Source organism: Micromonospora sp. NPDC048063 (assembly GCF_043202855.1).
In the GTDB taxonomy this organism is placed as follows: Bacteria; Actinomycetota; Actinomycetes; order Mycobacteriales; family Micromonosporaceae; genus Micromonospora.
Map to the genome: position 1 here is coordinate 230,687 of NZ_JBIDBG010000010.1, position 44,227 is coordinate 274,913.

Consider the following 44,227-nt stretch of genomic DNA (forward strand, 5'->3'; position numbering starts at 1 on the left):
GGAGGCGGTGTCGCGTCGGTGCAGTGCGCCCTGGATGAGGATGTCGAGCAGTGCCGAGTAGCCGACGCCGGCCCGCTGCCAGATCTGCGGGTACTGGGAGGCGGCGGTGAATCCGGGGAAGGTGTTGACCTCGTTGATCACCGGCTCCCGGTGGTCTCCGGTCCACCCCGTGCCGTGGTCGGCGTCCGGATCCGGGAGGAAGAAGTCGACGCGGAGCAGCCCGCGGCATCCGAGCGCGTGGAACGCCCGCACGGCCCGGTCCTGCAGTAGTCGGGTGGTGCCGGGGTCGAGCCGGGCCGGAATGTGGAAGACGGCACCGCCGTCGTACTTGGCGTCGTAGTCGAAGAAGGAGGCGTTGGCCACCCGTATCTCCAGCGGCGGCCCGGCCTCGACGCGACCGTCGGGGTGCTGAAGGACGCCGACGTCGATCTCGCGCCCGCGCACGGCGCGTTCGACGACAACCTTCGCGTCGCTCTCGCGCGCGAGCCGCAGGGCGGCGGGCAGTTGCGCCCATCGTTCGACCTTGGAGACGCCCAGGCTGGAGCCGGCCCGGGCCGGTTTGACGAAGACGGGCAGTCCCAGTCGCTGCTGATCCCGCGACGACAGCTCCTCGTCGGGGCGCAGCGTCACCCCGGCGGCCACGCGCAGGCCGTCGGCGGCGAGGAGTTTCTTCGTGACCGGCTTGTCCATCCCCGCGGCGCTGGCGAAGACACCGTTTCCGACATACGCGACGCCGAGCCACTCCAGCATCGACTGGATGGTGCCGTCCTCACCGTACGGGCCGTGCAGCGCCGGGAACACCACGTCCTGGTCGCCGAGGGTCCGCAGCGCCTGCGCGAACGTGGCCCGGTCGCCGTTCACCCGCCACTGGCCGTCCCGCTCGATCAGCACCTCGGTCACGTCGTACGTGTCGCGGTCGAGATGGGCCAGGATGCTTTCCGCCGAGCGCCGGGAGACGTCGTGCTCCCCGCTGCGCCCACCGAACAGCACCGCCAAACGAACGGTCATGACGTTGCCGCTTCCGCGTGTAGGTGTACGCGCGCCACTCGCGCGCCGATTCCGGTCAGGACTTCGTGCGGGTTGGTGCCGGCCCACTGCGCCCACTCGGCGGCCGTCGGCTCGGCCGGGTCGGGCGAGCCGGGCTCGGCGCCGGGGCCGAAGACGACCACGGGATCGCCGAGCGCCACCGGCAGATCGCCGACATCGACGACGCACTGATCCATGGCGATGCGGCCGACGATCGGGCACCGTCGACCGGCGAGCCAGACCCACGCGCGGCCCTCGGCGGTGCGCGACAGGCCGTCGGCGTACCCGAGCGGCAGCAGAGCGAGCGTGGTCGGCCGACTGGTCACGTGGTCGGGCCCGTACGAGACGCCGGTCCCGGCGGGCACGCGCTTCAGGTTGATCACCCTTGACCGCAGGGTCATGGCGGGTCGCAGGCCGAAACGGCGGGGGCCGGCCGCGCCAAAGGGGTCGACGCCATACATGGCCAGGCCGATCCGACAGAGATCGAACCGGGTCTCCGGGGCGGCCAGTGCCGCCGCCGAATTGGCCAGATGCACCACTTCCGGATCAAGCCCGGCGTCAAGCGCGATCCGCAGTGCCTCCTGGAACGTTGACAGCTGCCGCGCGATGCTCGGGCATCCGGGCACGTCGGCGTTGGTCAAGTGGGACCACACCCCGTGTACCCGGATGCTGCCCTCCACCTCGTGCCTGCGGGCCCAGGCGACCAGATCGGGCCATTCGTCGCCGCTGGCGCCGTTGCGGGACAGACCGACGTCCGCCTTGAGCTGGACCGCGGCGGGCACACCGAGACCCCTGGCCGCGTTGGCGATCGCGCGCAGATGGGTCAGGGTCGACACCGCGATGTCGACGTCCGCGGCAATCAGGCGGGTGAAGTCCTCGTCCGGGCGGTGCAGCCAGCTCAGGACGGGCGCGTCGATGCCCGCCGATCGCAGTGCCACCGCCTCCGTCGCCGAGGTCACGCCCAGCCAGTCGGCGCCGGCCCCCAGCGCAGCCCGTGCCACCGGCACCGCGCCGTGCCCGAACGCGTCGGCCTTCACCACGGCCATCAACCCGGTACGCGCGATCGCCGCGATCGTCCGAATGTTCTGGGCGATCGCCGCGAGATCTATCACGGCCTCGGCCAGCTCGGCACTCTCACTGATCACACCGGTCCCCGCGCGCCGACCGCGCGTACCCGGCGTCGCCCCGGCAGCCCTGGGTTCGACGGGAGGTTCGTCCGGCGGTTCGGCGGCCCCGTGCCCGCCGACAGCGGCGGCCCGGCGCACCGCGCGCGTCTCCCGGATCCGCCGCCGGACCGCCCGCCGCTGTTGCTCCTCGCGGCGGCCCGGGTGCGCTGGTTCCAAGATCATGTCCGGATCCTGACTGACATGACCGGCACGGTAGGCAGCCTGTGGTGAAGAACCCTTGAAGAAACCGTGGGCCAGCTGTGGGGACATCCCGCTCGCCGCTCTCCGGAGCCGTCCGCATCAGTTCTTCACAGGTTTCGGTTTTACTTGACCCCCGCCACCACCAGCCAGAATGGGGAAACATGAGCGCGCGGATCCTGGTCGCCGAGGACGACCCCAAGCAGGCCAACCTGGTACGGGTCTATCTCGAACGCGAGGGGCACAGCGTGCTGCTGGTCGGCGACGGGCGGGCCGCGCTGGACCGGTGCCGGTCCCGCCGGCCGGACCTGGTGGTCCTCGACGTGATGATGCCGGTCGTCGACGGCCTCGACGTGTGCCGGATCCTGCGCGCCGAATCGGAGATTCCGATCCTGCTGCTGACCGCCCGTACCACCGAGGACGACGTCCTGCTGGGCCTCGATCTCGGTGCCGACGACTACCTCACCAAGCCGTACAGCCCGCGGGAGCTGGCCGCCCGGGTACGGGCGCTGCTGCGCCGGGCCCGGGTGGTGAGCGCCGACAACCGGGCGGTGCTGCGCGTCGGCGAGCTCGAGGTGGACGCCGGCCGGTTCGAGGTACGCGTCGGCGGCCGGCCGGTCGCCCTGACGGCCAAGGAGTTCGGCATCCTCGAGGTGCTCGCCGGCGAGCCCGGGCGGGTGTTCACCCGGGCGCAGATCATCGACCGTGCCTTCGGATTCGATCATTTCGTTCTCGAACGCACCGTCGACGCGCACGTGATGAACCTCCGCCGCAAGATCGAGGCCGACGTTGCCGAGCCGCGGTACGTGCAGACCGTCTACGGCCGCGGCTACCGGCTCGCCGAACCGGAGCCGGGACCGGCGGCAACGCCGACGCCCGAGGGGACGCCCGGAGCCAGCCGGTGAGTTTTCGGCTACGGGTGCTCTGGCTGGTGATCCTCGTCGCGGTGAGCGCGACGGCGGCGACCGCGTGGCTGACCCTGCGGCAGGCCTCGCAACAGATCAACGAGTCGGCCACCGTCGACCGGGCACAGCTCGACCAGGTCGTCGACCGACTCGAGGCGTACGGCAGCGGGCACGGCACCTGGGAGGGCGTGCCCGGCCTGGTGCAGGACCTGCGCGCCGAGACCGGTCAGCGGATCCACCTGGTCGCCGATACGGGCCAGGTGATCGTGGACACGGACACCCAGGAGAATCGCACCGCCCGGCCGCTCGGCACGATGGTCGGGTTCGTCGATCCGCGGCCGGTGCTGAATCTGGCCGCATTGCCGGTGGACCCGGTCGGCCGGCAGAAAGGCGTGGTCGACGAGATCGCCGCCTACCGCACCGGCGTGCTGTTCGCGGCCTGCCTGACGCGGGCATCCGTTCCCGTTGCCGTTTCGCCCGCCAGCACGGGAGTTCCTCGTTTCGAGGTCAACCTGAGCGGGGCCGACGTGCGCGATCGCCGAAGCGTCGACGAGATCGCCGGCGGCTGTCGCGACGTCGCGGCCCGGCCGGGCCGTGAGCGGGGGGCCGACGCCGACCGGGTGCAGGGCTGTGGCGCCCTGACGGCGGTGGAACCACTGGATTCCTGCCTGGCCCAGGTCTTCACCAACCAGATCAGTGACGTCGCGCCGGTACCCGCCCGGGTCTACCTCGGCACTCGTGGCGATCCGGCGTCCGCGCTGGCGGCCGGTCCGCTGCTCGCCGCGGCGGCGGGCGTGGCGGCGGTCGCGATCATCGGCACCGTGCTGCTGAGCCGGCGGGTGCTGCGACCCATCGACACGCTCACCGTGGCCGCCCAGCAGCTCGGCCGGGGCGACCTCACCGGACGGGTTCCGGTGCGGGGCAACGACGAGCTGGCGGAGTTGGCCCTGTCGTTCAACCGGATGGCCGACTCCCTGCAGCGCGGGGAGGAGCGGCAACGCCGGCTGGTCGCCGACGTCGCACACGAACTGCGCACCCCGCTGGCCAACCTGCGCGGCTATCTCGAGGCGCTCTCCGACGGCGTGATCGCGCCGGACCAGGAGCTCTACGCCTCGCTGCTCGAAGAGGCGGTGCTGCAACAGCGCATCGTCGACGACCTGCAGGACCTGGCCCTCGCTGAGGCCGGCAACCTGGCGTACCACCGGGTCACGGTGGATCTGGCCGAACTCCTGGAGACCTGCGGCACCGCCCACCACGCCCGGGCGGAGTCAGCCGGGGTGTCGTTGTGCGTGGCGGCCGAGCCGGTTGCGGTACACGCCGATCCCGACCGGCTCCGCCAGGTGGTGGGCAATCTCGTCACCAACGCACTACGGGCGACCGCTGCCGGCGGCAGCGTCCGGCTGGTCGCGAGCCGCACCGACACGCAGGCGGTCGTCCAGGTCGTCGACACCGGCTCGGGAATCGCAGCGGACGCGCTGCCGCATGTGTTCGACCGGTTCTGGCGGGCCGACGCCGCACGGGGTCGCCGTACCGGGGGCAGTGGCCTCGGCCTCGCCATCACCCGGCAGATCGTCACCGATCACCAGGGCACCATCACGGTCGCGAGTGAGGTCGGCGTCGGGACGACATTCACCATCGCGCTTCCCCTCGCCCACCAGCGAACAGCTCAGGTGGGGGGTCAGGTCCCGCGCGGTCGGCGCCATCCCGCTCGGTAGCGCCATCGGCCCCGCGGGTTCAGCCGTCGGTGGTCTTGCATCGAGTCGGACGCCACGCCGCTGTGTGCGGGGTTTCGATCGGGATCCGTGGCGCTACCGCAGTTGGTCGCGGCGGCGGGTCAGGTAGGCGGTCTCGGCGGTGTTGCCCGCCAGGTCGATGGCTTTGTCGTAGGCCGCGCGTGACTGCTGACTTCGGCCGAGCCGGCGCAGCAGGTCGGCGCGGGTGGCGTGGTAGGCGTGATATCCGACCAACGCCTCGGCGAGGCGGTCAACGATGGCCAGTGCCACCTCCGGGCCGTCGAGCTCGGCGACCGCGACGGCCCGGTTGAGGGCGATGATCGGCGAGGGGTCGAGGCGGACGAGCTGGTCGTAGAGGGCGAGGACCTGCGACCACTCGGTGTCGCGTATGTCGCGGGCGGAGGTGTGCACGGCGTTGATCGCGGCGAGGATCTGGTAGCGACCCGGAGCCACCCCGGCGGCGGCAGCGGCGAGGCGCTCGCGCACCAGCCGGTGGCCCTCGGCGATCAGTTCCGCGTCCCAGGCCCCACGGTCCTGCTCGTCGAGGGCGACCAGTTCGCCGCCGGCCGAGATCCGGGCGGGGCGGCGGGCCTCGGTGAGCAGCATCAGCGCCAGCAGCCCGGCCACCTCACCGTCGTCCGGCAGGAGGGCGCGGATCAGGCGGGCGAGCCGGATCGCCTCGGCGGTCAGGTCGTGTCGTACGGGGTCGGTGTCGGGGCCGCTGGCCAGGTAGCCCTCGTTGAAGACGAGAAACAGGACGGCGAGTACGCCGGAGACACGGGCCGGCAGGTCGTCGGCGGACGGCACGCGATAGGGGATGCGGGTCGCCTTGATCTTGGCCTTCGCGCGGGTGATCCGCTGCCCCATGGCACTCTCGGCCACCAGGAAGGCGCGGGAGATCTCGGGCACGGTCAGACCGCCGACCATGCGCAGCGTCAGCGCCACGCGGGCTTCCATCGCCAGCGCCGGGTGACAGCAGGTGAAGATCAGCCGGAGCCGGTCGTCGTCGATGGCGCCGAGAGGCTCGGGTGGGCTGTCGTCGTGCAGCATCTGAGCCTCCTTGTGCTTGTCGTCGCGTTTGTTCTCGCGCCGGATCCGGTCGATGGCCTTGCGGTTGGCGGTGGTGGTCAGCCAGGCGCCGGGGTTGGGGGGCACGCCGTCGGCCGGCCACCGCTCGACGGCGGTCGTGAACGCCTCGGCCGCTGCCTCCTCGGCGATGTGGAGGTCACCGAAGCGCCTGGTCAGGGCGGCGACCACCCGCGCCCACTCCTCGTGGTGGGCCTCGGTGACCGCCGCCCGGGCGTCGACCCTGTTCACAGGAACGGCCGCACCTCGATCTTCCGATCGCAGACCTTCGACGCCTCGGTGGCGAGCCTGAGCGCCACATCCAGGTCGGGGGCCTCCCACACCCAGACGCCGGCGAGGTACTCCTTCGACTCCACGAAAGGCCCGTCGCTGAACACCGCCTCCTCGCCCCGGTTGTCGATGACCGTGGCCGCGTCGGTGTCCGCGAGTCCGCCAGCGAAAACCCAGTAGCCCTCGGCGATCAGTCGTTCGTTGAACGCGCTGATGGCAGGCTGCCTGTCCGTGCTGCCGGGATTGCTCTTGTCATCGATCACGGAAACCAGGTACCGCATCTGAAGATCATCTCCTGTGGTGTCGAGACAGCGTGGTTCGGTGGTCAGGGACTTCAGGCCGTTGCATACCGCGGGCGCCCGGCCGGCCGGTAGACCTGGATCGTCACGCCCTTCGAGTCGACCCGCGACTCGACCAGGTCGAGCGCGAGATCCGGACCGGTCTCCGGGAACAGTCTCGCGCCCTGGCCGAGGATCACCGGGATCACGATCAGAGTCATCTCGTCGACCAGGTCGTTCTCCAGCAGCCACCGGGTCAGGGCGCCACTGCCGTGCACCTGCAGCTCACCCCCGGGCTTGGCCCTCAGCTCACTGACGGCCGTCGCGAGGTCACCGCGGAGAACGGTCGTGTCCTCCCAACGCGGCGGGGTGAGCGTGGTCGAGGCAACGTACTTGGGAGCCTCGTTCAAGGCCACACCGATGGGATGTGCGCGCATCTGGTCGATTGATCCCCAGGAGCCGGCGAACAACTCGTAGGTCCGCCGGCCGAACAGGAACGCGTCGGCGCGCTGGTAGGTCTGCGTGATGAACGTCCTGGTCTCGTCGTCACCCTTCCCCCGGGCCCATCCGCCGCGCTCGAATCCGTTCCTGCGGTCATCCGACGCGGCACCGTTTCCCTGCATCACTCCATCGATGGTGACCTGAGTCATGGTCGTCAGCTTCATGATCGCGGCTCCTTACCTTGGCGCCGCCCCTCGTGGGCGTCCTCACCCCTGCTACGAACACCACCGCCCCGATCCGACACCGCCTCCCGGATTTTTCCTGGCGAACGCCTCCGGCTCGACCTTCACCAAGTCCGCCAGGTAGCCACCGCCGCGCCCGGCACCTCCTCCGGGGTACCGGCCCTCGATGTGGTTTGTTCCGGCAAGCGGAACACTCCGCTCGGTAAATGGACATGTGATCGCCACGGTGTGCACCATGGACCGCCTTCATGGCGCCGTCCTTGACGAAGAACTGGGCGGTGTCCGTGGCCCGCTCGACTCATCAAGATCGCGCGTCTCGAACACGAGATCCTTCATGATCTGTGCCACCTGCCACCAACCCGTGAAAGCCGTTACACCGCAGCAAACGCCACAGAACCTGACAAAGCACCACCAGGGCCTGTCTCAAAGTCCGGCTCATTTGATCTTGTGACAAGATCGCGGGATGCTACGACTAACCGACTTCATCATCGATTGCCCGGACACGATGAAGCTGGCAGCCTTCTACTCCGAGGTGACGGGGCTCCCGGTCAAGGGAGGCAGTAACGAGAACTGGGCCGGTATCCAGTTCGGCGAGATCGAACTGGCCTTCATCCAGGTGGAGGACTACCGCGCCCCGCAGTGGCCCGACAGCGAGCACCCCAAGCAGTTCCACCTCGACTTCGAAGTCGACGACATCGAGGCCGAACAGCGCCGCATCCTGGCCCTCGGCGCGACCCTGCAGCGGGACTGCGTCGGCCCCGACGGCTACGGCTTCCGCGTCTACGCCGACCCCATTGGCCACCCCTTCTGCCTCTGCCGCAACAAGGGTGTCATCTGGACCGATCAGGGCCTCATCTGGCCCAAGCGCGACTAGGGTCTGTCGAAGTCGGCTACAGCCATGCGTTGATGGCGGCGAGGTGGATGGCGGCTTCGTAGCGGGCGGCGAGTTTGTCGAAGCGGGTAGCGACGGCCCGGTTGCGTTTGAGCCGGTTGATGCCGCACTCCACAGCGTGTCGCTGCTGGTAGACGTGCGCGTCGAATGGCGGTGGGCGACCGCCCCTGGATCCCTTGGCCCGCCGGTTCGCGTCCTGGTCGGCCTTGCTCGGGATCGTCGCGGCGATCCCGCGTCGGCGCAGGTAAACCCGGTTCGCCTTCGACGTGTACGCCTTGTCGGCCAAGACCCGGTCCGGACGGGTCCGCGGGCGGCCGGTGGTCAGGCGTGGGACGCGGATGGCGGTCAGGACCGGGTTCCCACCGGCGGCGCAGGTCGTGGCCGCGTGCGGGGAAACCCAGCGAGCCGGGTCGCCCGGCTCCCCTGCCGGGCCCTGATCAGCCGCTGCACCAACTCCCGCAGCCGACCGGCGTTTCGGCCGTAGGGGCGATCCCGTAGCGGTCGGAAACAACGCATCCGCCAGGAGGTGGAGAGGACTGGGACCGGTGGCGACGCGAGTCGTACGGCCAACGCGACCGCAGGACGATGCCGCGGGGGTGGCGGCTGCCTACCGTCGTGGCTGTGGGAGAAAGCCTTGATGGCGTGGCGGAGCCTCGCCGACCTGTCCGGACGCGTTGGCGGCGAGCGCTGCTACGGATCGTCGCTGGTCTGGTAGTCGTGTTCGCGGTGGTCAGCGGCTCCGGTTGGGTCTACGAGACGCTGTCGAGGCGGGCCGACGGTCAGCGGTATCCGGAGCCAGGCCGGTCGATCGACATCGGGGGGCACCGGCTGCATCTGAACTGCAGCGGATTGGCCGACAGCGCGCCGACCGTGGTGTTCGAAGCAGGGCTCGGCGAGTCGTCCACGACATGGGCGACGGTGCAACAGATGCTGACCGACCCCTCGGCGACCGTGCGGGTCCGGGCATGCAGCTATGACCGCGGCGGCTACGCGTGGAGCGATCCGGGGCCCGGTCGGCGCGACGCCGGGCGGCTGGCCGAAGAGCTACACACGCTCCTGGACAAGGCGGGCGAACACGGGCCCTACGTCCTGGTCGGTCATTCGGTGGGTGGGTTCGTGGTGCGTCTGTTCGCTGACCGTTGGCCTGACGAGACCGCGGGTCTGGTGCTGGTGGACGTCACCGACGAGCGCCAGACCGGGACGTTGCAGGCGAGCGGCCCTGTCGTTCGCGCGCAGATGGCAGCCTTCCAGTTCGCCGCGCGGATCGGTGCGGTGCGGCTGGCCCCGGGGATCGCCGCGAGCACGGGCGCGCCGCGGGAGGTACGTGAGAACGCGGCGGTCGTGTATCGGAGCGCCAGCATGGCAGCCGCCGCCAGCGAAGCCGAGGCCTCTGTGGACAGCGCCCGTCTGGTGCAGTCAACGGTACGGCCCGGAGCCTGGCAGGACCGTCCGGTGGTCGTGATCTCCGCAGCCGGCCAGTCGCGCGAGGTGCTCGAGCATCACGCCCAACTGGCCGCGCTGTCCAGCCGGGGACGACACGTGATCGCCGACACGACCGACCACTACGTTCATTACGGCCAGCCGCAGCTGGTTGTGGACGCGGTGCGACGAGTCGTCCTTGGACCTGCGCTGTAGCGACCGTCGACCTCGGAGTGGTCGGTTCACAAGGCGTCAGCGGGGCAACAACCCCTGGCTGCCGGCAGACGGGGCTGCGTTGCTGCGGCTTGTCGCTGGTCTGGTGGAAGCGTTCGCGGTGGTCAGCGGCTCCGGTGGGCCTACGAAACGCTGTCGAGGCGGGCCGGAGGCCAGCGGCACCCGGCGCCAGGCCGATTGATCGATAGCGGGGGCACCGGCTGCATCCGAACTGCAGCGGATCGGCCGACAGTGCGCGGGCCGTGGTGCTCGAAGATCGCCGCGAGCACCGGCGCTCCGCGTCCGAAGGGGAACCTCATAGAGGTTCCGTGAACCAACCACCCGGCCGCATCCGTGCCTCCATAGACGCACGCGTTACGCGCGTCCAGGCGCAACTGATTCATGGCAATGTCCACTACCAGGTCCTAGGAGCCCAGATGACAGCTTTGACTCGCATGCGCAAGGTGTGGCGGCCGGTCTTGATCGGCGCCCTGGTCCTGGCAGGGTTGGCCACCGCCGCGACACCGGCAAGCGCAGCGAGCACCAACCGGACCGGACTCTGCAACAAGTCAACGACCTACTCGTCGACCCTGGAGTTCCCCTATCGTGGCGGGTTCACCAGCAATCTGGTAGGGCCGGGCAAGTGTTGGAGCATCACGCTCACCGCCGGCAGCACTGAGCCTGTCTACGTGTATGCCCACGGCAGCGGCGCGACGGTCTTCCTCGGCTCGAAGACGATCAAGACGGGCGAGCACAACGTGTTCCGGACCTACGGCACGATCTACTCGCCCTCCTTCACCTTCTCGCACTAACTGACGGCCGGAGAGGCCCCGCGTGCCCCTCTGGCGCGGGGCCAGGGCGAATCGCGTAGTCGGGCGGTAAGGCTCTGAGCAGGAGGTTCGTGGGGCGGCCCCTGATCGTCTCGAACAACGGCCGCAACGGTTTCGGCCCGACTCTTCCCCTGACCCTGGTCAACGTGAATAATCCGAGGCCAACCCATGTTGTTGTGCTCGCGGGCCAGGGTGCCGGACGGTCCCGATGCTCAGCCATGCAGCCCGAGAGGGCTCAGGGGCGCGCGTGCGCCGCGATGACGCACGTCGGGACGCGACGTCCTGCTGGGCTGCCAGTTCACGTCGGATCTAGACGACCATGTGGACGCTCCCGAGGAAGGATTCGGAGACAGGTGACCACGGACAGCTCGGTCCAGTCGGGCGGCATCGACCCCTCGGTCCCCACTGCTGCGGGCATGTACGACTACTACTTGGGCGGCAAGGACAATTCCGCAGCCGATCGCCGAGCCGCGAACGAGGTGCTCGCAGCGGCTCCCGAGGTGATTCTCATGGCACGGGAGAACCGTGGGTTCATCCAACGTGCAGTGCGTTTCCTGGCCCGCGACGCGGGCATCCGCCAATTCCTCGACATCGGCAGTGGCCTGCCCACCCAGGGCAACGTCCACGAGATCGCCCAAGCTGAGGCGCCGGACGCCCGCGTGGTCTACGTCGACAACGATCCGAAGGTGCTGGCCCGCTCGCGCGCCTTGAAGACCACCGAAGCCAAGACCACGAGCGTGATCACGGCGGACCTGCGCGACCCGGACGTCATCCTCAACCACCCCGACACCCGGGCGCAGATCGACTTCGACCAGCCGATGGCAATCCTGCTGGCCGCCGTCCTTCACTTCATCGACGACGAAGCCGACCCGTACGCGATCGTCGCCCACCTCCGCGACGCCATGGCCCCGGGTAGCTACCTTGTCATCAATCACGCCACCGCCGACGCCAGGCCGGACAACGCTGGTGGCGCCGCAGCGGTCTACAAGAACACCAAATATCCGTCCACACACCGCACGCGCAGTCAAATCGAACGCTTCTTTGACGGCGTAGACCTCATCGACCCCGGCCTGGTGTTCGTTTCCGAATGGCGGCCCGACACCGAAACCGACATCAGCCCGGAGGAGGTCTGGATCCTCGGCGGCGTGGGCCGAAAGCCGACTGTGGACTGATCTCGATCGTTCACGGATCTGACGGGTCTGCTCGCGTCCGGGCCCGCAACGACTTCCGGACCGAAGGCCGCCCCTGGCGGGTCACCAACCCGGTGAACGCTCCTGGTCGGCGCACGAGGCGGAGGACAGGAGACCCACCGCGCCCGTCACCGCGAGGTGGCGGGCGGTCTCGGCTCGGATGCCCGCGGCGGCGAGCACTTCCCGCTGCTCCCCCGTGTAGCCGATGCAGTCGAGAAAGACCACGTCGGCTCCGCCCGCGGTGACCCTTCGTCCGGCGGCCGCCACCTCGTCGAGGCCCGCCGTGTAGGGGTCCACGGCTGCCGCGACGACCGGGCGGCCCAGGCGCCCCTCCCACCGCTGCCGGATGTCCGTCAACTGCTCCGGCACGGGGCACAGGACACCCAACCGCCCCTCACCGACGAGGCGCACCATGAGGTCGTGGGCGAGGTCCTCCGCGTGGAGCACCGGCACCGACGCCGGACCGTGCTCGACGCGGCCGGTACACAGCACGAGGACGGCCCCGCAGTGATCGGCTACGCAACGTCGGAGAGCGCCGTCAAGCGCCGGGGCGATGCTCGTCGCGCCGAGGCGGACGCGCGAACCGTCCCGCAGCCGGGAAACAAGGGTACGCTCCCCGCCGCGTGGTTCGAGCCGGGCGATGCCGTCCGCGTCGAGGAGGTCCAACGCCCCGTGTTCGACCCAGTCGACGCCGGAGAGGGCAGCCTCGACATCGGGGATCAGGTCGACGCGGGGGGCCTGGCCGATCGTGACGAGACCGAGCGTCGGCCTTACGCTGCGCGCCCCGCCCGCAGCCGGTTCGTGCATCACGCCACCTCCTTCTCGGGCAGGTCGGCCGCCGCGACGCCACGCTCGACGATGCGGCGCCGCACGGCCCGGTCGACCCGGGCGGTGGGGTCGGCGATCGGGATCGCAGCTAGGAGCGCCTTGGTGTAGGGGTGCTGCGGCGCCGTGAAGATCTGCTCGACACTGCCCTGCTCGACGACGCGGCCCTGGCTCATGACGACGATCTCGTCGGCCATCATCTCGACGACGGACAGATCGTGCGAGATGAAGACGTACGTGAGCCCGAGGTCCCGCTGCAACTGCTTCATGAGGTCGAGCACCTGGGCCTGTACCGACACGTCGAGTGCCGACACGGGCTCGTCGCAGACGACGAGGCTCGGGTTGAGGATGAGGGCCCGTGCGATGCCGATCCGCTGGCGTTGACCCCCCGAGAACTCGTGCGGGAAGCGGTCGATGTCCTCCTCCCGCAGGCCGACCGTCTCGAGGACGTCGACGATGCGGGCGCGGATCGCCGCGTCGTCGAGGTCCGTGTGCAACCGCAGCGGCTCGGCGAGGGCCCGGTGGATCGTCCACCGCGGGTCGAGCGAGGCGTACGTGTCCTGGAAGACGATCTGCATCTCGGAGCGGAGCCGACGCAACTCGTCGTCACTCGCCGCGAGGAGGTCGACCCCGTTGAAGGTCACCGCGCCCGACGTCGGCTCGTGCAGGCGCAGCAGGGCCCGACCGGTCGTCGACTTGCCCGAACCGGACTCGCCCACGATGGCGAGCGTGCGGCCACGGCGGACCCGGAAGGACACGCCGTCGACGGCTTTGACGGTATCGGCCGGACGTCCCAGACGGCGGCGTCGCCCGGTGAAGGTCTTCGTCAGGTCGGTGACCTCGAGCAGCACCGGCGCCTCGTCGTCGGATGCCGAGGGAGCGTCCGTGCCCGCCTCGACGCGAACCGGCCCCGAGCCGTCGGGCGCCGCGCTATTTTCGGCGAGCGCCTCGACCGCCTCGATGACGTGCTCGTTGGCGGAGGGGATGAAGCTGAGCAGCCGCTTCGTGTAGTCGGCCTGCGGCGCGGCGAAAAGCTGCTCCGTCGGCGCCGTCTCCTGCAGTTCACCGCCGTACATCACGGCGACCCGCTGGCAGGTCTGGGCGACGACGCCGAGGTCGTGCGTGATGAGCAGGACCGCCGTTCCGTGCTGCTCCTGCAGGTCCATGATGAGGTCGAGGATCTGCAACTGGGTCGTGACGTCGAGCGCGGTCGTCGGCTCGTCGGCGATGAGCAGCTTCGGCTCACACGCCATGGCCATGGCGATCATGACTCGCTGGCGCATTCCACCGGACAACTCGTGCGGGTACCCGGCGAGGACGCGTGCGGTGTTGCGGATGCCCACCATGTCGAGCAGTTGGCCCGCTCGGTCCGCCGCCTGCCGTCGGCCGAGGCGCAGGTGCTGGCGCAACGGTTCGGTGAGCTGGTCACGGATCGTGAAGACCGGGTTGAGCGCGGTCATCGGCTCCTGGAAGATCGTCGCGATCTCCTTGCCGCGGATCCTGCGCATCTGCCGGTCCGACAGCGCGGCGAGGTCGCGCCCGTCGAAGCGGATGTGCCCGCCGGTGACGTGCGCCTGCCGCGCCGGCAGCAGTCCCGTGATCGACATGGCGGTGACGCTCTTGCCCGAGCCCGACTCGCCGACCAGCCCGACCATCTCGCCTCGCGCGATGGTCAGGTCGAGGCTCCGGACCGGGTGGATCGGGCCGCGCGACGTGTCGATCCGGATCGAGAGGTTCTCGATCGACAGCAGGGTCTCAGCCATGTCCGTGCTCCTTGTTCCGTATGCCGCTGGGCTCGGTCCCGCGTGCCCGCTCAGGCGTGCGCGGGGCTCTTCCCGCTCGTCTGCAGGTGGGTGGCCGGGCCGTAGAGGCTCTCGAGGAGCGCCGCCTGGGCCTCGTCGTGAAAGGACACCGCACCCGCGGTGAAGCCCTTGGCGACCTCGACGGCGAAGCGCGCGGCCAGTGCGATGTCGACCTCGTGGCTCGCGCCGGTCGCGCAGCCGGCGACGGGCGTCACCGTGGTGATGGCGACACCGACGACGGGCGCGGCCGTCGCGACGGCCGGCTGGAGGATCGAGTTGAGGTGGTGCAGGCCGTTGCCGTACGGCGTGATGTCCTGCGTCGACAGCGGAAAGACGACGGCCGGCTCCCCCGACACGGTCTCCAGGACGCTGACGAGGTCTGTGCTGGCGGGGAGGATGTAGCCGGCGCGGACCGTCGGGGAGATGGCGATGCCCCGGTGGTTGATGAGGCGGTTGCCCTTCGTGGTGTCGATGGACAGGACGGCGTCCATCTCCGACGTGACCTCGTGCTCGTTCATCGCGGTGATGTCGACGGGCGAGTCCATGAAGGGCACGGGGTCGTGCGGGCGGGTCGGCGCGTCGGGGCAGATGTGCGTCGAGATGACGACGTCGCCGGGCAGGATGTCGCCGCGGGCGTGCATCGCGAGGAGCTTGGCGGCCGTGGCGACGGCGGCGGTGGCCCCGTCACCGTCGGACACGTAGCCGATGAGTTCCGGGCGGGCGCCGAGGCCGCCGAGGCGCCCGACGACACCGAGCGTCGGGGCGTCGCCGCCGACGGTCTTGCCGCGGCTGCCCGGGACGATGACCTGGATGAAGTCGGTCGAACCGAGCTCGCCCGCCACGGTCTCGACGGTGATCGAGCAGGCGTCGTCGCCGAGGGTGCGCAGGTGCTCGGCGACGAGCTTGCCGGACGCGTCGGGGCGGTCGAGGAGGTCGAGGGCCGTGAGGACGTGGGACAGCATGATCATTCGCTTTCGACGGCGGTCTCGGCGACGCCGAGGTACCGGAGGGTGGTCAGGGCGTAGGTCTTCGCGGCGAGGACGACGTCGGCGACGGGTGCCCTCTCGTCGAAGCCGTGGATGGTGGCCAGCTCTGCCGGCCCGTACTGGAGCACGGGGATGCCGTGGCTGCGAAAGGTGCGGGCGTCGGAGGACGCCCACTGGAGCACACCCTCCGCGGTGGGGTCCCCGGTCAGTTCGCGTAGGGCCGCGACGAGTTCGGCGACGATGGGGTCGCTCGGCAGCGTCCAGTTCGGCTCGCTGCGGAAGCCGGTCGGCTCGATCGTCGCCTCGATGCCCGCCTCGGCGAGCAGCTCGTCGACCCGGGCGAGGACCTCGGCCCGCGACAACCCGATCGGCACGCGGGTGTCGACGTCGACGACGCACCGGTCCGCGACGACGTTGGAGGAGGTGCCACCGTGGATCGTGCCGATGTTGACGGTGACGTGCTCGAAGACGGCGCCGATGCCCGGACCGTAGCCCTCGCGTTCCTCGGCGAACGTCTTGGACCGCTCGATGAGGTCGACCACGTCCTCGGGCGGCGACGGCTTCATGTCCCAGAGCTGCTGCAGGGCGATGACGGCCCTGGCCGCGAGCAGGTTCGCGCTGACGCCGTGCAGCGGCTGGAGGCTGCCGTGCCCCGGCTTGCCGTCGATCGTCATCCGGAACCAGTTGCTGCCCTTCTGGCCGATCGTCGGGTGCGTGCGTTCGGCGGGCTCGGCGATGATCGCGCCGGTCGCGCCGTCGAGGACCCCCTGGTCGAGGAGCCAGTCCGCCCCGCGCGAGCCGCCCTGCTCCTCGTCGGGGACCGCCGCGAGCGACAGCTTCCCGGCGAGCGGGACACCGAGGCGGTGCAGGACGACGAGCGTGTGGATGACGCCGGCGAGGCCGGCCTTCATGTCGCTCGCCCCGCGACCGCGGAGGTAGCCGTCGACGATGTCGCCCGCGAAGGGGGGAAACGTCCAACGGTTCAGGTCACCGACGGGAACGACGTCGGTGTGACCGGCGAGCACCAGGTGGCGCGCCGTCGTGGGGTCGTCGTCCACCGCGGCGTTGCTCGCGGCACGGTGGACGACGATGCTGAGGCGACCATCGCCGGCGTCGTGGACCTCGGGGTCGAGGCCCTGGGCGCGCAGGTGGTCGGCGATGAAGTTGCCGACGTCCGTGCAGTCCCCCGGAGGGTTCTCGCTCGGGATCCGGATGAGGTCTCCGGCGAGCGTCAGCAGTTCGTCCTGGGTGCGCTCGATCTCGTCGAGGACCCGGGTCTCCCAGGCGGGGGATGTCGTGGTCAAGTCGGGCTCCAGGTGTCGTGTTCGCCTGCGGGAAGTCGGATTCGCGGTGGTGTGGAGGAGGCGGCCGCCGGGCGCGTCGGGATGGCGGTGGGCCCGGCGGCACGCCTCTCCTATCGGCGTCAGCCCTTGTTGCTCAGCTGGAAGAAACGGATGATCCCGTCGGGGTACGACGTGTACCCCTGCACGCCCGCGCGCTGCGCGACGACGATGTTGTACTCGTAGAGGTACGCCCACGGCGCCTGGGTGTTGATGATCTCCTGCGCCTTGCCGTACAGATCGTTCCGGACGTTCTGGTCCGTCTCGGTCGAGGCCTGCTTCCAGAGGTTGTCGACCTCGGGACTGTTGAAGTTGACGTAGTTGCTCGTGCCGTCGCTCGTCAACAGGAGGCCGAGGTGGTAGCCCGGGTCATTGACGAAGGAGGTCCAGCGGCTGATGTAGGCCTGCACCTTCTTCGTGGCGAGCGCCTCGAGGAACTGCGGGCGCGCCATCTTGTTGATGTTCATCGTCACGCCGATCTTCGCCAGCTCGGCCTGGATGAGCACGGCGTCGTCCGACCAGTCCTCGAAGCCGCTGCCGAGGGTGAAGTCGAAGCTGAAGCCGTTGGGGTAGCCGGCCTCCGCGAGGAGCGCCTTGGCCTTGTTCAGGTCGTACGAGTAGACATAGCCGGCGTCGGTGAAGCCCGGGGTCGAGCTGGCCACGGACGAGCGCATGGGCGACGCCTGGCCCTTCATGACGTCGCTGATGAGCTTGTCGTACGGAATCGCGTACGAGACGGCCTGCCGGACCTTCGGGTTGTCGAACGGCTTGATGGCGTTGTTCATCCCGAAGAAGAGGACCTTGTTGCTGGCCCGGGAGTCGATGGCGACGCCGGACTGCTTCGACAGCGTGCCGACGTCCTTCGCCGGCACCTCGAGCGCGATGTCGACCTCGCCCTTGGTGAGGAGCTGCACGCGGTTGCTCGCCTCGCCGATGAACTTGGTGTTGATCTTGCGCAGGGCCGGCTTCTCACCCCAGTAGGTGTCGTTACGTTCGAGCACGGCCTCGGTCGCCGGGTCCCACTTCGTCAGCCGGTAGGGGCCGGAGCCCGCGGTGTGCGTGTCGAGCCACTTGCCGCCGCCCTCGGCGTTGACCTTGTCGATGTTGATGATCGAGAACGAGTACATCGGCAGGATCTGGAGGAAGAGGTGGTTCGGCGCCTTGAGGTCGATCTTCACCGTCTGCGAGTCGATCGCCGTCACGGTGTCGATGCCGGCCATGCCGTACAGGAAGCTCGCCGAACTCGACTTCTTGATGAAGTCGAACGTCTTGACGACGTCGTCGGAGTCGAGCGCCGAGCCGTCCTCGAACTTCACGCCCTGCCGCATGGTGAAGGTGTAGCTCTTCGAGTCGGTACTCACCTTCCACGACTCGGCCAGCATCGGCACGATCGTGTCCGTCTTCGCGGTCGGCTTGCCGTCGACCGTCGTGCGGTCGTACGTGACCAGTTGGTCGTAGGCCGCCACGACGAACGTGTCGGAGGTGACGTCGTTGGCCTCGGCGGGGTTGAGGGTCTTGCCGCCTTCGGAGTAGGCGGCGACGAGGGTGTCCTTGGCGGTCCCATCGGCCTGCGAGGAGCCGCCCTGGTTGGCGTTGGCTCCACAGCCGGCTGCGACGAAGATGACGGCGACCGCGGCGGCCAGGGTGGCGCTGCGCTTCACGCTGTTCTCCTTCAGGTCAGGGTGGGGGTTGGGGTGGGCGGATGGGCTGGCGTCCGTGGCAGGTCCGCACCGGGTCATCGGCTCGTCCGCAGGCGCGGGTCGAGGACGTCGCGAAGGCCGTCGCCGATCAGGTTGAAGCCGAGAATCGAGGTGGCGATGGCGATGCCGGGGAAGACGGTCATCCACCACTCGCCGCTGATGATGTAGCCACGGCCGTCCGAGATCATGACGCCCCATTCCGGCGTCGGCGGCTGCGCGCCGAGGCCGATGAAGCTGAGCGAGGCGGCCGTGAGGATCGCGTAGCCCATCCCGAGGGTCGCTCGGACGAGGATCGGGGCAACGGTGTTCGGGACGATGTGCCGGATGAGGATCGTCCGGTCCCGCAGGCCGATGGCGCGCCCGGCCTCGACGAAGTCACGCTCCCGCAGCGAGCGGGTCTGGCTGTAGACGATGCGGGCGAACTCGGGGATGCCGACGACGCCCACGGCGACCATCGCGCTCGCCAGGCCCGGGCCGAGGGCGGCGGCGATCGCCATGGCCAGCACGAGCGACGGGAAGGCGAGGAGCACATCCATCACCCGCATGAGCACCGCGCTCACCGCGCCGCCGACGAAGCCGGAGATGGCGCCGATCGGAACACCGACGAGCAGCGAGATCCCGACGGCGATGAGCCCGGTCCAGAGGGAGATCCGCCCGCCGGCGAGCACCCGGGCGAGGATGTCGCGGCCGAAGTTGTCCGTGCCGAAGAGGTGCGCGCCAGAGGGGGGTTCGAGAAGCCCTCCGGCTCCGGTCTCGGTGGGCGAGTACGGCAGCAGGTCGGCCACCAGAGCACCGATGGTCCAGATCGCGATGAAGACGAGACCGACCATCGCCAGGCGGTTGCGGACCAGGAGGCGCCAGGCGGTGGTGGGCCTGGCGGTCGCCCGGTCGGACGACGCGACCCGGTGGCCCCGCGCGGTCGCGGACACGGTGGTGTCAGGCATTCTCGATCCTCGGGTCCAGGCGGCCGTTGAACAGATCGACGCAGAGGTTGACCGTCAGGTAGATGACCGCGGCGAGCAGGGTGAAGGCCTGGACCGGCGCATAGTCGGTGGCGAGCACGGACTGCACGACATAGGCGCCGATGCCCGGCCAGCTGAAGACCGTCTCGGTGATGACCGCGCCGCCGAGGAGCTGGCCGAACTGGAGGCCGACGACGGTCACGATGACGGGGGCGGCGTTCTTCAGCGCGTGCTTGAGGATGACCTTGGCCGGCGGCAGGCCCTTGGAGCGAGCGGTGCGCACGTAGTCCTGGTTGATCACCTCGAGCATCTCGGACCGCGTCATCCGGGCGATGATCGCCGTGCTCCCGGTGGCGAGGCACAGGGCCGGCCAGATGATGTGGGCCAGCGACGACTTGAGCGCGACGAGGTCACCGGTCAGGAGCGAGTCGAGGACGTAGAGCCCCGTGATCGACGTCGGTGGGTTCACGTCCTGGGCGATGCGGCCCAGCGGGGCCGGCTCCCACCCGAGCCGGTTGTAGAAGACGAAGATCACGATGAGGGCGAGCCAGAAAAGCGGCATCGACGCTCCGACCAGCGAAAAGATGCGGCTGGCGTGGTCGACGGGCCGGTCGCGGCGCGTCGCGCTGATGACACCGATCGGGACCCCGACGAGCAGCGAGATGAGGATCGCCACGATGGCGAGCTCGACCGTCGCCGGCAGCCGGGAGGCGAAGTCCGTGAGGACGGGCTGCCCGGTGTGCCAGGCGAACCCGAAGTCTCCGGCGAAGAGGCCGCGCACGTAGGAGACGAACTGGGCGACCAGTGGCTGGTCGAGGCCCATCTCGGCACGGATCTTCTCGACGGTCGCCGGGTCGGCCTGCTCCCCGGCGAGAGTCCGGGCCGGGTCACCGGGCAGGACTCGCGTGAGAAGGAAGATGCAGAGCACGACGCCGAGGAGCGCCGGGATCATCGCGAGGACTCGTCGCACCACGTGGTTCACGGCCACCTCCAATCTGCGCTTTGTTGGGTCTGACCTGGTCTTGGCGCCACCCAGGATTCGTCCGCCCCGCACCCATGCGCAATACCTTCTCTGTATATGAGAGGGCGTCTCGAACTGGATCGGGGTGCGGTAGGTTCTCACACGTCCCACCCATCCCGGAGGACCCATGTCAGACGCTCGCCCCCGCTCGCCGCTCCAGACCGTGGACCGCGCCCTGGAGGTCCTTCTGTCGTTCACCGAGCGGCGTCGCGACTGGGGCGTCCTGGAGCTTGCCGAAGCCTTCGCCATCGACAAGTCGACCGCACAGCGACTCCTCGCCGCGCTCGCCGCGCGCGGCTTCCTCAACGCCGATCCGGTGACCCGGCGCTACAGCCTCGGACCGACGATGTGGCGGATGGCCGCCGTCTGGGAGCGCACGGGAGGGCTGGCCGCCCTGGCCCAGCGGGTGCTCGAGCCGCTCGCCTTCCAGACCGATCGCACCGCCATCTTCGCCGTCCCGGACGGGCTCCACGTCCGCTGCGTCGCCGCCGTCAACGGCGGTGAACCGCTGCGCAGTCATCCGCTCGTCGGCGAGCTGTACCCGGCCAACGCGGGAGCCACCTCTCGCGGCTACTTCGCCTTCCTCGACAGCAACGAACGGCGCGCCCTCATCTCCGGTCGGGTCTTCGCCACGTTCACGGAGCTGACGAAGATCGACGAGCACCAGCTCGAACGGCTCTTCGTCGAGACCGTCGCGCAGGGCTACGCCTACTCAGAGGGCGAATACGACTACGCCACCAGGGCGCTCGCCGTTCCCATCATGCTCAGAGGGCGGCCCGTCGGCTCGCTCAGCCTCGGCGAGAGCAAGCATCCGGCGCGCCCGGACGACATCCGGGACCACCTGCCCGCACTACAGGCCGCCGCGGAGCAACTGTGCGCCCTGCTCGACAACCGGGCGAACTCGGCCGCCGCAGCCCGGCAGACCACGACGGTCCGATCCCACTGAACGCCGCGCCGGCGAGCCAGACCGGCCGCATCGAGGAGACACCATGACCCAGGGCCACCAGAACCTCCTGCTCCTGTCCAACTCGACGGCGCCGGGACGGGCCTACCTGGAGCATGCGCGCGACGCGATCCTCCAGGCACTCGACGGCCGGCGCTCCATCGTGTTCGTCCCCTTCGCACTGGCGGACCACGACGGCTACACCGACACGGTCCGTCGGGCCATGGAGCCACTCGGCATCACCGTCCGAGGAGCACACGAGGGCACGCCACGCGACATCGTCGCCGACGCCGAGGCGGTCTTCGTCGGCGGCGGTAACACCTTCCGGCTCGTCAAGGCGATCCACGAGCTCGACCTGATCAGCGTCGTGCGCACCCGGGTGTCCGAGGGAATGCCCTACATCGGGTCGAGTGCCGGCACCAACGTCGCGACGCCGAGCCTGCGTACGACGAACGACATGCCCATCGTCCAACCGCCGTCCTTCGAGACCTTCGGCCTCGTGCCCTTCCAGATCAACCCCCACTACCTCGACCCGGACCCGGCCTCGACGCACCAGGGTGAGACCCGGGAGGAGCGGCTCACACAGTTCCTCGAGGAGAACGACGTCCCGGTACTCGCCATGCGCGAGGGCACCTGGCTGCGGGTGAGCAACAGTTCGATGCGTCTCGATGGCGTGGCCGCGGGAGGGCGGGTCTTCTGCCGCGCCTCCGAGCCCGTCGAGGTCACGAGCGGCGCCGATGTGACCTGGCTCGTCGACAGAGTCGCTTCGTTCGATGTCGGCCGCTGAGGTCGATCAGTCGGACATCCTGGAGATCTACGGGACGCGCCTCAGGTCCGGTCCTGCTCCAGCCGGGCGGCGGGAGCCTGCTGGGCCTTGAGGGCGGACGTGAACGCCTGGACCTTGGGATGGCGCGTTGCTCCCCGCCGTACGGTGGTGAAGATCTGCCTTCTGGGACGGTCGTGGAGCGGGTGCGAGACCACGTTGTGCCGGTCACCCGCACCTGACAGGTCGGGAAGCAGGGCGGCGGCGAGGCCGTTCTCGACGAGTCGCAGGTGGATCTGCAGGTCGGTGGAGGTGTAGCGGACGTCGGGCTCGAACCCCGCCTGTCGGCATGCCGCCGTCGCCCATTCCCGGGCGGTGCTGCCGACGGGCTCCATCACGAACGGACGCGACGCCAGTTCGGACAACGACCGCTCGCTCCACACGGCTGGCGTGATGAGCCGAAGTTCGTCGGTGAGCAGGTCGCGCCGCTCGGTCTCCCGGGCCCGCGGCAGGGGGTGGCCGGGGTACTCCTCGCCGAGGACGATGTCGAACTCGCCGGCCACGAGGGCGGGGTGAGCGACCTCGGGCTCGAGCTCGGTCACCTCGACTCGCAGCCTCGGGTATTGCTGCGCGAGCTGGGTGAGGGCGTACGGCACGAGCCTGAGGACCGCGGTCTGGAAGGCGGCGACCCGCAGCGTGCCGACCGTTTCGTTCAGGGACTGGGCGAGTGCGGCCTGGGTGCGTTCCATCTCCTCCAGCAGCAGCTCGGTGTGGGCGACGAGGAGGTCGGCCTGGGCGGTCAGCCGGACCCGGCGGCCGGCTGGCTCGAGGAGGCGCACCCCGGTCTCCTTCTCCAGCGCGGCGAGCTGCTGGGAGACCGCGGACGGGCTGTAGGACAGCGCCTCCGCGACCGCGGTGATGGTGCCTCGACGGGCGAGCTCGCGCAGCAGTCGTAGGCGTCGAAGATCAAGCATCGAGCCTCCAAAGCATCAGGTTTGCTTCACATTATCTTGCTGGTTTCCGCGCTGGACCTGATGAGTTGTGGTGGGGACGATGGTCCGCATGATGTCGTGGTACCGGTCGCCGGCCGCTCGTGACTGGACCAGCTCGTTCGCGCCGGGTGACGCGTACGCGTTCCACCGGTCGTTGCCGGGGTACACGCCCACGCCGATGGTTCCGGTCCCCGACCTGGCCGGCGAGCTTGGGGTCGGGCGGGTACTGGTGAAGGACGAGTCGTCGCGACTCGGGCTCCCGGCGTTCAAGGTGCTCGGTGCCTCCTGGGCCTGCCGCCAGGTGCTTCAGCAACGCCCCGGCGCCACGCTGGTGACCGCGACCGATGGCAACCACGGTCGTGCCGTCGCCCGCATGGCGGCTCACTTCGGTGTCGAGGCGACCGTGTTCGTGCCGGAGGTGATGCTGCCGGAAACCGCCGCCCGCATCACCGGGGAGGGCGCGAAGGTCGTGTGGGTGGGCGGAGACTACGACGCCGCGGTGCGTCGGGCAGCCGAGTTCGCCGACGAGCATCCCGACCGGGCACTGGTCCAGGACACCGCCTGGGACGGCTACGAGCAGGTGCCTGCCTGGATCGTGGAGGGCTACCAGACGCTGCTGGAGGAGGTCGACGCCCAGCTCGAGGGGCCACCGGACCTGGTGGCGGTCCCGGTCGGGGTCGGGTCGCTGGCTGAGGCGGTCGTGTGGCACTACCGACGCCCGGGCACCACGCATCCGAGCGTGCTCTCGGTCGAACCCGACGCCGCGGCATGCGTGCTGACCAGCCTGACCGCAGGCCGACCCGTGACGGTGCCGACCGCGGCGACGTCGATGGCCGGCCTGAACTGCGGCACCATGTCCCGCTCCGCCTGGCCGGTGCTGCGTGCGGGCTGCGACGCAGCCGTGGCCGTCACCGACGACGAGGCGCTCCGCGCCGTCGACGACCTCGGTCGGCTCGGTGTCTCCTCCGGCCCGAGCGGCGCGGCCACCCTGGCCGGCGTCCGGGCCGTCCTCACCGACCCCCAGCGGCGTGCCGCCCTCGACCTCGGCCACGACGCCGTAGTCGTCCTGCTCAGTACGGAAGGACCCGTTCGATGACCCGTACCGTCCGGATCAACCGCGACCGGCTCTGGGCCTCCCTGATGCAACTGAAGGAGATCGGCGCCTACCACGACGAGGCGACCGGGCTGCGCGGAGTCCGGCGTCTGGCGCTGACCGACGCTGACGCCGAAGCCCGCCGCCGATGCGTGCAGTGGATGCTCGAGGCCGGGCTCGAGGTGCGGGTCGACCGCATCGGCAACGTCTACGCCACCCGCCCGGGCCGCGACCGGTCCCTGCCGTGCGTGCTGATGGGCTCCCACATCGACACCGTCGCCACCGGCGGAGCCTTTGACGGCACCCTCGGTGTGCTTGGCGGCATCGAGGTGATGCGCACCCTCGACGACGCCGGCATCTCGACCCTGCGCGACATCGAGGTCGGATTCTTCACCGAGGAGGAAGGCGTCCGGTTCGGCACCGACATGCTCGGCTCGGCCGTGACGGCCGGACGCATCCCGCTCGACCACGCCCACAAGCTCACCGACGGGGACGGCCGGACCGTCAAGGAAGAACTCGTTCGCATCGGATTCGACGGCGACGCCCACGAACGGCGCGCCATCCCGTACGCCTACATCGAGTGCCACATCGAGCAGGGCCCCGTCCTCGCCGACGCCGGCGTCGACATCGGCATCGTCGAAGGCGTTCAGTCCATCTCCTGGCAGCGGCTCACCATCTGCGGTGAGGCCGCCCACGCCGGCACCACCCCCATCGGGTCCCGGCACGATGCCGGCCTGGTCGCAGCCCATGTCGTGGTCGAGGCCCGACGGATGTGCGACAGCGGCGACTTCGGACAGCTTCGCGCCACCATCGGGAACTTCGACATCGGCGAAGGCCAGACCAACGTCATCCCGCACCAGGCCACCCTGACCATCGACCTGCGCAACCCCGACAACGACCAGATGACCTCCGCCGAGCAGCACCTCGCCGGCTACGTCGACACGCTCGCCGCCCACCACGGCGTCCAGGTCGGTTGGGAACGGATGGCCAGGACCGCCGTCGTCCCGTTCCACCCCGGCATCCAGGAGGTGCTCGCCGCCACCGCCGACGACCTCGGTCTGCCGTACGTGCGCACCATGTCCGGCGCCGGCCACGACGCCCAGGAGATCTCCGCGATCTGCCCCACCGCCATGGTGTTCGTCGCCGGTGAGAACGGCGGCATCAGCCATACGCCCCGCGAGTACTCCAACCCGACAGCCTGCGGCAACGGCACCGACGTCCTCGCCAACGCCGTACTCCGACTGGCGGACCAGCCATGACCGTCCCGGACCTGCGCGACGCCCTTCTGCCCATCGGCCCGGTCGACCCCGGCCTCGACCACCGTCACTTGACGACCGAGCGCAACCGGCCGTACAGCGTCTCCGACATCGAGATCGCCGTGGCCAGGTCCGGTTCGCAGATCTCCAGGTAGTGGCTTCCGCGGGCCACGTAGAGCTGGTACTGCCGCACGGTGAAGTCCCCGGCGGGCTGGTTGACCGCCGTGACGGTTCCCGCGCCCTCGTCGCAGGTCCAGCCGACCGCCACGACGGCCGACGCCGCCTCGATCGAGCAGCTGTCCGCGACGAGCTGGTCGAACTGCTGCTGCGTCAGGCCGGTGAACGTGATGGTCGACTGCAGCCCGTACGTCGCGGCTCCGTCCAGCGCCGGCACGGGCACCTCGGCCAGTGTGATCCTGGCGCCGACCTTCAGTGACCGCCAGGTCATGCTGCCGGACGTACAGGTGCCCGCGGCCTCGCGGAGCCGGGCGAGATCCAGCCCCTCGGGCAGTTCCTCGACGGTCGCGGTGAACCTGCCCGTGGCGCCCTTGTCGGCGTCGCGCCGGCTGCCGACCTGGATCCAGCCGCCGGCGACCCGACTCTGCTCGCCGATCGCCAGCTGCAGGGAGCCCAGGCAGGCCACCGGCGAGACGGTGACGTCGGGGTCGGGCTCGAACAACTTGCCCGCGTCGGCCAACGACATCTCCACGAGTTCGGTGCCCGCGGGGTGTTCGGCCTTGGGCAGCAGGACCTCACGGAGGCGCTCGTCCAACAGCACCGGCGCGGCCGGGCCGGCCGCCGCTGCCGCCAGCGTCGCCCGCTCGGCCTCGGCGGTGCGGTGGTTCCCCACCACGACGACCAGCACAGCCGCCACCAGCAGCAGCGCTGCGCCGGCCGCCGTGAGGGCACGACGAGTTGTCAGCATGGCACGCCTCCGTTTGCTAGGTGTTTCCGTGGTCAAGGAACAGCAGTACCGCACCGAAGGCATCGGTCGCTATACATGGATCAAGTGGATTTTTGCTGACCAGAGCCGCCCGCGACATCTCTGGCCAATCGGCACGTGTCGCAACGACCCGGGTCCGCGACCCCGGTTCCGACGACACTCCGGCGACGCGGACAACCCCGCCGGCCGGGCTCGCCGCACCGCCGCTGCGGCCATCGGGCTGCCCGCCGCCCCGCTCGGCGGGTCCCGGAGTGTCCAGGAGGGAGCGTTCCACCAGCTCAGCGACCTCCGCACCGAGGCCTGGGACGGTGCCGAGGCGCACCGCGACTGCCGCTGCCGGCGGGTCACCGCGCCGGCGCCGTACCCGTTGGTCCGGGCGCGGCCCCGGTGCCGTCCGCCGGCGACCCGTTTCCGGATCGTTTCGGGGGAACGCCCCGGACGCTATTGACACCTCTGTCGCGCCGTGCGTATGGTCGCCGCCAAGTTGTACATGGTTGTCCATGAACAAGAGGCCAGGATGAAGATTGCAGTGGTCGGCAGCTACGGCGCCGGGCTCACCATGCAGGTGCCCCGGATGCCCGTGGCGGGTGAGACCCTTTCGGGCGGCAGGTTCGCCTCGGGGCACGGGGGCAAGGGCTCTAACCAGGCGGTGGCCGCGGCCCGCCTGGGTGCGGAGGTCAGCTTCCTGACCGCCGTCGGGCCGGACCAGTTCGGCGCCGCCGCGCGCCAACTCTGGGCCGAGGAAGGAATCGACGCGAGCGGTGTCCGCACCGCCGACGCCGCCACCATGGTCGGCATCATCCTCGTCGACGAGGAGGGCGAGAATCGGATCGCGATCGCGCCCGGAGCCCTGGACGAGCTGACCCTCGCCGACGTCGACGGGTTCGCCGACCGGATCGCCACGGCGGACCTGGTCGTGGTCAGCCTGGAGATTCCCCTGCCGGTCGCGGTCGCGGCCCTGCGTACCGCCCACGAACGCGGAGTCCGCACCCTGCTCAATCCCGCCCCGGCCGTGGCCCTGCCCGACGAGGCGTGGGAGTGGATCGACGTGCTCACCCCCAACGCCAGCGAAGCGCGGGTGCTCACCGGCCGCGACCCGGACGACCCGGCCAACGGCGACGAGCTGGTGGACCTGCTCCGGACCCGCTACGCCGGGACCCTCGTGCTCACCCTCGGCGCCGAGGGCGCCCTGGTGGACTCCGACGGGCAGCGGTCCCGGGTCGCGCCCGTCACCGTGCCCCGCGTGGTCGACACCACCGGCGCAGGCGACGCCTTCACCGGTGCGCTCGCGGTCGCCCTGGTCCGGGGCGACGACCTCACCGAGGCGGTCCGGTTCGCCGCCGCGGCCGGTGCCCACACCGTCGGCATCGCCGAGGTCATTCCCGCCCTGCCCCGCCCGGACGACGTCGCGGCCCTGTTGAGGAGATGAGAGATGGCCCAGATGACCGCTCAGGCGGCGCCTCCCGTGAAGACGGCGGTCGCCGCTTCCCGTAACCCCTCGCCCTTCCAACGGTTCCTGCACGCCCGGGAGTCGAGCACCTTCCTCGCCCTGGTCGTGCTCTTCGCGCTGGGCACCCTGGTCGCTCCGGGCTTCGTAGGGGCCAGCAACTTCCTCACCGTCGGCCAGCAGATCGCGCAGATCGGCATCATGGCGATCGGCGTCACCTTCGTCATCATCAACGCCGAGATCGATCTGTCCGTCGGCTCCATCTACGGCCTCGGTGCCGTGGTCTGCGGTCTGCTCATGACCTCGGACGTCGCCTGGCCGCTGGCCGCCGTCGCCGGGATCGCCGCCGGCACGGTCGCCGGCCTGCTCAACGGCCTGCTGACCGTGGGGTTCGGCATCCCGTCCTTCATCGTCACGCTCGGCACCCTCAGTGTCTTCCGGGGGGTGACGCTGCTGCTCAGCGGCGGGTCGCCGATCTCCCTGTCCGCCAACGACCCCGAGGTCGCCGAGTTCAACCTGCTCGGTCAGGGCAAGCTCTTCGGCGTCCTGCCGATGCAGCTCGTCATCTTCGCCCTCGTCGCCGTCCTCGGCACGATCGTGCTCTCCCGGTCCCGCTACGGCTTCAACACCTACGCGGTCGGTGGCAGCGCCGAGGCCGCCCGGCTCTGCGGCATCAAGACCGGTCGGGTGCGGGTCACCGCCTTCATGCTCTCCGGCACCCTCGCCGGTCTCGCCGGCGTGCTCGGCCTGTCCTTCCTCTCCTACGTGCAGGGCGTCACCGGCGCCGGGATGGAGCTCACCGCCATCTCCGCGGTGATCATCGGTGGCGCGGCCCTGTTCGGCGGGTCCGGCACCATGCTCGGCACCGTCATCGGCGTCGCGTTCATCGGCGTACTGCAGAACATCCTCAACCTCCGCGGCATCTCCTCCTTCTGGCAGACGGTGGCGACCGGCACGGTGATCATCCTCGCCGTGGCCGCCGACACCTGGCTGCGCAGACGCTCCGGACGTCGGTGACCTTCGCCGGCACCCACCCCGCACTCCCCCGTCCCCCACACCGCAAGGAGTCACCCCTGATGAAGCTCTCCCTCGGGCGTCGGATCGCGGTCGCCGCGACCCTCGGCCTGGCGCTGGTGGCGAACGCCGCCTGCGGCGCGATCACCCCGGCCAGCACCGCCTCCGCCGAGAGCGGCGGCTTCAAGCTCGCCGACTACATCAAGGAAGCCGTCGACAAGGGCGAGCCGCTCAGGATCAAGCTGAGCTACCACGACCCGTCGCTCGCCTTCGCCGTCCCGATCCGCCAGGGCATGGAGCGCGGCGCCAAGGAACTCGGCGTCGACGCGCAGATGATCGGGCCGTCGGGCGGCAATCCCGCCGACCAGGTCAGCGAGCTGCAGACCCTGATCAACCAGAAGCAGATCCACGGCCTGGCCGTCTCCTCGGCCAGCAACGACGCCCTCAAGCCGATCATCGCCCAGGCGTACGACGCCGGCATCCCGATCATCTCGTTCAACACCAACAACCCCGAGTCCAAGCAGATGGGCTTCGTCGGCCAGGACCTCGTGGCCTCCGGCCGCTCCCTGGCCAAGGAACTGCTCGGCGTGCTCAAGGGGAAGACCGGCAAGGTCGTCGTGGTCTCCGTCGACTCCGGCGCCGGCTGGTCCAACGACCGCTTCTCCGGCTTCCAGGAGGGGCTGAAGGACTCCGGCGTGCAGATCGTCGGTCCGGTGAACACCGGCAACGAGCCCAGCGCGGCCTACAACACCATCGAGTCCACGATGGCGGCGCAGAGCGACGCGATCGCCCTCGTCTCCCTCGACTGCTGCAGCTTCACCGCCGGCGCCAAGTGGCTCCAGCAGTCCGGCAAGGCGGGCAAGATCCACGCGGTCGGTTTCGACGTGCAGCCGCAGACCGTCGAGTACCTCAAGGGCGGCGTCGTCGACCTGACCATCAGCCAGGGCCCCGCCGAGCAGGGCTACCAGGCGGTCAAGCTGCTCGCCGACTTCCTGAAGAACGGCACCGAGATCAAGGACGTGGACACCGGGGCGCTCGTGGTCACCCGCGACACCGTGGCCACCGTGCCGGTGGAGGGCTGAGCCGATGACCAGCCCGGCCACGATCGCCGCCCCGACGACGGCCGCCGTCGAGGTGACGGGTCTGTCGAAGCACTTCGGAGCCGTCCGTGCCCTCCAGGACGTGAGCCTCAGCGTCCCCGCCGGCAGCCTCACCGCCGTGATGGGTGAGAACGGTGCCGGCAAGTCGACACTCATGAAGATCCTGGCCGGGCTGGACACCCCCACCACCGGTACGGTGCGGGTGGACGGTGAGGAGGTCCGCCGGTACGACCCGGCCACGCTGCTCAGCCGGCACCGGGTCGCCCTGGTGCCCCAGGAGCTCGCCCTCGCCCAGGACCGGACCGTCGCCGAGAACATCATGCTCGGCGTCGAACCGGGATCCCGCCCCTTCCCGCACCGCCGTCGGATGGACGAGCGGGCGGCGGAACTGCTGGACCGGCTCGGTCTGCGGGTCGACCCCCGGCGCAGCATCCGCCGCCTGGACGCCGCTTCCCAGCAGTTGGTGGTCATCGCCCGGTCCCTGGCGCGCGAGGCGCGAATGGTGATCCTCGACGAGCCGACGTCGATCCTCTCCCCCGCCGAGTCGGAACGACTGTTCGAGGTGATCCGGTCGCTGCGGGCCGACGGGGTGACCATGCTCTACGTCTCGCACCGGATGCCCGAGGTGTTCGCCCTCTCCCAGCACATCCACGTGCTGCGCGACGGTCGGCACGTCGGGCACTGGCCCACCGCGGAGGTCACCCCCGACCAGGTGGTCGCCGCGATGGTCGGCCGGGAACTCGCCGCCGAGTTCAGCCGGCACGACAGCCCCGCGCCCGCCGCCACGGCCACCCCGCGCCTACGGCTGCGCGGCGTCTCCGGCGCCGGTTTCACCGGGGTCGATTTGGACGTCGCCCCGGGCGAGGTGGTCGGCGTGGCCGGCCTGCCCGACAGCGGCCGGATCGAGCTGTTGCGCGGCATCTTCGGCGCCGACCCCGTGACCGGCGGCGAGCTGTCACTGGACGGGGAGACGTTCACCGCGAGGTCGCCGCGGGACGCCATCGCCGCCCGGGTGGCGTACCTGCCGGGCGAACGCCGGCAGCAGGGGATCCTGCCGACGATGAGCGTCGCCGACAACGTCAACATCCTGACCCTGGGCCGTCGGCAGCGCTTCGGCCTGCTGCGGCGGCGGGCCCTGCGTCGTGACGCGGACACCCGCGCGCGGGAGCTGCGGGTGAAGACGTCGACGACCGCCCAGGGCATCACGCAGCTCTCCGGCGGCAACCAGCAGAAGGCGCTGCTGGCCCGGTGGCTGTCCATCGAGCCCCGGCTGATGCTGCTGGACGAGCCCACCCGTGGCGTCGACGTCGGCGCCAAGGCGGAGATCTACCGGCTGTTCCGCACCCTGGCCGACGAGGGGGTGGCGCTCGTCGTCTCCTCGTCGGACCTGCCCGAACTGCTGACCGTCAGCGACCGGATCGCCGTCATGGCCGCCGGCGCCCTGGTCGGCATCATTCCCGCGGCGGAGGCCACCGAGGAGTCGGTGATGGCCCTGGCCACCGGCGCGCACACCATGAAGGAGAAGGCATGAAACGCAGGGGCGTGCTCAACGCCGAACTGTCCGGGGTGCTGGCCACCCTGGGCCACACCGATCTGCTGCTCGTCGTCGACGCCGGTTTTCCGATCCCGCGCACCGCCCACCGCATCGACCTGGCCGTCACCGAGGACCTGCCGAGCCTCACCACGGTGCTCGATCTCGTCGCCGACGAGATCATCGTCGAGGGCGTCGTGGTCGCCGAGGACGTCACCACCCACAACAAGCCCCTCGCCCAGTGGCTGGGGCAGCGCTTCCCCGGCGTACCGACGACCACCCGGCAGCACGCCGAGATGCTCGGCGAACTGGCCCACCAGGCCAAGGCGATCGTCCGAACCGGGGCGTTCAACCCGTGGGGCAACGTCGGGCTGATCTGCGGCGTGGACGTGCCGCGCTGGTTCGACGAGCCCGGAGTCATCGTGCCCGACTACTACCAGGACCGGATGTAGCGGCGTCGTCGCCGCCGCCCCACGACGTACCCGACATTGGAGAACAACGTGAGCACTGCCACCCTGACCGACGCCGACCTCACCGCCGCGGCGCTGGCCCCCTACATCCAGCACACCCTGATCGAGTCCGGGGTGACCCGGGACCGGATTGTGGCCCACGCCGAGGAGGCCGTCCGGTACGGCTTCAACGCGGCGATGGTGCCGGGCTCCTGGGTCCCCGAGGTCGCCGAGGTCCTGCGCGGCACCGGCGTCGAGGTCGCCTCGGCGCTGGACTTCCCCACCGTCGGGGTGACCACGAGCGCCGGCAAGGCCGCCGAGGCCGAGAGCCTGGTCCGGGCCGGCGCGACCCAGATCGACATCGGGGTTCAGCTCGGCTGGCTCAAGAGCGGGCGGTACGACGCGTTCCGCGAGGACATCGCCGGCGTGGTCCGGGCGTCCGGCGTACCGATCAAGGTGATGCTCGAACTGCCGCTGCTCACCCCGGACGAGCGGGAGGCGGCCGTCGAACTGTCCATCGAGGCCGGTGCGGCTGTCCTGAAGAACGCCAGCAGCGGCGCGATCGAGGTGGCGAACCCGGAGAGCGTCGCCTACCTGGTGGCCCGCGCGCCGGAGGGCGTGAAGGTCAAGGCCTCCGGTGCGATCAAGTCCTTCGATCAGGCCGTGTCCCTGCTGCGGGCCGGGGCGGTGCTGCTCGGCACCAGCGCCGGGGTCGCTATCGTCACCGACACGACCAACGAAGAGACCACGAGCTACTGACCGTCCGGCGCCCCTCGACCACGTCGCCAGGTGCGGCCGGGGTCGAGGGGCGGCGGAGTCTCATGGAAGGTGACATGTCCGACCAGTTGCGCCCGTCCGGAGCGTCCGAGCACCTCGACCGTGACGCGCCGGTGCCCCTGCACGCGCAGGTGTCGGAACAGATCCGGGCCCGGATCCTGTCCGCCGAGTGGCCACCGCACTACCGACTTCGCAGCGAACCCGAACTGGCGACCGAACTCGGCATCTCCCGGGGCACCCTGCGGCGGGCCCTGTCCACTCTGATCCGGGACGGCCTGCTGGTGCAGGTCCGGGGGCGTGGCACCTTCGTCACCTCCACCGCCATCGAGCCCTCGATCGCGCAGAAGCTGACCACCCTGTCCGAGGACTTCGCCCGGCAGGGGATCTCGATGACCACCCAGGTGGTCACCCACCAGGTCATGGCCGCGCCGTCACCGGTGGCCGCCCTGCTCGACCTGCGCCCCGGCCAGTCGGTGCTCCGCCTGGAGCGGCTCCGTTCCACCTCCACCGGCCCGGTGGCCTGGCTGGTCAACTACGTACGCGTCGACCTGGCTCCCGGCCTGGACCTGGTGGACCTGGCCGACCGCTCCCTGTTCGGCCTGCTGGAGAACGAGTACGGGCTGAAGATCAGCACCGGTCGGCGTACCTTCAGCGCGACCGCCGCCACCGGACGGATCGCGGCGGCGCTGGAGGTGCCGGAGCACTTCCCGCTGCTGTACCTGGAGCAGATCACCTACCTCGACGACGGCCGGCCGATCGAGTACTCCGACGTGTGGATCCACAGCGAACGGATGCGGGTCACCTCCCTGCTCTCCCGTCGCTGACGGGCACCTCGCCGCCGACGCCCGGCCACCGGCCAGGGATTGGTTCTCGACGGGAGGCGGCTGGCCGCGTACGGTGCGGCGTGGTGGTGGTGCGCGTGCGTGTCGGTAGCGGCGACCGCGAGGTCGGGCAGGACAGGGTCGAGGTGGCGGCCCGGGTCCACGGACGGCTGAGAGGCGGCCGGTGAACCGCACCCGCCAGGAACCGTACGTGAACCGACCGCCCCGCGTCGGCCCGGCCGCGGTCGTGTTCGACCTCGACGGCACCCTGGTCGACACGATGACGATCGCTCCCACCGTGTACGCCGACACGATCCGCGCCCTCGGCGGGCCGGACGTCTCGCCGGCCACGGTCGTCGCCACCTGGCACATCGGAGCCACGCCGGTGGTGCTGGCCCATTTCCTGCAGCGGCCCGTCACCGCCCCCGACCTCGAGTGCTTCCACCGCCATTTCGAGGCGGTGGTCGCGGACGTACGACCGTTCCCCGGCGTGCTCGACCTGGCCGACGACCTCGACCGGGCCGGCTGCCGGCTCGGCATCTTCACCGCCGCCCCACGACGGAGCACGACCCTCGTGCTGGCCCGCACGGGGCTCGACCGGCTGTTCCCGGTCGTGGTCTGTGGTGACGAGGTCCCCGCGCCGAAGCCCGCGCCGGACGGGCTGTGGCTGGCCTGCCGCCGCCTGGGCGTCGACGTCGCCGAGACCGCGTACGTCGGCGACGCGGCGGTGGACCTCGCGTGCGCGGAGGCGGCGGGAGCACTGGCGGTGCACGCCCGCTGGTGCGACAGCTCCCCGGCTCCGGCGGACGTCCCGGCGGTGGCCCACCGGCCCGCCCAGGTCCTCGACCTGCTCGCGGTGACGGCTGGCTGACGCGGGAGGCCATGGGTGCGCGTCAGCATGGCGACCAGCGCCGGCAGGGCCGGCCAGCCGAACGAGGACTTCGTCGGCGCCGTTCCCGGCGCCGCTGTGCTGCTGGACGGCGCCGGCATCCCGGGAACCGAGTCGATCTGTTCCCACGGTGTCGCCTGGTACACGCACCGTCTCGGCGGCGCGCTGCTCGGCCTGCTGTCGCGTGACGACGGGCGAGACCTGGCGGCGATCCTCGCCACCGCGATCGGCGAGACAGCCGCCGATCACCGCGGCACCTGCGACATCACGGACCCCAGCAGCCCGCAGGCGACGGTGGTGATCGTCCGCGCCCACCGGGACCGCCTGGACCATCTCCTGCTCGCGGACTCCTTCCTCGTCCTCGACCAGGTCCGCGGTGGCCCGCAGGTCGTCACCGACGAGCGTGAGGTCGCCACCAGGCGCACCTGCTCGGCGCCCTTGGACGGCATTCCCAGGGGAACACCGGAGTACGACCGCATCCGGGACTCCTGCGTCGAGGCACTGCGCGCTCGCCGGAACCAGCCGGGCGGCTACTGGATCGCCAAGGACGATCCGCACGCGGCGGAGGAGGCGGTGACCGGCAGCCGGCCGCTTCATGACCTGAACGGCGTCGCGCTGCTCAGCAATGGCGCCAGCCGCATCGTCAGCCCGTACGGCCTGACCGACTGGCCCGGCGTACTGGGCCTGCTCGGCGCGTACGGGCCGGGTCACATCATCCGCCGCGTCCGGCAGGCCGAGGCCCGCACCTCCGGAGGCCCCGACGCTCGGGTCCCTGACGACGCCACCGTCGCGCACTGCACCCACCTGCCGCGCCCTGAAGGGGCCGGGGGCCGCCGAGGGGACATCCGGACCGGGGCTAGGCGGTCTGGCAGGAGCGCCGGTCGATCGCCCGGACCACCCTCGGCGGGAGACGCGCGGTGGAGCGGAGCAGCAGACGGTGCCGGTCACCCACGCCGTCTTCCGCCAGGATCTCGATGTCCAGGTGGTCGATGACAGCCAGGGCGCGACACCGGAGTTCGAGCCCCTGCCCTACGGTGTTGGGGGCGCGTAGCGCGCTGTCCGCAACATGGCACTGCCGGCCGCCGGATGTCGAGCGAAACAGGGGTTCTCAAGCGCCGGCGGAAGGGTGAACACTGCCGGGGGCTGCCGTGTCACGGGGCGTACATCGTTGGTCTACAGGAAGGCTCGGTCGGGTGTTCAGTCGTGTCGCCATCGTCAACCGTGGAGAGGCCGCCATGCGGCTCATCCACGCCGTACGGGACCTGGCCGCGGAGACCGGCACCCGGATCGAGACCGTCGCCCTGCACACCGACGTCGACCGCACGGCCACCTTCGTCCGCGAGGCGGACCTGTCCTACGACCTCGGTCCCGCGTCCGCGCGCCCGTACCTCGACCTGAAGGCGCTGGAGCGCGCGCTGGTGGAGACCGGGGCCGACGCCGCCTGGGTCGGCTGGGGCTTCGTCGCGGAGGACCCGGCGTTCGCGGAGCTGTGCGAGAAGGTCGGCGTCACCTTCGTCGGCCCGAGCGCGGAGGCCATGCGCAAGCTCGGCGACAAGATCGGCGCGAAGCTGATCGCCGAGGAGGTCGGCGTGCCGGTCGCGCCGTGGAGCCGCGGTGCGGTCGAGACCCTGGACGCGGCCCTGGCGGCGGCGGCCGAGATCGGCTACCCGCTGATGCTGAAGGCGACCGCGGGCGGCGGCGGGCGCGGCATCCGCGTGATCACGAACGAGGCCGAACTCGCCGACGCCTACGAGCGCACCAGCCAGGAGGCCGCGCGGGCGTTCGGCAGCGGCGTCGTGTTCCTGGAGCGCCTGGTCACCGGCGCCCGGCACGTCGAGGTGCAGGTGATCGCGGACGGGGAGGGCACGGCGTGGGCGCTGGGTGTCCGCGACTGCTCGGTGCAGCGGCGCAACCAGAAGGTCATCGAGGAGTCGGCGTCGCCGGTGCTCAGCCCCGCGCAGGCGGCCGAGCTCAAGGCGTCGGCCGAACGGCTGGCCGTCGCGGTCGGCTACCGCGGCGCCGCGACCGTCGAGTTCCTCTACCACCCCGGTGACCGACTGTTCGCGTTCCTCGAGGTCAACACCCGCCTGCAGGTCGAGCACCCGATCACCGAGGCGACCACCGGGTTCGACCTGGTCAAGGCGCAGCTGCACGTGGCCTCGGGCGGACGGCTCGAAGGCGAGCCGCCGGTGGAGCGCGGGCACGCCGTCGAGGCCCGACTGAACGCCGAGGATCCCGACCGCGACTTCGCGCCCTCCCCGGGCCGGATCGCGCGGCTGGACCTGCCCGCCGGGCCGGGTATCCGGGTGGACACCGGGGTCAGCGAGGGCGACACCATCCCCGCCGACTTCGACTCGATGATCGCCAAGATCATCGCGTACGGCCGCGACCGCGACGAGGCGCTCGGCAGGCTGCGCCGCGCGATGGCGCAGACCACGGTGATCATCGAGGGTGGCGCGACCAACAAGAGCTTCGTGCTCGACCTGCTCGACCAGCCCGAGGTGATCGACGCCAGCGCGGACACCGGCTGGATCGACCGCGTCCGCGGCGAGGGCAGGCTCGTCTCGCACCGGCACTCCGCCGTCGCGCTGGCGGCCGCCGCCATCGAGGCGTACGAGGAGGAGGAACGCGCGGAGCGGCAGCGGCTGCTGTCGACCGCGTTCGGTGGGCGCCCGCAGGTGCAGCACAAGAGTGGCCGACCGCTGGACCTCAAGCTGCGAGGTGTCGGCTACCGCGTGCGGGTCGCGCGGGTCGGCGCGCACCGGTTCCGCGTCGGCATCGAAGCGGGTGACGACGTCCGTACCGCCGACGTCGAGCTCGACCGCTTCGACCGGCACACCGGGCAGGCCGTCGTCAACGGCACCCGGTACCGCCTGCTCACCGGCACGCACGGGCCGATCCACCTGGTCGAGGTGGACGGGGTGACGCACCGGGTCAGCCGCGACGAGGGCGGCGTGGTGCGCTCCCCGGCGCCGGCGCTGGTCGTCGCCACGCCGCTGGAGGTCGGCGCCGAGGTCGAGGCGGGCGCGCCGGTGCTGGTGCTGGAGAGCATGAAGATGGAGACGGTGCTGCGGGCGCCGTTCCGGGCGCGGCTGAGGGAATGCGCCGTGTCCGTGGGCAGCCAGGTGGAGACCGGCGCCCCCCTGCTGCGCCTGGAGCCGCTCGCCGACGACGCCGACGAGGCCGAGGACACCTCGGCCGCCCAGTCCGTCGAGCTGGACCTGCCCGCCATGCCCGGGGAGGTGCCGGCTCGGGAGCGCATCACCCGCGGCCAGGAGGACCTGCGCAGCCTGCTGCTGGGCTTCGACATCGACCCGCACGACGATCGCCGGACGCTCGACGACTACCTCGCCGCGCGCCGGGCGGCCACCGAGGACGGCCACCGGCCGCTGGCCGAGGAGTTCGAACTCGTCGACGTGTTCGCCGACCTCGCCGAGCTGAGCCGCAACCGGCCGGCGGGCGAGGACGTCGGTGGCGAAGGGCACGTGCACAGCGCCCGCGAGCACTTCCACACCTACCTCCAGAGCCTCGACGTCGAGCGGGCCGGGCTGCCGGAGGCGTTCCAGGCCAAGCTCGCCCGGGCGCTCGGGCACTACGGCGTCACCGATCTGGAGCGCTCCCCCGAGCTCGAAGCCGCGGTGTTCCGCATCTTCCTCGCCCAGCAACGCGCGTCCGCCGACGCGACGGTCGTCGCGACGTTGCTGCGCGCGTGGCTGCGGGAGCCGCCGCCGGACGAGGTGCTGCGTGAGCCGGCCGGCCTCGCGCTGGAGCGGCTGGTGGCCGCGACGCAGGTCCGTTTCCCCGTGGTCGCCGACCTCGCGCGCGGCGTGGTGTTCGCCTGGTTCGGCCAGCCGTTGCTGCGCCGCAACCGCGCCCGCGTCTACGCGAACGTCCGCAAGCACCTGCGCCACCTGGACGCGCACCCGGACGCACCGGACCGCGCCGAACGCGTCGGCGAGATGGTGCGCAGCACCGAACCGCTGGTGCGGCTGCTCGGCCAGCGGCTCGTCCGCGACTCCCTGGACCACGCGGTCATGCTGGAAGTGCTGACCCGCCGGTACTACGGCAACAAGGATCTGACCAGCGTCCGCACCAGCGAGGTCGCGGGCTGCACCTTAGTGGTCGCCGAGCGCGCGGGCTCGTGCGTGGTCTCCGCCGCGGTGAGATTCGAAGCGCTGGGCAGCGCGCTGCGCGGGCTCGCGGAGCTGGCGGGTGGCGAGGACGCCGTCGACGCCGACATCTATCTCGCCTGGGAGAACCAGCCGGAGGACTCGGATGCGATGGCGGCGGCGCTGCACGAGGTCGTCAGCGCGCACCCGCTGCCGAGCCGGGTCCGCCGGGTCACCACCACCGTCGCGGGCCGCAGCGGCGCGGTGATGCACCACCACTTCACGTTCCGGCCGTCGAGCACCGGGATGACCGAGGAGCGGCTGATCCGGGGCCTGCACCCGTACATCGCGCAGCGGATGCAGTTGGAGCGGCTGCGCAAGTTCGACCTCACCCGGCTGCCGTCGTCGGACGAGGAGGTCTACCTCTTCCGGTGCGTGGCGCAGGAGAACCCGTCGGACGACCGCCTGGTCGCGTTCGCGCAGGTGCGTGACCTGACCGCGCTGCGGGAGCACGACGGCAGGCTGGTCGCGCTGCCGACGGCCGAGGACGTCGTCGCCACCTGCCTCGACTCGATCCGCCGTGCGCAGTCGCGGCGACCGTCGAAGAATCGCTTCAACACCAACCGGATCGTGGTCTACGTCTGGCCGCCGAGCGACCTCACCCGCGCGGAGCTGGAGATGATCGCCGGGCGCGTGCTGCCGACGACCGCTGGCGCCGGGCTGGAGGAGATCCTGTTCATCGCGCGGCAGCGTCACCGGACGACCGGCGAGCTGACCAAGATCGCCGTGCGGGTCTCCTTCGACGCCACCGGCGGCACCAAGCTGACCGTCGGCCAGCCGTCGGACGAGCCGGTCGAGCCGCTCGACGGCTACCGGCAGAAGGTGCTGCGCGCGAGCAGCCGCAACACGGTGTACCCGTACGAGCTGACCGGCCTGCTCGGCGACTTCGTCGAGCACGACCTCGACGACGACCACGCGCTGGTGCCGGTCGACCGGCCGAAGGGCCGCAACACCGCGGCGATCGTCGCGGGCGTGGTCAGGACGCGTACCCGGCGGCACCCGCAGGGCGTCACCCGGGTCGTGCTGCTCGGCGACCCGACGAAGTCGCTCGGCGCGCTGTCGGAGCCGGAGTGCCGCCGGGTGATCGCCGCACTGGACCTGGCCGAGCGGATGCGGGTGCCGCTGGAGTGGTACGCGCTGTCCGCCGGCGCCCGGATCTCGATGGAGTCCGGCACGGAGAACATGGACTGGGTAGCCGCGGCGCTCAAGCGGATCGTCGAGTTCACCCAGGACGGCGGCGAGATCAACATCGTGGTCGCGGGCATCACCGTCGGCGCGCAGCCGTACTGGAACGCCGAGGCGACGATGCTCATGCACACCAGGGGCATCCTGGTGATGACGCCGGACTCGGCGATGGTGCTCACCGGCAAGCAGTCGCTCGACTTCTCCGGCGGCGTGTCGGCCGAGGACAACTTCGGCATCGGCGGCTACGACCGGGTGATGGGGCCGAACGGGCAGGCGCAGTACTGGGCGCCGAACCTGACCGCCGCGCGGGACGTGCTGATGTCGTACTACGACCACACGTACGTCGCGCCCGGCGAGGCGGGGCCGCGGCGGGCGAAGACGACCGACCCCGTCGACCGTGACATCTCCGACTTCCCGCACGCCCTGGCCGGCAGCGACTTCACCACCGTCGGCGAGATCTTCTCGGCCGAGGCCAACCCGGACCGCAAGAAGCCGTTCGACATCCGGACCGTGATGCGGGCGCTCTCCGATCAGGACCACCCGGTGCTGGAACGCTGGGCGGGCATGGCCGACGCGGAGACCGTGGCGGTGCAGGACGTGCATCTCGGCGGCATGCCGGTGTGCCTGCTCGGCATCGAGTCACGGGCGGTGCCGCGGCGCGGCTTCCCGCCCACCGACGGCCCGGACACCTACACCGCGGGCACGCTGTTCCCGCGGTCGTCGAAGAAGGCCGCGCGGGCGATCAACGCGGCCAGCGGCAACCGGCCGCTGGTGGTGCTGGCGAACCTGTCGGGCTTCGACGGCTCGCCGGAGTCGATGCGGAAGCTGCAACTGGAGTACGGCGCCGAGATCGGCCGCGCCATCGTGAACTTCCGCGGGCCCATCGTGTTCTGCGTGATCTCCCGGTACCACGGCGGCGCGTTCGTGGTGTTCTCGAAGGCGCTGAACCCGAACATGACCGTCCTCGCGCTGGAGGGCTCGTTCGCCTCGGTGCTCGGCGGCGCCCCGGCCGCCGCGGTGGTGTTCTCCGGTGACGTCAACGCCCGCACCGCGGCCGACCCGCGCGTCCGGGACCTCGAGGCCCGCGTCGCGGCCGCCTCCGGCGCCGACCGCGCCGCGTTGACCGCGGAGCTCGACGAGCTCCGCGCGTCGGTCCGCGCGGAGAAGCTCGGCGAGGTGGCCACGGAGTTCGACCGCGTGCACAACATCCAGCGCGCCGTCGAGGTCGGCTCCGTCGACGCCGTCATCCGCGCCGCGGAACTGCGCCCACGGATCATCGAGGCCATCGAGTCCCGTTCACGCTGACCCCACCCGTCGCCGGCCGTGGCGTTCAGCCCCGGCCGGCTCGTCCGCCAGGCGCCCGCACCGGTGCGCGGAAGCCTCCGCGCACCGGTGCCCTCGCCGCCGTGACCGGGGGACATCGACACCCTGCGGCTGACCCGCCTCCGCCGCTGGGCCGAGGGCGACCTCGTCGAGATCGCACAGGCCGCCGGGGGGCATGCTCCGGCCGAGCCTTGGGGCCCGTCCGGCAGCCTGCCGCAGCCAGAATCATCGCGAGCCGTCTTCATATTTCTATGGATATCAATTAGGCTCTGACCCGTCCCGTAATGATCCACAATGGAGGCGCCCCGTGAGGAAGATGACCGTCCGCCGCAAGAGCTCGCTGCGCCTGCTGTCCGGTGCCCGCCGGCTCTGGATCGAGTGGTGCTGGTAGCAGCCGACCCGGCGGGCGCTCCCGGGCGCCCGCCCCTGCGGCGATCGGCCCGGCCGTGACCGACGAGTCGGGCGACTACGACTGCCACCGCGACCACGGGCCGTACGCCGGGGTCGGGGCCTTCCTCGGCCGGGTCGCCGCCGACCGCCCCCGCCTGGCGTCCCGCCACAGGGTCGAGCTGCACGCCATCGCACCCGGGCTGGACGGCGCGGCACGACCGGCCGCCGAGGAGGAGCCGATCCGGTTCCATCCCGCCCGACGCACCGCCTACCTGGCCTATGGCGCGGCCGAGTTCGTGGCGGCCTGGGCAGACCGGCTCCGCCGCCCGGTCACGGTGCGGTTCACGCACGTCGGAAGCGCCGACGAGACCACCCGCGAGCTGCTGGAGACGCTGACCCGCCGGCTCGGGCCGTCCCCCGTGCGCTTCCACCTGCACGACAGTGGCCCCCGTCCGCCGGTGACGGCCGCCCCGACGCCGGAGGCGATGCGCACGGCCCTGGGCGACAGCCTGGCCCGCGGCTTCTACCACCACGCGGCCCGAACCGCCCGACGCGGACGCGCCGCCGTGACCCCCGACGGCGACCTGCGGCACTGGTGGGCGTTCACCACCGGCCTGGCCACCGCCCTGGCGGCGCTGGACCGCGCCACCGAAGCCCTCGACCTCTACCACGAGGCGCGCGCCACCACCGACAGCCCCAAGATCGCCATGTCGGCCGCGTACGCCACCGCCATGCTGTACGCCCGGCACCTGCCGGCCGCCGACCAGGACCCGGCGCGGGCGCGGCACTGGCTGGAGAAGGCGCTCCACCTCGCCGCCGGGCTGGACGACCCGCGGCAGCGGGTGCTGTCCACCGTCTTCTACGAGCAGGGCCTGGCCCTGCTGGACAGCAGGGAAGGCGATCCCGCCTCCGCGCTGCGGCTGATCGACGACGGGCTGGCCCGGTTGACCGCGGTGCTCGCTCCCGGCGAGCGCCCACAGGATCTGGCCCGGCTGCGCCACAACCGGGCGCAGGTGCACCTCGCCCTGGGCGATCCGGCGCAGGCCCTGGCCGACCTCGACACGGTGATCGCCCACGACCCGGACAACTGCGAGTACTACGTGGACCGGGCCGCCCTGCACCGGGCGGCGGGGCGGCCACGGGCCGCGATCAGGGACTACGACACCGCGATCCGCCTGGGACCGCACCTTCCGGAGGCGTACTACAACCGGGCCGTGCTCCACCAGGAGCGGGGCCGTTCCGGGCGGGCGCGTGACGACCTGGAGCGCGTGCTGACCATCGACCCCGGGCACCTCGACGCCCGGATCGCCCTGGTCAACCTGCACGTCCGACGCGACGCGTTCGCACAGGCCGAGACGGACGCGCGGGCCGGGCTGGCGCTGGCCCCGCAGGAGCCCGCGCTGCTGTGCACCCTGGGGCTGATCCGCTCCGAGCGGGGCAGCCTCGCCGAGGCCGACCACCTGCTCAGCCAGGCGCTGGCCGGGGATCCGGAGCTGGTCGAGGCGTGGACGAACCGTGCCGCGATCCGGTTCGAACGCGGTGACGTGCCCGCCGCTCTGGCCGACCTGGACCGGGCGGTGGCGCTGTCGGCGGCACCTGTCCCCCGCTACAACCGAGGCACGGCGCTGATGCGGCTCGGACGGTGGGAAGAAGCCGCCCGGGACTTCACCCACGCGCTCACCCAGCCCGACCTGGACCGGTCGCTGCGACGCGACCTACGCGCGGAACTGGCCCGCTGCCAGCGGGCCATGCCCCGATGACCGCCGGCCAGGGCGGAATCGACGGAATCGACGAGCCCGTCGACCATGCGGCCTGATCGGGCAGTATCGTCCCAGAATGACCCCGGTAACGCCGACGCTGCCCGCGAACACCGCGCTGCTCCACTACTACCTGCTGCAAGCGACGGGCGGGGATGACGCGACGGGGGCGGGGCTGCTGGTCGAGGAGTTCGTGCTGGACGACGACCTGTCGGCCGTACGGCTGCGCAGTGCCTGCTGGACGGCGACGGACGCCGGCTGGTCAAGCTCGGCCGCGTTCGTGCGGGCAGTCCGCACGGACCCGCGCCTGCGCTCCCGGTTGACGGCCGTGAACCGCCCCGGGGCGGAAGCGGCGTACGCCCGGCTCGGCGGCGGGGCCCTGCCGGACGAGGCCGCGCTGCGCCGGCACTTCGGCGACGACGTCCCGCTGGGGGCCGGTACGCCGCTGCGGCTGGGCACCGGCCCGGCGGTTCACCGGGTGCTCTTCGCCGGTGAACCGGACGGCGACGCGATAGCCCGCCTGTCGGCGTTGCTGCGGCTCGGCGGCGCCTCGGGCACGGACGCGACCGAGCCTGGCGTGGTCGGCACCGGCCGGCTGCGGGTCAACGACACGAACCACCTCTGGCAGCTCCGCCGGGTCGGCGGTGTCGCGTGGAGCATCGACGTGACGTCCGACCCGGCCGGTGGCGACGGGCTGCGCTGGGTGCTGCGCCAGGTCACCGACGTGGCCCGCTGCCACGGCCTGGTCCCCGCGACGATCGAGCGCCTCGCCTGACTGTGAGCATGGCGGGGTCGGCTCAGCAGTGGTGAGCTGATAGCTGGCAGTGGCGGGCGTGACCCTTCGCCTGACTGGCCTTTGT

At 71.0% G+C, this 44,227-nt stretch carries 36 protein-coding genes and 1 pseudogene (1 of these 37 only partly in view); 22 read left to right on the top strand and 15 right to left on the bottom strand.

Annotated features, from left to right (window positions below):
- Window positions 1-1,008: the 5' portion of a D-alanine--D-alanine ligase family protein gene (locus ACGFZ2_RS23840; protein WP_393456981.1), read on the bottom strand. The gene continues 21 nt to the left of window position 1, outside the view; only the first 1,008 of its 1,029 coding nucleotides appear in the window; its start codon is at window positions 1,006-1,008; its stop codon lies beyond the left edge, outside the window.
- Window positions 1,005-2,375, bottom strand: a complete 1,371-nt coding sequence (gene alr, locus ACGFZ2_RS23845) for an alanine racemase (protein ID WP_393456984.1) — start codon at window positions 2,373-2,375, stop codon at window positions 1,005-1,007. Before alr ends, ACGFZ2_RS23840 begins: the two co-directional genes overlap by 4 nt.
- A 179-nt stretch (window positions 2,376-2,554) precedes the next feature.
- Between alr and ACGFZ2_RS23850 the strand changes: the two genes are divergently transcribed.
- On the top strand, window positions 2,555-3,295 hold the full coding sequence (locus ACGFZ2_RS23850; protein ID WP_393263611.1) for a response regulator transcription factor: 741 nt from the start codon (window positions 2,555-2,557) through the stop codon (window positions 3,293-3,295).
- Window positions 3,292-5,010 (top strand): sensor histidine kinase, encoded by a 1,719-nt coding sequence (locus tag ACGFZ2_RS23855; protein WP_393456987.1) that lies wholly within the window; start codon window positions 3,292-3,294, stop codon window positions 5,008-5,010. Before ACGFZ2_RS23850 ends, ACGFZ2_RS23855 begins: the two co-directional genes overlap by 4 nt.
- Before the next feature lie 93 nt (window positions 5,011-5,103).
- Here the strand turns inward: ACGFZ2_RS23855 and ACGFZ2_RS23860 are convergent, their stop codons facing one another.
- The 3 genes from ACGFZ2_RS23860 to ACGFZ2_RS23870 are packed head-to-tail and all read right to left on the bottom strand — an operon-like array spanning window position 5,104 to window position 7,327.
- On the bottom strand, window positions 5,104-6,345 hold the full coding sequence (locus ACGFZ2_RS23860) for an RNA polymerase sigma factor (RefSeq protein WP_393456990.1): 1,242 nt from the start codon (window positions 6,343-6,345) through the stop codon (window positions 5,104-5,106).
- Window positions 6,342-6,665 (bottom strand): YciI family protein, encoded by a 324-nt coding sequence (locus ACGFZ2_RS23865; RefSeq protein ID WP_393456993.1) that lies wholly within the window; start codon window positions 6,663-6,665, stop codon window positions 6,342-6,344. The genes ACGFZ2_RS23860 and ACGFZ2_RS23865 overlap by 4 nt, the downstream gene beginning before the upstream one ends.
- Window positions 6,666-6,718: 53 nt before the next feature.
- On the bottom strand, window positions 6,719-7,327 hold the full coding sequence (locus ACGFZ2_RS23870; protein ID WP_393456996.1) for a dihydrofolate reductase family protein: 609 nt from the start codon (window positions 7,325-7,327) through the stop codon (window positions 6,719-6,721).
- Window positions 7,328-7,808: 481 nt separating this feature from the next.
- Here ACGFZ2_RS23870 and ACGFZ2_RS23875 point away from each other — a divergent pair, with 481 nt between their 5' ends.
- Window positions 7,809-8,219: a VOC family protein gene (locus ACGFZ2_RS23875; RefSeq protein ID WP_393456998.1), complete on the top strand. Its 411-nt coding sequence runs from the start codon at window positions 7,809-7,811 to the stop codon at window positions 8,217-8,219.
- 16 nt (window positions 8,220-8,235) lie between these two features.
- Here the strand turns inward: ACGFZ2_RS23875 and ACGFZ2_RS23880 are convergent.
- Window positions 8,236-8,592, bottom strand: a pseudogene (locus ACGFZ2_RS23880) (transposase); the annotation flags it as partial.
- Between the two features lie 362 nt (window positions 8,593-8,954).
- Between ACGFZ2_RS23880 and ACGFZ2_RS23885 the strand changes: the two are divergent.
- The 3 genes from ACGFZ2_RS23885 to ACGFZ2_RS23895 all read left to right on the top strand — a co-directional run bounded on the left by ACGFZ2_RS23885 (window position 8,955) and on the right by ACGFZ2_RS23895 (window position 11,871).
- On the top strand, window positions 8,955-9,872 hold the full coding sequence (locus ACGFZ2_RS23885; protein WP_393457001.1) for an alpha/beta fold hydrolase: 918 nt from the start codon (window positions 8,955-8,957) through the stop codon (window positions 9,870-9,872).
- A gap of 434 nt (window positions 9,873-10,306) precedes the next feature.
- Window positions 10,307-10,681: a hypothetical protein gene (locus ACGFZ2_RS23890; protein ID WP_393457004.1), complete on the top strand. Its 375-nt coding sequence runs from the start codon at window positions 10,307-10,309 to the stop codon at window positions 10,679-10,681.
- A gap of 371 nt (window positions 10,682-11,052) precedes the next feature.
- Entirely contained in the window at window positions 11,053-11,871 is an 819-nt protein-coding gene (locus ACGFZ2_RS23895) for an SAM-dependent methyltransferase (protein ID WP_393263627.1), read from the top strand.
- An 81-nt stretch (window positions 11,872-11,952) separates the two neighbouring features.
- On the opposite strand, the gene ACGFZ2_RS23900 is transcribed toward ACGFZ2_RS23895, so the two are convergent.
- From ACGFZ2_RS23900 to ACGFZ2_RS23930, 7 genes are all read right to left on the bottom strand, one after another.
- Entirely contained in the window at window positions 11,953-12,696 is a 744-nt protein-coding gene (locus tag ACGFZ2_RS23900; RefSeq protein ID WP_393457067.1) for an AroM family protein, read from the bottom strand.
- Entirely contained in the window at window positions 12,696-14,477 is a 1,782-nt protein-coding gene (locus ACGFZ2_RS23905) for an ABC transporter ATP-binding protein (RefSeq protein WP_393263628.1), read from the bottom strand. Before ACGFZ2_RS23905 ends, ACGFZ2_RS23900 begins: the two co-directional genes overlap by 1 nt.
- 50 nt (window positions 14,478-14,527) lie before the next feature.
- Window positions 14,528-15,478, bottom strand: a complete 951-nt coding sequence (locus ACGFZ2_RS23910; protein ID WP_393263630.1) for a DUF1177 domain-containing protein — start codon at window positions 15,476-15,478, stop codon at window positions 14,528-14,530.
- 2 nt (window positions 15,479-15,480) lie between these two features.
- On the bottom strand, window positions 15,481-16,806 hold the full coding sequence (locus ACGFZ2_RS23915) for a M20 family metallopeptidase (protein WP_393457007.1): 1,326 nt from the start codon (window positions 16,804-16,806) through the stop codon (window positions 15,481-15,483).
- 119 nt (window positions 16,807-16,925) lie between these two features.
- Window positions 16,926-18,503: an ABC transporter substrate-binding protein gene (locus ACGFZ2_RS23920; RefSeq protein ID WP_393263633.1), complete on the bottom strand. Its 1,578-nt coding sequence runs from the start codon at window positions 18,501-18,503 to the stop codon at window positions 16,926-16,928.
- A 74-nt stretch (window positions 18,504-18,577) separates the two neighbouring features.
- On the bottom strand, window positions 18,578-19,486 hold the full coding sequence (locus ACGFZ2_RS23925) for an ABC transporter permease (RefSeq protein ID WP_393263634.1): 909 nt from the start codon (window positions 19,484-19,486) through the stop codon (window positions 18,578-18,580).
- Window positions 19,479-20,486, bottom strand: a complete 1,008-nt coding sequence (locus ACGFZ2_RS23930; protein WP_393263635.1) for an ABC transporter permease — start codon at window positions 20,484-20,486, stop codon at window positions 19,479-19,481. Before ACGFZ2_RS23930 ends, ACGFZ2_RS23925 begins: the two co-directional genes overlap by 8 nt.
- Window positions 20,487-20,652: 166 nt before the next feature.
- On the opposite strand from ACGFZ2_RS23930, the gene ACGFZ2_RS23935 reads away from it, so the two are divergent.
- Entirely contained in the window at window positions 20,653-21,471 is an 819-nt protein-coding gene (locus ACGFZ2_RS23935; RefSeq protein WP_393263636.1) for an IclR family transcriptional regulator, read from the top strand.
- Between the two features lie 43 nt (window positions 21,472-21,514).
- Window positions 21,515-22,255, top strand: coding sequence for a dipeptidase PepE (pepE, locus tag ACGFZ2_RS23940; RefSeq protein WP_393457010.1), 741 nt, complete (start codon window positions 21,515-21,517; stop codon window positions 22,253-22,255).
- A gap of 41 nt (window positions 22,256-22,296) precedes the next feature.
- Here the strand turns inward: pepE and ACGFZ2_RS23945 are convergent, their stop codons facing one another.
- On the bottom strand, window positions 22,297-23,205 hold the full coding sequence (locus ACGFZ2_RS23945; RefSeq protein ID WP_393457013.1) for a LysR family transcriptional regulator: 909 nt from the start codon (window positions 23,203-23,205) through the stop codon (window positions 22,297-22,299).
- Window positions 23,206-23,293: 88 nt separating this feature from the next.
- Here ACGFZ2_RS23945 and ACGFZ2_RS23950 point away from each other — a divergent pair, with 88 nt between their 5' ends.
- Both ACGFZ2_RS23950 and ACGFZ2_RS23955 read left to right on the top strand, forming a co-directional pair.
- Complete coding sequence (locus ACGFZ2_RS23950; protein ID WP_393457016.1) at window positions 23,294-24,319, top strand: pyridoxal-phosphate dependent enzyme; 1,026 nt, start codon at window positions 23,294-23,296, stop codon at window positions 24,317-24,319.
- Window positions 24,316-25,575 carry a M20 family metallo-hydrolase gene (locus tag ACGFZ2_RS23955; protein ID WP_393457019.1) on the top strand — a complete coding sequence of 420 codons (1,260 nt, stop codon included), beginning with the start codon at window positions 24,316-24,318 and terminating at the stop codon, window positions 25,573-25,575. Before ACGFZ2_RS23950 ends, ACGFZ2_RS23955 begins: the two co-directional genes overlap by 4 nt.
- 64 nt (window positions 25,576-25,639) lie before the next feature.
- On the opposite strand, the gene ACGFZ2_RS23960 is transcribed toward ACGFZ2_RS23955, so the two are convergent.
- On the bottom strand, window positions 25,640-26,497 hold the full coding sequence (locus ACGFZ2_RS23960; RefSeq protein ID WP_393457022.1) for a hypothetical protein: 858 nt from the start codon (window positions 26,495-26,497) through the stop codon (window positions 25,640-25,642).
- A gap of 535 nt (window positions 26,498-27,032) precedes the next feature.
- Between ACGFZ2_RS23960 and ACGFZ2_RS23965 the strand changes: the two genes are divergently transcribed.
- From ACGFZ2_RS23965 to ACGFZ2_RS24020, 12 genes are all read left to right on the top strand, one after another.
- Window positions 27,033-27,944 carry a ribokinase gene (locus ACGFZ2_RS23965; protein ID WP_393457025.1) on the top strand — a complete coding sequence of 304 codons (912 nt, stop codon included), beginning with the start codon at window positions 27,033-27,035 and terminating at the stop codon, window positions 27,942-27,944.
- Window positions 27,945-27,947: 3 nt separating this feature from the next.
- Complete coding sequence (locus tag ACGFZ2_RS23970; RefSeq protein ID WP_393263649.1) at window positions 27,948-28,979, top strand: ABC transporter permease; 1,032 nt, start codon at window positions 27,948-27,950, stop codon at window positions 28,977-28,979.
- A 59-nt stretch (window positions 28,980-29,038) separates the two neighbouring features.
- A complete protein-coding gene (locus ACGFZ2_RS23975) occupies window positions 29,039-30,058 on the top strand; it encodes a substrate-binding domain-containing protein (protein WP_393263650.1) in 1,020 nt (339 codons plus the stop codon).
- Window positions 30,059-30,062: 4 nt separating this feature from the next.
- Window positions 30,063-31,607 (top strand): sugar ABC transporter ATP-binding protein, encoded by a 1,545-nt coding sequence (locus ACGFZ2_RS23980; protein WP_393457028.1) that lies wholly within the window; start codon window positions 30,063-30,065, stop codon window positions 31,605-31,607.
- Window positions 31,604-32,059, top strand: coding sequence for a D-ribose pyranase (gene rbsD / locus ACGFZ2_RS23985; protein WP_393263653.1), 456 nt, complete (start codon window positions 31,604-31,606; stop codon window positions 32,057-32,059). The genes ACGFZ2_RS23980 and rbsD overlap by 4 nt, the downstream gene beginning before the upstream one ends.
- Window positions 32,060-32,107: 48 nt before the next feature.
- Complete coding sequence (gene deoC / locus ACGFZ2_RS23990; protein ID WP_393263655.1) at window positions 32,108-32,815, top strand: deoxyribose-phosphate aldolase; 708 nt, start codon at window positions 32,108-32,110, stop codon at window positions 32,813-32,815.
- 74 nt (window positions 32,816-32,889) lie between these two features.
- On the top strand, window positions 32,890-33,657 hold the full coding sequence (locus tag ACGFZ2_RS23995; protein ID WP_393263657.1) for a GntR family transcriptional regulator: 768 nt from the start codon (window positions 32,890-32,892) through the stop codon (window positions 33,655-33,657).
- A 208-nt stretch (window positions 33,658-33,865) separates the two neighbouring features.
- Complete coding sequence (locus ACGFZ2_RS24000) at window positions 33,866-34,525, top strand: HAD family hydrolase (RefSeq protein WP_393457031.1); 660 nt, start codon at window positions 33,866-33,868, stop codon at window positions 34,523-34,525.
- 15 nt (window positions 34,526-34,540) lie between these two features.
- A complete protein-coding gene (locus ACGFZ2_RS24005; RefSeq protein ID WP_393457034.1) occupies window positions 34,541-35,536 on the top strand; it encodes a hypothetical protein in 996 nt (331 codons plus the stop codon).
- A gap of 200 nt (window positions 35,537-35,736) precedes the next feature.
- Window positions 35,737-41,202: a carboxyl transferase domain-containing protein gene (locus tag ACGFZ2_RS24010; protein ID WP_393457037.1), complete on the top strand. Its 5,466-nt coding sequence runs from the start codon at window positions 35,737-35,739 to the stop codon at window positions 41,200-41,202.
- Window positions 41,203-41,666: 464 nt separating this feature from the next.
- Window positions 41,667-43,370, top strand: a complete 1,704-nt coding sequence (locus ACGFZ2_RS24015) for a tetratricopeptide repeat protein (protein WP_393457040.1) — start codon at window positions 41,667-41,669, stop codon at window positions 43,368-43,370.
- 76 nt (window positions 43,371-43,446) lie between these two features.
- The gene (locus ACGFZ2_RS24020) at window positions 43,447-44,142 is read left to right on the top strand and encodes a hypothetical protein (protein WP_393263667.1); all 696 of its coding nucleotides are present in this window, start codon (window positions 43,447-43,449) and stop codon (window positions 44,140-44,142) included.
- Window positions 44,143-44,227 lie beyond the last annotated feature (85 nt).

Excerpts from the sequence above, each read along its gene's own strand:
- alr (WP_393456984.1), bottom strand. The coding sequence starts at position 2,375 with ATGATCTTGGAACCAGCGCACCCGGGCCGCCGCGAGGAGCAACAGCGG.
- ACGFZ2_RS23850 (WP_393263611.1), top strand. The coding sequence starts at position 2,555 with ATGAGCGCGCGGATCCTGGTCGCCGAGGACGACCCCAAGCAGGCCAAC.
- ACGFZ2_RS23865 (WP_393456993.1), bottom strand. The coding sequence starts at position 6,665 with ATGCGGTACCTGGTTTCCGTGATCGATGACAAGAGCAATCCCGGCAGC.
- ACGFZ2_RS23870 (WP_393456996.1), bottom strand. The coding sequence starts at position 7,327 with ATGAAGCTGACGACCATGACTCAGGTCACCATCGATGGAGTGATGCAG.
- ACGFZ2_RS23875 (WP_393456998.1), top strand. The coding sequence starts at position 7,809 with ATGCTACGACTAACCGACTTCATCATCGATTGCCCGGACACGATGAAG.
- ACGFZ2_RS23890 (WP_393457004.1), top strand. The coding sequence starts at position 10,307 with ATGACAGCTTTGACTCGCATGCGCAAGGTGTGGCGGCCGGTCTTGATC.
- ACGFZ2_RS23900 (WP_393457067.1), bottom strand. The coding sequence starts at position 12,696 with ATGCACGAACCGGCTGCGGGCGGGGCGCGCAGCGTAAGGCCGACGCTC.
- ACGFZ2_RS23905 (WP_393263628.1), bottom strand. The coding sequence starts at position 14,477 with ATGGCTGAGACCCTGCTGTCGATCGAGAACCTCTCGATCCGGATCGAC.
- ACGFZ2_RS23910 (WP_393263630.1), bottom strand. The coding sequence starts at position 15,478 with ATGCTGTCCCACGTCCTCACGGCCCTCGACCTCCTCGACCGCCCCGAC.
- ACGFZ2_RS23925 (WP_393263634.1), bottom strand. The coding sequence starts at position 19,486 with ATGCCTGACACCACCGTGTCCGCGACCGCGCGGGGCCACCGGGTCGCG.
- ACGFZ2_RS23935 (WP_393263636.1), top strand. The coding sequence starts at position 20,653 with ATGTCAGACGCTCGCCCCCGCTCGCCGCTCCAGACCGTGGACCGCGCC.
- pepE (WP_393457010.1), top strand. The coding sequence starts at position 21,515 with ATGACCCAGGGCCACCAGAACCTCCTGCTCCTGTCCAACTCGACGGCG.
- ACGFZ2_RS23945 (WP_393457013.1), bottom strand. The coding sequence starts at position 23,205 with ATGCTTGATCTTCGACGCCTACGACTGCTGCGCGAGCTCGCCCGTCGA.
- ACGFZ2_RS23950 (WP_393457016.1), top strand. The coding sequence starts at position 23,294 with ATGATGTCGTGGTACCGGTCGCCGGCCGCTCGTGACTGGACCAGCTCG.
- ACGFZ2_RS23955 (WP_393457019.1), top strand. The coding sequence starts at position 24,316 with ATGACCCGTACCGTCCGGATCAACCGCGACCGGCTCTGGGCCTCCCTG.
- ACGFZ2_RS23960 (WP_393457022.1), bottom strand. The coding sequence starts at position 26,497 with ATGCTGACAACTCGTCGTGCCCTCACGGCGGCCGGCGCAGCGCTGCTG.
- ACGFZ2_RS23965 (WP_393457025.1), top strand. The coding sequence starts at position 27,033 with ATGAAGATTGCAGTGGTCGGCAGCTACGGCGCCGGGCTCACCATGCAG.
- ACGFZ2_RS23970 (WP_393263649.1), top strand. The coding sequence starts at position 27,948 with ATGGCCCAGATGACCGCTCAGGCGGCGCCTCCCGTGAAGACGGCGGTC.
- ACGFZ2_RS23975 (WP_393263650.1), top strand. The coding sequence starts at position 29,039 with ATGAAGCTCTCCCTCGGGCGTCGGATCGCGGTCGCCGCGACCCTCGGC.
- ACGFZ2_RS23980 (WP_393457028.1), top strand. The coding sequence starts at position 30,063 with ATGACCAGCCCGGCCACGATCGCCGCCCCGACGACGGCCGCCGTCGAG.
- rbsD (WP_393263653.1), top strand. The coding sequence starts at position 31,604 with ATGAAACGCAGGGGCGTGCTCAACGCCGAACTGTCCGGGGTGCTGGCC.
- ACGFZ2_RS23995 (WP_393263657.1), top strand. The coding sequence starts at position 32,890 with ATGTCCGACCAGTTGCGCCCGTCCGGAGCGTCCGAGCACCTCGACCGT.
- ACGFZ2_RS24020 (WP_393263667.1), top strand. The coding sequence starts at position 43,447 with ATGACCCCGGTAACGCCGACGCTGCCCGCGAACACCGCGCTGCTCCAC.